We start from the raw sequence: 43,116 nt of genomic DNA, 5'->3' as shown, positions 1-43,116 counted from the left end.
GGTGTCGGGCGCGGGGGGCGGGCGTCCTTGCAGATGACTGGCGGACGCCCCGACCCTCACGGGATCGGGACGTCCGCCTCGGCGTGGTCCGGGTTCGGTCAGTTCAGACCGGAGTAGGCGTGCAGCCCCTCGAAGAACATGTTCACGATGGTGAAGTTGAAGATCACGGCGGTGAAACCGACGATCGACAGCCACGCCGAGCGGGTGCCCCGCCAGCCGCGCGTCGCGCGGGCGTGGATGTAGCCGGCGTAGAGGACCCAGATGATGAACGTCCAGACCTCCTTGGTGTCGAAGCCCCAGTAGCGACCCCAGGCGTCCTGCGCCCAGATGGCGCCGGCGATGAGGGTGAACGTCCAGAAGATGAAGCCGATGATCGCGAAGCGGTACGCCAGCCCCTCGAGCGCCTCGGCGCTCGGCAGCGTCCGCAGGAACGAGCGCTTGGGCTCGGCGTCCGCGGCGAGCGCGAGGCGCTCCCGCCGCGCCTGCATCAGCTGCAGCACCGACAGCGCGAACGCCAGGGCGAGGAACGCGGTCGCCAGCGACGCGACGAACACGTGGATGACCAGCCAGACCGACTTCAGCGGGTCCATCAGCGGCACGATCTGCACGTAGAACGACAGCGTGGCCGCCCCCAGCAGGACGGTGACGAGCCCTGTCATGAAGGTGCCGAGGAAGCGCAGGTCGCGCCAGAACAGCACGCCCAGGTACACCGCCGTGATCAGCAGCGTGCCGGTCATGGCGAACTCGTACATGTTCGACCACGGCACGCGCCCCGCGGCGATGCCGCGCAGGACGGTCCCGCCGAGGTGCAGCAGGAAGGCGATCACGGCGAGCGACGTGCCGATCCGGCCCATCACGAAGCGCCTCTCCGCGGGCGCCGCGCCGTCTGCCGACGAGCCGTTGAGGGTCGCGCCCGACGCGGTGCGGGACGACGAGCCGCCGACGGCGGAGCCGACCAGCTGTCGCGCCGCGTCCTGACGCTCCAGCGACTGCTGCGAGCGCCGCGCCAGATCGAACGCGTACGCCATGAACGACAGCGCGTACACGGCGATCGCCGTCCAGATCAACAGCAGCGAGATCTCGTCGATCGTGAGCGCGTCGGGATGCATGCGGCGATTCTACTGCGCGTCGAACTCGTGCTTCCTGAGACTCGTCAGTCGCGCAGCGCCTGCAGGTGGCGGCTGCGGATGTCGTCGATCGCCGCCGCCAGCGTCGGGTCCTCGCCCCTCGCCAGCGCCGCGTACTCGATCCGGATGCCGGTCCCGTCCGGCGTCGCCTTCACCCAGACGCGACGCCGCGGCACGAACAGCGCCGTGAGCAGCCCGAGCACCGCCAGCACCGCGAACGCGAGCACGAAGACGGCCGAGCCGTCGCGGTGGCTCTGCAGCGACACGAACCGCTTGACCGACTCGCTCAGGCCCACCTGGGCGAGGTCGGCGTCCTCGGGCGTCTCGTCCTCGAACGTGATGGTGCCCATGCCGTTCGGCAGGTCGGCGGACTCCCCGGGCGCGAGCTCGATCGAGTCGACGTCGGTGCCCACCCCGGTCAGCTTCTCCATGCCCGTCGGATCGAGCGTGTACACGTTGCGGGGGGTGCCGTCGTCGATGCCCAGGTCGCCCGAGTAGACGTCGAGGGTGAGGACGGGGTTGATCAGGTCTCCGAAGACGGAGGCGAAGGCGCCGTTGCCGGCCTCGAGCTGGGTGGGATAGAAGAACCCGACCAGCCCCAGCTGCTCGGCGAAGCCGTCCGGCACCTTGATGACGCCGAGGGAGGTCATGTTGGCGTCCTGCGGCAGGAAGGGCACCGACGCCTGGTACTGGATCTCGCCGTCGGCGTCGCGCAGCGTCACCGTCGGCGCGTATCCGTTGCCGAGCAGGTAGACGCGCTCGCCGTCCACGTCGAGGGGGTGGTTCACCCGGACCGACTGGGCGCTGTCCGTGCCGTCGGGCTCGCGGATCGTCACGTTCGCCGAGAAGTCGCCGGCCTGACCCGCGCCGCTCTCGCCCACCGGCTGGTAGGTCACGTCGAACGAGTCGAGACGCATGGCGTACGGCGCGAGCGCGTCGTCGGACACGAAGCGTCCGCGGTTCATCGACGAGTAGTCGATCAGCGCGTTCACGACCGTCTGCCCCTCGATGACGACGCGCTGCCCCGTGTAGGCGAAGCCGCCGCCGATGCCCACCGCCAGCAGGACGCCGACGAGCGAGGCGTGGAAGACGAGGTTGCCGGTCTCCCGCAGGTAGCCGCGCTCGGCCGAGACCGAGAACGAGCCGCGCGAGTCGTACCGCTCGACGCGGTAGCCGGCGGAGCGCAGCTGCGCCTCGGCGAGGTCGACCGCATGGGCCGCGTCGTCGCCGTCCCCCTCGACGCGCTCCTCGAGATGGTCGGCGAGGCGTGTGAGGCGGGCAGGCGTGCGCGGCGGGCGAGCACGCAGCGCCTTCCAGTGGTGCTTGGTGCGGGGCAGGATGCAGCCCACGAGCGAGACGAACAGCAGGATGTAGATCGCCGAGAACCAGGCCGACTGGTAGACGTCGAACAGCTGGATCGCGTCGAGCACCGGGAACAGGTCGGGGTTCTCCGACTCCCACTGCGTCACGCCGTTCGGGTTCGCCATCCGCTGCGGGAAGATCGAGCCGGGCACCGCCGCGATCGCCAGCAGGAGGAGGAGGATCAGCGCGGTGCGCATGCTCGTGAGCTGGCGCCAGCCCCAGCGCAGCCAGCCCACCACGCCGAGCGCGGGCTGGTTCACGCCGCCGTCGGCGTCGCCTCCCCCGTCGACGTGATCGGACGGGCGCAACGGCTCCGATCCGTCGCGGGCGACGTTCGGTCGAGCGCGCTTCGCGCTCGTGTCGGGCCTCTCGTCAGAGCGGGAGCGGGACATTCAAGAACACCCCCTGCAGGCGGGTCATGATCAGGCTCCACACGCCCGACACCATCAGCGTGCCGAGCACGACCAGCAGCACGCCGCCGACGATGTTGACGACGCGCACGTGCCGGCGCAGGAAGGTGAGCGAACGCGTCGCCCAGCCGAAGCCGAGCGCCACGAGAAGGAAGGGAAGGCCCAGTCCGAGCGAGTACGCGAGACCGAGCAGGGCGGCACGACCGGCGTCGCCCTGGTTGTACGCGATCGTCATGATCGCCGCGAGCGTCGGGCCGATGCACGGTGCCCAGCCGAGGCCGAGCGCGATCCCCAGCAGGGGCGCCCCCACGAGCCCGAGGTTGCCGCGCAGCTGCAGCTTGGCGGTGCGCTGGGCGAAGCCGAAGAAGCCGATGAAGACGAGGCCGAGCAGGATGATGACGGCGCCGAGCACGCGCATCACGATGTCGCCGTAGAGCAGCGAGAAGCGGTTCATCGCACCGCCCGCGACGCCCCCGAGCACGATGATCGAGACGAACACCAGCGTGAAGCCGGCGATGAACAGCAGCACCCCGCCGAGCAGGCGGCCGCGTCCGGCGAGCGCGTCCGAGCCGGTGCCGCGCGGCGAGACCGAGCCGGAGATGTAGCCGAGGTACCCGGGCACGAGCGGGAGCACGCACGGCGACAGGAAGGAGATCAGCCCGGCGAGCAGGGCGATCGGGATCGCCGCCCACAGCGCGCCGTCGACGACGAGCGCCCCGGGGTTCACGCGCCCGCCCCGTCGGCGCGCGATGGCATCACGAGGTCTCCTCGAGCATGTCCTTCACGAGCGTCGACAGGATCGATGCGCCCTTGATCGGACCGAGGATGCGCGCCGCGACGCGCCCCTCGCGATCCAGCACCAGCGTGGTCGGGGTCGCGCTCACGGACGTCACGGATGCGAACGCGAGCTTCACCGTGGCGTCCTGCGCGTCGATGAGACTGGGGTAGGTCACGCCGTTGTCGCGGGCGAACGCCCGTGCCGTCTCGGCGCCGTTGCTGATGTTGACGCCCACGAACTGCACGTCCTCGCCCTGGAAGTCCTGCCACACCGCTTCGAGGTCGGGGGCCTCGACGATGCAGGGGCCGCACTCGGCGTACCAGAAGTTGACGACGACGACCTTTCCGGCGACGTCCTCGCTCGACAGCGGCTCGCCGTCCTCGGTGGTGCCCGACCATACGACCGGCTCGTCGCGCTCTGCCGGCGCGATCTCGTCCACGGCGTACTCTCCGGCGATGTAGCCGGAGTTGCCGCCCTCGAGGTACTGCTGCGTGACGGGGTCGGCGGAGCATCCGGCGAGTGCGACCGCGAGCACGGAGATCAGCGCGGCGCCGGCCCGGCGAGCGCCTCGACCGGCGGCCCGGCGCGAGCCTCGGACGGGCGGTCGAGCGGCGGGGCGGGCGACGGGAGGCACGCCCCCGATTCTACGTTTCCGCCTATGGCGGGGCTGTGCGCGAGCCGAATGCGCTCAGACCGCGCCGACGTCGACCGCGCCCTGCGTCTGCGCCGGCTCGGCGTAGGACACCTCGCGCCACACGTCGCCCACGCGCTCGAACGAGGTCACGCTCGACAGCGCGCACCGGCGCGTCCGGGGATCGTGCTGCAGCGGCAGGCCGGCGACCGAGAGGTGGGTGAGCCAGATCGGCGCCTGGTGGGAGACGATGACGACGTCGCCCGCCCCCTCGCCCTCGGCAGGCGTCGCGTGCCACACCTCGTCCAGCGCGGCGCGCATCCGCTCGACCACCTGCGCATACGGCTCGCCCCAGCTGGGCAGTGCCGGGCGACGCAGGTGGTACCAGTTCCACGGCTTGCGGAGGGCACGGCTCATCCGCATCCCCGCGAAGACGTTGGTCGGCTCGATGACCCGCTCGTCGAGCCGCGGCTCGAGGCCGAACAGCTCGGCGAACGGCTCGGCCGACTCCTGCGTGCGCTGCAGGGGCGAGCAGAGCAGCGCGCCGACGGGCCGTTCGAGGCCGCGCACGTGCTCCGCGGCGGCCAGCGCCATGCGGCGCCCGTCGTCGCTGAGCCGGAATCCGGGCAAGCGTTCGTAGAGCACACGACCGGGGTTGTAGACCTCGCCGTGACGCACGAGGTGGATCCGTTCGGCCGACACGCTCCCATCCTACGGAGAGCGCCGTCGACGCGGTTAGCGTGGTCGGGTGAGGTCGATACGGGTGCGGATGACGCGGCGCGCCGCCGCGTGCGTGACGGCGGCGGCGCTCGTGCTCGGGCTCGCCGCCTGCGTGCCGGAGCCGCAGGACGGGGAGGCACGGCGCGATCCCGCCCCTTCGTTCGCCGATGCCCGCACGACGCAGGTCGACGAGCGGGGGGACCGGTGGTCCGCCGCTCACGTGTCGATCGACGTGCCGCGCGACGCGGTGCGGGCGAACGCCGCGAACATCACCGTGGGCGATCCCCTCGGAGAGGCCGACTCGGGGATCGCCCGCGAGCTGTTCGGGACGCCGGTGCGGATCGAGACGCCGACGGTGCTGTCGCAGCCCGCCTCGCTGTCGTGGGACGTCTCCGACCTGTCGTCCGCGGCGGCCTCGGCCGCGACCGCCGTCCGGTGGGACCGCGATCTGCGCGTGTGGCGCCCGTCGCCCGATCCGGTCTCCGTCGAGGACGGCCGTTTGACCGTGGCGGCGACCGAGCCGGGGATCGTGTCGTGGGCGGCGCCGGTGCTCCAGACGATCGCCGACGCGGAGGATCAGGACGCCGCGGCGCCGTCGTGCACCGATGCGGCGCTGCCGTCGTGGGCCGGTGCCTTCGCCGACCCGGACGCGGCGCGACCGGAGTCGGCGATCGCCGCCTGCCGGGAGGCCCACCGGGACGACGTGCTGACCGTCCGCACGGTGAACCGCGACGACACCGCCCGCGTGCTGACGCTCGACGGAGACGAGGCGTTCGACTGGGTGACGCGGGACTCGTCGCTGACAGCCTTCTGGCAGACGGCCGCCGGGCTGGTCGACGACGACGGCACCGTCCTCCTGCCTCCCGGCGCCGAGGTCGCGACGGGCATCGACGAGGCCGGCCGAGCATCCGCCCGGATCGACACGCGGACGGCGGCGCTCGACCTGCTGTCGGCGTTCTCGGCCCACGTGTCGTTCGGCGAGGTGTCCGACCGGCACGTCTCGGCCCTGGTCGAGACCTTGTCGGGCTGCGTCGCGGGCCCCGCCCCGCTCGCCGACGCCGCATCGGTGACCGCGCTGGGGCTGACCCTCACCGCCTGCGCCCAGGACCTCACCGATCCCGACTCGGACGCGTCGGGCACCCTCTCCGAGAACGCCGGAGCCGGCGAGGAGTCCGCCGCGGACACGCAGGGCGAGCGCGCCGTCGCCGCCGCGATCCGCGTCGCCGCCGCGGGCGCGTTCGACGAGATCGCGGCCGCGCGGTCGGAGGCGCTCATCGCGGCCTCGGCGTCGCCCCTCGGCGGCGCGTCATGGGCGGTGCTGCCGAGCGGAGGCGGCGGCGACCTAGGGTCGTGGACGCCGACGTGCACGGACGCGGAGTCGGACGCCTCGGCCCTCTACGCGGTGCTCGCCGGCCGTCCCGAGGCGGCCGAAGCCTCGTCCCTCGCCGACCTGCCGGGCTGGCGCACGGACGCGGCGGACGCCGTCGCTCCCCTCGCCTCGTGCAGCCCGGACGAGCGGGCGCGCTTCGCGGCGCAGCTGCCCGACCTCTGGCCCGACCCCGACGCGGCTCTCGCGCCCGTCGAGGCCCTGGCCGGCCTCGGCCTGGCGCTGCTGTCCTGCGAAGACCTGTTCACGCTGACCGCCCCGGTCTCCGGCGGCTTCCACACGCTGCGGGGCATCTCCGCGTCGGGCACCGGCCGCGTGGCCTGCGGGTGGTCCGCCGAGGAGGGGCGCTCCATCGACGACGCCGACCTGCCGTCGTACGTGCAGGTGTGGGTGTCGCACGAGAACGCCGACGCCGACGAGGTGACGCGCCGCCGCACAGAGGCCAGCGCCGGCGAGCTCGGCCTCCAGGAGTCGGACGTGCTGGACGCCGCGGGCGGCTTCGTGGTCGGCGCCTACGTCCCCACCGGGCTCGAGCTGGAGTCGTGGCTGCCCGGCTACCGCATCGCCGTCACGACGACCAGCGGAGACGACCCCGCCCAGTGGCGCATGTCGGAGGCAATCGCCGCCGTCGAGGCGATCGCCACCGCCCTCACCGACGACTGACCCGGGCACCTCGCCAGACGGCCTTCGGCGAGGCGTTCTTCACATATGTCCTCGAATAGGGATAGACATACTCCTATCCCGACTCTTTCGGAAAAGGACGCACGCTATGGAATTCACGGAACGACTGAACGCGCTCGCTCTCAAGGTCGAGAACCAGAAGAACGCGATCAAGACAGAGGAAGCCACGAAGACGGCTTTCATCATGCCTTTCATCTCCTCGGTCCTGGGCTACGACGTGTTCGATCCGATGGAGGTCGTGCCTGAGTTCACAGCAGATGTCGGCATCAAACGGGGCGAGAAGATCGACTACGCCATCCTCCGCGACGGCGAGGTCCAGATGCTGATCGAGTGCAAGCTCTCGAGCCTCAAGATCGAGCATGCGTCGCAGCTCTACCGTTACTTCGCGGTCACCAACGCGCGCATCGCCGTTCTCACGAACGGGGAGGTGTATCACTTCTACACGGACCTCGACGCACCTAACCGCATGGACTCGAAGCCGTTCCTCGTCCTCGATCTCGCTGACCTCGACGAATCGCTGGTGCCCGAGCTCAAGAAGCTGACGAAGGAGAACTTCGACCTCGAGTCGATCGTCAATGCCGCGGAGGAGCTCAAGTACGTCGGCGCCATCAAACGTTCCATCGCGGAAGACTTCAGAGAACCAGCGCCGGAATGGGTCAAGTACCTCACATCGAAGGTGTACGACGGGTCGTTCACCCAGAAGGTGCGTGACCAATTCCGTCCGCTCGTCCAGAAAGCACTGAAGCAGTTCCTCAGTGACCAGGTGAACGACAGACTCAAGACCGCGCTCGGCGCAGGTGGATACAGCGCCGTGGAGGCGGCACCGGCGGAGGCGGTGTCCAGCCCTCCGGTCGCCGAAGCGGACCTCGACCGTGACACCGAGATCGAGACGACTCTCGAAGAGCTGGAGGGATACCAGATCGTCAAGGCGATCGCGTGCAGTGAGGTCAAGCCGCAGCGCATCGCTCATCGCGACGCGAAGTCCTACTTCGCCATCTTGCTGGACGACAACAATCGCAAGCCGATCGCTCGACTGCACTTCAACGGCAAGAGTCAGAAGTACATCGGTCTCTTCGACGCCGACAAGAACGAGACGCGCGAGCCGATCGACGCCCTGGACGACATCTACCGCTTCGCCGGCGCGATCCGTGAACGCGTGCGCGCATACGAGGACTGAGCCGAACCACGATCGAGCGGCCTGATCGTTCCGCTGAGCCGTAATAGTCACCGACGACTGACCCGGGCGTCCGCCAGCGAGGCGGGGCGGCTCACTCGGCGGCGGGGTCCCGCCGCTCGCGGCGGATGGCGACGACCCGCGCGACCACGAACCAGACCACGGCGATCACGACGACAGCGATGACGATGTTCTGGAAGACGTCCATGTACTGCTCGACGATGTGCCAGGACTCGCCGAGATACCAGCCGACGAGCACGAAGATCGTGTTCCAGATCAGGCTCCCCGCGGCGGTGAGCAGCGTGAACCGCCACAGGGGCATGTGCACCACGCCTGCCGGTATCGAGATCAGACTGCGGAAGATCGGGACGAACCGGCCGAAGAACACCGCCTTCCCGCCGTGCCTCTCGAACCAGGCCACCGTGCGATCGACGTCGTCGACCTTCACCAGGGGCAGCTTGCCCGCGACCCAGCGCAGGCGCTCCAGCCCGAACCACGCGCCGAGGCCGTAGAGCAGCAGAGCACCGACGACCGAGCCGACCGTCGTCCACAGGATCGCCTCCCAGAGCGCGAAGGATCCGCGCGAGGCGGCGAGACCGGCCATCGGCAGGATCGCCTCGCTGGGCAGCGGCGGGAACAGGTTCTCGGCGGCGATCGCCACGCCGGCGCCGTAAGGGCCGATCACGTCCATCAGCCCTACGACTGCATCCACCAGCGCGGAGAGCCAGGATCCGTCGGCGGCCGTCGTCTCGGTCGTCATGCGGGGAGGGGCCTTTCGGTCGGCGTGCGTCGATCATCGTGCGAGGTCCGCCTCGACGCTACCGGCACGTCCTCTCGATCCCCTGGGTGCCGTGCCGGCCCGCGGTGGGCCGGGCCCGGCCACGTAGACTTGGCGAGTTCCGTCACGCCCCAGGAGGACTCCTCGTGCTTCGCACCCACACCGCCGGCTCTCTGCGCGCCGAGCACATCGGTCAGACCGTCACCCTCACGGGCTGGGTCGACCGCCGTCGCGATCACGGCGGGGTGGCGTTCATCGACCTGCGCGACGCCTCGGGCATCGCCCAGGTGGTCATCCGCGACGAGGCCGTTGCGCACCCGCTGCGCAGCGAGTTCGTGCTGAAGGTCACCGGCGAGGTCGGCCGTCGTCCCGCCGGCAACGAGAACCCGAACCTCCCGACCGGCGAGATCGAGCTGGTCGCGAACGACGTCGAGGTGCTGAACGAGTCCGCACCGCTGCCCTTCCAGGTCTCGGGGGGCGCGGACGCCGACCCGATCGGCGAGGAGGCCCGGCTCAAGCACCGCTACCTGGACCTGCGCCGCCAGGGACCGGCGAGCGCGCTCCGCCTGCGCTCGCAGGTCTACAAGGCGATCCGCGACGTCCTGCACGAGCGTGAGTTCGTCGAGGTCGAGACCCCGACCCTGACCCGCTCGACGCCCGAGGGCGCGCGCGACTTCCTCGTGCCGGCGCGCCTGCACCCCGGCAGCTGGTACGCGCTGCCGCAGAGCCCGCAGCTGTTCAAGCAGCTGCTGATGGTCGGCGGCGTGGAGAAGTACTACCAGATCGCCCGTTGCTACCGCGACGAGGACTTCCGGGCCGACCGTCAGCCGGAGTTCACGCAGCTCGACATCGAGATGAGCTTCGTGGACCAGGAGGACGTCATCGAGATGATGGAGGACGTCATCAAGGCCATGTGGGCCACGATCGACGTCGACGTGCAGACGCCGCTGCCCCGCATCACCTACGCCGACGCGATGGCGAAGTACGGCTCTGACAAGCCCGACCTGCGCTTCGGCCTCGAGCTCGTCGAGGCGACCGACTACTTCCGCGACACCCCGTTCCGGGTGTTCCAGTCGGAGTACGTCGGCGCCGTCCTGATGCCGGGCGGCGCGAGCCAGCCCCGCAAGACGCTCGACGCGTGGCAGGAGTGGGCGAAGCAGCGCGGCGCCCGCGGCCTCGCGTACGTGCTGTTCAACGAGGACGGCACGCTCGGCGGGCCGGTCGCCAAGAACCTCTCCGAGGCCGAGCAGGCGGGCCTCGCCGAGCTCGTGGGCGCCCAGCCCGGCGACTGCGCGTTCTTCGCCGCCGGCGCCACGAAGGCCTCGCGCGCCCTTCTGGGCGCCGCACGCGTCGAGATCGGCCGGCGCCTGGACCTGCTCGACCCGGACGCCTTCGCGTTCACCTGGGTCGTCGACGCGCCGATGTTCGAGCCCGCGGGCGACGCGGTCGCCTCTGGCGACGTGGCCGTCGGAGCCGGTGAGTGGACGGCGGTGCACCACGCCTTCACGGGCCCCAAGCCCGAGTTCGAGGACACGTTCGACACCGACCCGGGATCCGCCCTCGCCTACGCGTACGACATCGTCTGCAACGGCTCCGAGCTGGGCGGCGGGTCCATCCGCATCCACCGCGAGGACGTCCAGAAGCGGGTGTTCAAGATCATGGGCATCGACGAGCAGGCGGCGCAGGAGAAGTTCGGCTTCCTGCTCGACGCCTTCAAGTTCGGCGCCCCGCCCCACGGCGGCATCGCGCTCGGCATGGACCGCGTGCTGCAGCACCTGACGAAGACCGACTCGATCCGCGAGGTCATCGCGTTCCCGAAGTCGGGCGGCGGCTTCGACCCGCTGACCGAGGCTCCGGCCCCGATCACGCCGGAGCAGCGTGCCGAGGCGGGCGTGGACGCCGAGCCCGAGGCCGAGCCCGCCGACGCCTGACGCCGCACGCCGCCGCCGCGCGCGGTAGCCTCGCCTCGTGGATGCGGACATCGTCGTCGTCGGGGCTGGGCTGGCGGGCCTGGCAGCCGCCGCTGAGGCCGCCGACGCCGGCAGGAGCGTCATCCTGGTCGACCAGGAGGGCGAGCAGAGCCTCGGCGGGCAGGCCTTCTGGAGTCTCGGCGGGCTGTTCCTGATCGACAGCCCCGAGCAGCGCCGCATGGGCGTGCGCGACTCGCTCGAGCTCGCACGACAGGACTGGTTCGGATCCGCGCAGTTCGACCGCCCGGAGGACCGGTGGCCGCGCGCGTGGGCCGACGCCTACCTCGACTTCGCCGCGGGCGAGAAGCGCGCATGGCTGCGCCAGATGGGCCATCGGATCTTCCCGGTCGTCGGCTGGGCGGAGCGGGGCGACGGAACCGCCGGCGGGCACGGCAACTCGGTGCCGCGTTTCCACATCACCTGGGGCACCGGGCCCGGCGTGGTCGAGCCGTTCGAGCGGCGGGTGCGCGCGCACGCGCAGTCGGGCCGCATCCGTCTCGCCTTCCGCCATCGGGTCGACGCGCTGGTCGTCACCGACGGCGCCGTCACCGGCGTGCGCGGAGCCGTGCTCGAGACGAGCGCCGTCGAGCGAGGGCGTGCCTCCAGCCGGGCAGAGATCGGCGAGTTCGAGCTCGGCGCCGGGGCGGTGATCGTGACGTCCGGCGGCATCGGCGGCGACCACGACCTCGTGCGCGCGGCATGGCCGGAGCGGCTCGGCGCTCCCCCGCGCACGATGGTGAGCGGCGTGCCCGCTCACGTCGACGGTCGCATGCTGCGGATCACGCAGGACTCCGGCGCCAGCGTCATCAATCCCGATCGGATGTGGCACTACGTCGAGGGCATCCGCAACTGGGACCCGATCTGGGCGAATCACGGCATCCGGATCCTCCCGGGCCCGTCGTCGCTGTGGCTGGACGCCGCCGGCCGAAGGCTGCCCGCTCCCTACCATCCGGGCTTCGACACCCTCGGCACGCTGAGGCACCTGCGGGGCACGGGCCACGACTACTCGTGGTTCGTGCTGACCCAGCGGATCATCGAGAAGGAGTTCGCCCTGTCGGGCTCCGAGCAGAACCCGGACCTGACCGGCCGCGACCTCCGGCTGCTGCTGCAGCGGCTGAGGTCGGGCGCGCCGGGCCCGGTCGAGGCGTTCAAGGAGCACGGCGAGGACTTCGTCGTCGCCGACGAACTGCATGACCTCGTCGCCGGGATGAACAGGCTGGCCCGCCTCGACCCGGAGGGGCCCGAGCTCGACGAGGCCTCGCTGCGACGGATCATCGAGGAACGCGACCGGGAGATCGCCAACCCGTTCTCGAAGGACGCCCAGGTGACCGCCGTCCGCGGCGCGCGGAACTACCGCGGCGACAGGCTGATCCGCACCGCGCGACCGCACCGCATCCTCGATCCGAAGGCGGGCCCGCTCATCGCGGTGAAGCTGCACATCCTGTCGCGCAAGACCCTCGGCGGCCTCGAGACCGATCTCCGCGGCCGCTGCCTGGTGCCGTCGACGGACGGTTCGGGCACGCCGATCTCCGGCCTGTACGCCGCGGGCGAGGTGGCCGGCTTCGGCGGCGGCGGGATGATGGGCTACAACGCGCTGGAGGGAACGTTCCTCGGAGGGTGCCTCTTCTCGGGCCGCACCGCCGGTCGAGCCGCGGCGAGCGAGGTCTGAGCGCTCAGACCTCGAAGTCGATCGCCGCGCGCACGTCCGTGCGGATCGAGGCGATGTACTCGATGACCTCCACGTGAGCCGGATGCGTCGCGTACGCCTCGACGGCCGCGAGGTCGTCGAAGTCGCCGACGATCGCGATGTCGGCGTTGCGATCGTCGTCCAGGGCGTTGGCGTGCACGTCGAGCTCGCGCACCCCCGGCACGACGCCGACGAGGGCGCGCACGCGACGGCGGGACTCGGCGAACTGCTCGGCGCGCTCGGCGGGGTCGGTCGAGGCGAGCTGGAACAGCACGATGTGGCGGATCATCAGGGTCTCCGATCGGTCAGGCGGTCTGCGTCGCAGCCGCGTCGAGCAGCGCGGCGCGCAGGCGGTCGGGAGCGACGCGCCAGTGGCCGTGCAGTCGGTCGTCGATGAGCACGACCGGGATCTTCTCCCACCACTGATCGAACAGGGCAGGGTCGTCCTGGATGGAGGCCTCGCGCACCTCGACCGCGTCGGCGACGTCGTCGGGGAGCTCGGCGAGCACCTGGTCGATCACGTCCCGCGCGACATCGCAGAGGTGGCAGTCGGGCTTCCCGATCAGGGTGAGCGCGGTCACGTCACTGCTCGACGGCGTAGCCGGCCTCGCGCCACGCGCTCGTGCCGCCGGCGACGTTCGTCACCTCGTAGCCGCGCTCGCTCAGCGCCTCGACCACGCGTCCCGAACGTCCGCCGAGCTCGCAGATCACGTCGAACGGCTCGGCCGGGAGGTCGCCCACGCGCTCGCTCAGCTGCGACATCGGGATGTTGATCGCACCCGGCACGTGGCCGGCGTCGAACTCGTGCACCTCGCGGACGTCGACGAGCGGCACATCCTGGCGGGCGTGAAGGTCCTGGACCGAGATCTCGTTCATGCATCCCATACTGGTCGTTGATCGAGCCGAAGGCGAGCCGGCGGGTACGCCGCGCGCAGAAGGCCCTCGGATACCAAGAACGCCGGCCCGATCGGGGCCGGCGTCACTGGCTGCGTCCGCTTACTTCTTGTTGCGGCGCTGGTGGCGAGTCTTGCGAAGCAGCTTGCGGTGCTTCTTCTTCGCCATGCGCTTGCGGCGCTTCTTGATGACAGAACCCACGGAAACCTCACAATGTCAGGGGGTTGGACGTCGAGCATGCGGCGTCCGGGATCGGGCACAGCGGAAGCGTGCCTTCGGGACAGTTTACCCTATGCCGCCCGCACAGCAGACGAGAGGGCGGAGTCGCTCAACCGACGTCGGCGATCGGGCGCTGCAGGGCCGCGGTCACGGCCGACTCCGGCACGCGGTAGCTGCGCCCGAAGCGCACGGCGGGGAGCTCACCCGCGTGGACGAGACGGTAGACCGTCATCTTCGACACGCGCATGATGTCTGCGACCTCGGCGACGGTCAGGAACCGCACGTCCGGCATCTCGGGCACAGGGCCTCCCCCTCTTGAGCTGGAGTTCACTTTAGGGGGTTTCCGGGTCGGATGTAAACCCGCGTGACCTCTGTTGCCGGTGTGACGAGGCGCGTCATGGCGCGGAAAACCTCCCCGTCGGCCCGACGCGCGCCACGCGCGCGGGCGACGGGGAGGCGTCCGTGCGCGGCCGTGCCGCGCCGGCCTCGTCCGGGTCAGCCGAGCGCCGCGGCGCCCGCCTCCGCGACCGTCTGGTCCTGCTCGCCCGAGCCGCCGCTCACGCCCAGCCCGCCGACGACCACTCCGTCGCGCAGCAACGGGACCCCGCCGGCGAAGATCGCGACCTTGCCGCCGTTGGTGGTGTGGATGCCGAAGAACTGCTGAGTCGGCTGGGAGTTCTCGCCCAGGTCCTTCGTCTGGATGTCGAAGGCGCGCGACGTCCACGCCTTGCTGATCGAGATGTCGATGCTGCCGATCCACGCGCCGTCCTGACGGACGTGCGAGATCAGGTTTCCGCCGCCGTCCACGACGGCGATGTTCATCGGCTGGCCGATCTCCGTCGCGCGAGCCTCGGCGGCGGCGATGATCGTGCGGGCGTCGGCGAGGGTGAGGGAGCTCATGTGGGATGCCTTCCTTTCGTGGGATCCGGCTGCGTGGAGCCGGCGATCATGGCCGACGCTCAGACGCCGAGGTAGCCGTTGGGGTCGAGGACGTACTTCGTCGCCGCTCCCGCGTCGAACTCGGCATACCCCTGAGGGGCGTCCTCGAGCGGGATGGCCGTGGCGTTGACCGCCTTCGCGATCTGGACGCGGTCGTGCAGGATCGCCTGCGAGAGCTGCCGGTTGTACCGCATGACGGGGCACTGGCCGGTGGTGAAGGACAGCGACTTGGCCCACGCGGTGCCGAGGCTCAGCGACAGCGAACCGCGCCGCGCCGCCTCGTCGACGCCACCGGGGTCCCCCGTGACGTACAGACCGGGGATGCCGACCGCGCCGCCCGCGGCGGTGATGTCGAAGATCGAGTTCAGCACCGTCGCCGGCGCCTCCTCCGCCTTCGCGCCGTGACCGTGTCCGCGCGCCTCGAAGCCGACCGCGTCGACGGCGGCGTCGACCTCGGGCACCCCGAGGAGCTGTTCGAGCTGGTCGGGCACGGCGCCCTCTCCCACGTTCACGGTCTCGCACCCGAAGCTGCGGGCCTGCGCCAGCCGTTCGTCGTTCAGGTCGCCGACGATCACCACCGCCGCGCCGAGCAGCTGCGCGCCGGCCGCGGCAGCGAGGCCGACCGGGCCCGCGCCGGCGATGTAGACGGTCGAGCCGACCTCCACCCCCGCCGTCACCGCGCCGTGGAAGCCGGTCGGGAAGATGTCCGACAGCAGCGCGAGGTCGAGGATCTTCTCGAGCGCGCGATCGCGGTCGGGGAAGACGAGCGCGTTCCAGTCGGCGTACGGCACGAGCACGTAGTTCGCCTGTCCGCCGACCCATCCGCCCATGTCGACGTAGCCGTAGGCGCTGCCCGGCCGGTCGGGGTTGACGTTGAGGCAGATGCCCGTCTTGCCGCTCTTGCAGTTGCGACAGCGGCCGCACGCGATGTTGAACGGCACCGAGACGATGTCGCCGACCTTCACGAACTCCACGCCGGGACCGACCTCGACGACCTCGCCGGTGATCTCGTGGCCGAGCACGAGGTCGACCGGAGCCGTGGTGCGACCGCGCACCATGTGCTGGTCCGACCCGCAGATGTTCGTGGCGATCGTGCGGATGATCGCCGCGTGCGGCAGCTTGCGCCCCACGTTGGCCGGGTTCACGCCCGGGCCGTCCTTCAACTCGAAGGTGGGATAGTCGATGTCGATCACCTCGACCTTGCCGGGGCCCTTGTATGCGACAGCCCTGTTCGATGGCATCTTTGCCTCCTGGTCAGCAGAGTCCCGAGCCGGTCGCCCGGTGACGGCGCCTGGGTGACGGCACCGCGCCCATCGTCACGCGCGCGACGAGGCGGCCGCACCACCGGCGAGGGTGGGCCCGGCTACCCGAACGGGTAGTGACGCGACGCGATGCGCGCCGTTAGCATGACGACGTGGCGGGCGACGAGGCACGGTCGCGCCTGGGCATCGACGACCAGGACGCGTTCCTCGGCAGCGTGCTGCAGGTCCTCGCCGCTCGCAGCGAGGACATCGCCGTGGTCCTGTCGGACGTGCTGTCCGGGCTGCTTCCGAACGCCGCCGTCACGATCCTGGCCGACGACCGCGTGGCCGTGCCGCACCCGGGATCCGGCACGCCGTCGCTCATCGGGGCGATCCCGCTGGGCGAGCTGATCGGCGTGCGCGACCGCCTGGAGCCCGCCAGCTGCGCGCGCGGCAGGCTCTTCATCGACGGGGCGATCCACGGCACGTGGGCCGCGCGCGCCGACTCCGGCGAGCTGCTGCTCGCGGTGGACCCCGCCGCGGCCTCGGAGGCCGACGACCTCGCCCTCGCCCTCTGGCGCATCGCCGCGCAGCTGCTGCACCGCGCGGCACGAGAGGCGTCGCCGCGCTTCCTCCACCTCTCGCGCACCGCGATGGCGATCCGCACGCAGGCGATCGACGAGCTCACCGACCTCCACCTCGCGAGCCTCGAGTCGATCCTGTCGGCGCTGCGTTCCCGCAGGCTGTCCGACCGCGGCGCGCGCGACGCCGCCATCCGCCTCGCCGCCGACGCCGTCGTGCAGCTGCACACCGCCACCGACCGCCTCCGCACCTTCGACGAGGAGCCCGTCACCCAGGCCTTCCAGCGCCTCCGCGACGACCTGCGACCGCTGACGCGGCATCGCGACATCGACGTGCAGCTCGTCGAGCCGCCCGTCGACGGCCGCCCCCTGCCGCCCGAGATCGCACACGGCGCCCGCGCGGTGGTCCGCGGCGCGGTGCTCGCCCTGATCGAGCAGCCGACCGCACGCCGGGTGCGGGTGCAGTGGGACTGCGACGGCGCCAACCTGCTGATCGACATGCGCGACGACGGCCCCGGCACGCTGACGGCCGACGACGCCCTGCTGCAGCCGCTTCAGCAGCGGGTCGTCGCGATGCACGGCCGGATCTCGATCGAGCCGACGCCGGGATGGGGCACCGAGCTGTCGGTCGTCATCCCGTTGGATCCGCCGATCGCGCACGGCTCGGCGCACGCGCTGCCCTCCCTCAGCGACCGCGAGAGCGAGGTGCTCGACCTGATGGTGCAGGGCTGGCGCAACGACGCGATCGCGGAGACGCTGGGGATCAGCGTCAACACCGTCAAGTTCCACACCTCGAACGTGTTCCGTGCGCTCGGGGTCTCCTCGCGCGCCGAGGCGATCGCGGCGGCCGTCGCGGCGGAGCACGGCAGCTCGCTCTCGTGAACGCATGCCGCGCGGCTCACGCGCGGCGGAAGGCTATGCGCCGAGACGCTTGAGCGCCGACTGCACCACGTTCTTCGCCGACGCGGCGGCGCGCCCGACGGCCTCGGCGGCACGGGCGGCGGACTCGGGGAGCTGGGCCGCGCCGAGCTCGGCGACGTCATCGAAGTCGCCCTCCTCGACGAAGAACGGCACGAGCCAGTCGTCCACCTGCTCGAGCGGCGCGGGCGACAGGCTGTAGAAGCGGTGCTGGCCCTCTTCCCGGACCGACACCAGCTCCGACTCGCGCAGCACCTTCAGGTGCTTCGACACGGTCGGCTGGCTGACACCGAGGTCGGCGACGATCTGCGACACGCTGGTGCCGGTGTCTCCCTCCGACGAGCGCCTCAACAGCAGCTGCAGGATCTCGCGCCTGGTGCCGTCCGCGATCACGTCGAAGATGTCCGCCATGGGCATAGGGTAGCCCGGCGCGCGCGGGAGTACCATGTCACGCGGCCCCGGAGCGCCGGCATGTCCGGCTGCGGGGACGGCCGACCGACCATCGGCGGCTCATCGAAGGGGGATGCATGGCGCCGACCGCGTCGTCCGTGCCGCGAGAGGCATGGAACCGCTTCGGCCGCGGAGTGGGCGGGTTCTTCCGCGACTTCGCGACGTCCTCTCCGTCGCGATTCGCGATCCTCGTCTTCGCGACGCTGATCCTCATCTTCACGGCGCTGCTGTCACTGCCGATCGCCGCCAGCGACAGGCAGGTCACCCCGCTGTCGGACGCGCTCTTCACGGCGGTCTCCACGATCTGCGTGACAGGCCTGTCGACGGTGGAGATGGCGTCCCACTGGTCGCCGTTCGGCAAGGTGCTGATCTTCGTGGGCGTCAACATCGGCGGGATGGGCGCGCTCACGCTGGCGTCCATGCTGGGGCTGATCGTGTCGAAGCGCCTCGGCCTGAGGGCGAAGCTGATCGCCGCCGGCGACTCGAACCCGCTGCGCTCGCACGGCGGTCCCGTCAGCGAGAGCCAGACCGTGCGACTCGGCGAGGTCGGCCAGCTGCTGCGGACCGTCGCCCTGTCGACGATCATCATCGAGGCCGGTGTGGCGGTGCTGCTGTACCTGCCGATCGTGCGCGCGGGCTACGGCTGGCTGGACGCCCTCTGGCTGGCGCCCGAGTACGCGGCCATGGCGTTCACCAACACCGGCTTCACCTTCAACGACCGGGGCCTCGAGGCGTTCCAGCACGACTACTTCTTCATGACGGTGCTGATGGGCGGCGTCTTCCTCGGCAGCATCGGCTTCCCGGTCATCTACGCGCTCTCCAAGCAGCTGCTCGAGCCACGCCGCTGGGCGCTGCACGTGAAGCTCACGCTCGTCACCACGGTCATCCTCTTCGTGCTCGGCGCCGGCGCCTTCCTGATCCTCGAGTACGGGAACCCGGGCACGCTCGGGTCGCGCGACGCGTGGGACACGACCTTCCAAGCGTTCTTCCTGTCGGCGATGACGCGCTCCGGCGGGTTCTCGGTCGTCGACATCAGCGAGCTGAACGGATCGTCGCTGGTCGTCGGCTCCATGCTGATGTTCGTCGGCGGCGGGTCGGCGTCGACGGCCGGCGGCATCAAGGTGACCACGCTGGCGGTGCTCGCCCTCGCAGTGTGGTCGGAGGCCAAGGGGCGTCAGAGCGTGGAGGCGTTCGGGCGCCGCATCCCCAGCGACGTGCAGCGCGTGGCGGTGGCGGTGCTCGCCTGGGGCGCCACGATCGTCGCGCTCGCCACGATCGTGATCGCCCAGATCACCAAGGCGCCGATCTCGGACGTCCTGTTCGACGTCATCTCCGCGTTCGCCACCGTCGGCCTCTCCACCGGCCTCACCGCCGAGCTGCCGGATTCGGCCTCCTACGTGATGGCGGCCACGATCTTCATGGGCCGCGTTGGTACAGTCACTCTCGCCGCGGCGGTCGCCGCGACGTCCCGGTCGCAGCTGTACTCGCTGCCCGTCGAAAGGCCGATCGTTGGTTGAGCAGATCCGCAGCGACGCCCCGGTGCTCGTGATCGGGCTCGGACGCTTCGGCGCGGCGTGCGCCGGCGAGCTGGACCGGCTCGACCGCGACGTGCTCGCGATCGACGAGGACCTCGGCCTGGTGCAGAAGTGGTCGGATCGCGTCACCCACACGGTGCAGACCGACGCGCGCAACATCGAGTCGCTCAAGCAGATCGGCGCGCAGGACTTCCAGGTCGCCGTGGTCGCGGTCGGCTCGAGCATCGAGGCGTCCGTGCTGATCACCGCGAACCTGGTCGACCTGAAGGTGCCGCAGATCTGGGCGAAGGCGGTCTCGCAGTCGCACGGCAAGATCCTCGCCCGCGTCGGCGCGAACCACGTCATCTACCCGGAGCGCGAGGCCGGCGAACGCGTCGCGCACCTGGTCAGCGGCCGAATGCTCGACTTCATCCGCTTCGACGACGACTTCGTGCTGGCGAAGATGTACCCGCCGAAGTTCGTGCGCGGGGTCGGCCTCAACGACTCGGGAGTGCGCACCAAGTACAACGTGACGGTGGTGGGCGTGAAGAGCCCCGGCAAGCCGTTCCGGTACGCGGAGGCGAACACGATCGTCACCAATCACGACCTGATCATCGTCTCCGGCACGAACGTCGACGTGGAGCGGTTCGCGGGCCTCGACCGCTGACGCGGGCGCAGGACGCCTCCTTGGCGCGTCGGCCGGTTCCGCGAGGCGGCTGAGAGGTGCCCCTTCGGCGGGCCGGCCGCGGAGCCAGCGCACCTCATCACATCGGGCGGCGGGTGTCAACCGTTCCCGGTCCGGGGGCGATGACGGGGAGACTCGAAGCCCTCGGACGACCTGCGCCGAGGTGATGTCGAGGAGACGCCCCGCCCCATGCCGCACCCCACCAGCGACGCGCCCGGCCACGATCTGAGGGACTACGCGCCGATCGGCGACGGGCGGACGGTGGCCCTCATCGGGATGCGCGGACAGATCGACTGGATGCCGCTGCCCGGCATCGACGACCTGCCCATCTTCGGGCGCCTGCTCGACGACGACGCCGGCGGATGCATCGAGCTCGAGCCGGTGGGCGACTACAAGGTGCGACGCCGCTACCTCGCCCGCACCAACGTGCTCATCACCACCTTCATGACGGAGACCGGTCAGGCCACCGTGACCGACGCGCTCGTCACCGGCGTCGCGGGGCGGCTGCCGTGGGCCGAGCTGGCGCGCCGTGTCGACGGACTCGACGGGGAGGTCGAGTTCCGTTGGAGGGTGCAGCCGGGCACGTCGCTCAAGACGGCTGCGCCCTGGTACGACGACGGCGGGGGGCGCAGCATCCTGCGCTCCGGTCTCACCACCATCGGCGTGACCGGCACCGGGCACGGCCCCTCGCCGGTCGGCTCGGGCGACGGCGAGGGCCCCGGGCTCGGCGGAGGGTTCCGGACCGCCCCGGGCAGCCGGCACCTCCTCGTCGTCGTCGGGACGCACGACGAGCCCATCCACTTCCCCGACCCGGCCAACGTCGACCGCGGCATCGACCGCACCGTCGACGCCTGGAGGACGTGGTCGAAGGAGTTCTCGTACGACGGCCCCTGGGCCACGCACGTGCAGCGCAGCGCCCTCATGCTCAAGCTGCTCATCCACAGCCCCACCGGAGCGATAGCCGCGGCCGCGACGACGTCGCTGCCGGAGAGCCTCGAGGGCGGCAAGAACTGGGACTACCGGCTGGCGTGGGTGCGCGACCTCGCGTACACCCTCGAGGCGCTGATCGGCTTCGGGCTGCGCGAGGAGACGCACGCGGCGATCTCGTGGCTGCTGCGCACCATCCGGGAGAACGGTCCCGACCTGCACGTCATGTACACGCTCGACGGGGGCCTGGACGACGGCGTCCGGAAGTACGACGTGCCCGGCTGGCGGGGCATCGGCCCGGTCGTCACGGGCAACCCCGCCCACGGTCAGCTGCAGCTCGGCGTGTACGGAGACCTCTTCGCGATCTGCCGGGCCTACGTGGACGCCGGAAACGCGCTCGACGTGGCCACCGGCCGGATGCTCGAGATGTTCGCCGACAAGGTGTGCGACCTGTGGCGGAACCCCGACTCGGGCATGTGGGAGCTGCCGGAGGTGCGGCACTACACCTCGTCCAAGATGGGCTGCTGGCAGGCGCTCCGCGACGCGGCGCACCTCGCCGAGCTGGGCCAGGTGCCGGGCAGCAGCGCCCGGTGGGAGGCGGAGGCAGAGCTCGTCCGCGCCTGGGTCGACGAGCACGGCTGGTCGGAGTCTCGCGGCGCGTACGTCATGGCACAGGGAAGCCGAGACCTCGACGCGTCGGTGCTGCTCCACGCGTTCAGCGGCTTCGACCGGGGCGAGCGGATGTCGCGCACGATCGACGCGCTGACGGGCGAGCTCGGAGAGGGCCCGCACCTGTACCGCTACACCGGCATGCGCGAGGAGGAGGCGACCTTCGTGGCCTGCAGCTTCTGGCGCGCCGCGGCGCTCGTCTGCGTCGGGCGGCACGACGAGGGCGTCGCCGCGATGGACGAGCTCGTCACGACCGGCAACGACGTCGGCATGTTCGCCGAGATGATCGAGCCGGCCGACGGGTCGTTCCTCGGAAACCTGCCGCAGGCGCTGAGCCACCTCGCGCTGATCCGCTCGGCGCTCCTGATCCGCGAGCTGGTCGGCGACGACGCCGACCGGCTCTGAGCGGCTCCCCGCGCCGAGACCGAAGACCATCCATCACCAGAGGAGAGCACCATGGCACGCGACCAGTACACGTTCACCAACCCGGCCGAGCTGTACGCCCACATCGAGCCCCAGAAGGGCCACCAGCCCGAGCCGGGCCTCGACGCCGACCTGACGCCGAAGGCGGATCTCGGCGAGGACAGCTACCGGGGCACCAGGCGGCTGCAGGGCCGCAAGGCGCTGATCACGGGCGCCGACTCCGGCATCGGCGCCGCGACCGCCATCGCCTTCGCCCGCGAGGGCGCCGACGTCGCCATGTCCTACCTGCCGGAAGAGGAGGAGGACGCCGCGCGCATCGCCGGCATCCTCGAGGACGCCGGCGTGACCGTCCTCGCCCTCCCCGGCGACCTGCGCAGCAAGGACTACTGCCGCGACCTCGTCGCCAAGACGGTCGAAGGCCTCGGCGGCCTCGACATCGTCGTGAACAACGGCGGGAAGCAGGTCTTCAACGAGGACATCACGACCCTGGACGACCAGCAGTTCGACGACACGTTCACGACGAACGTCGACGCGATGTTCTGGATCACCAAGGCCGCCGTCCCGCACCTTCCGGGCGGCGCCGCCATCATCAACACCACGTCGATCCAGGCCTACTCGCCGTCGGACATCCTGGTCGACTACGCCTCGACGAAGGCCACCATCAACGCGTTCACGAAGGCGCTGGGCCAGCAGCTGGCACCGAAGGGCATCCGCGTCAACGCCGTGGCGCCCGGGCCCATCTGGACGCCGCTGCAGGTCTCGGACGGCCAGCCGCAGGAGAAGGTGGCGCAGTTCGGCGAGGACACCCCGCTCGGCCGCATGGGCCAGCCCGCCGAGCTCGCGCCCGCCTACGTCTTCCTCGCCTCGGCGGAGTCGAGCTACGTGATCGGCGAGACGCTCAACGTCAACGGCGGCATGCCGACCCCCTGACCTCGCCCGGCAGGAGGAGAGGCCCCGCGCTCGAAGGAGCGCGGGGCCTCTCGGCACCCGTCGTCAGCGCGACACCGGCTCGGCGTCCGCCGTGTCCTCCGCGGCGGCGCGTGCACGCGAGCGGGCGACGATCCGGTTGCGGATCGAGAACACCAGCACGACCGCGAGCAGCGCGTACAGCGTGATCGCGATGGGCCCGTGGACGAGGACCGAGAAGTCGCCGTTCGCGCTCATGGCGGCGTCCCGGAGACTCGTCTCGGCGAGCGGCCCGAGCACCATGCCGATGATGAGCGGCGCCAGCGGGAAGTCGAGCGCTCGCATCAGGAACCCGAGCAGCCCGACGCCGAGCAGCATGAGCAGGTCGAACGTCGACCCCGACGTGGCGTAGATGCCCAGCGCGCAGAACACCGTGATGCCGGCGTACAGGTACGGGCGCGGGATGAGCAGCAGCTTGGCCCACAGCATCGCGAACGGCAGGTTCAGGATCAGCAGCACCACCATCGCGATGAAGAAGCTCGTCAGCAGCGACCAGACGAGGTCGGGCGCGCGGTCGAACAGCAGCGGGCCGGGCTGCAGCCCGTACTGCCGGAACGCCGCGAGCATGATCGCGGCCGTCGCCGAGATCGGGAGGCCGAGCGCGAGCAGCGCTCCCATCGCCATGCCGGTCGTCGAGTTGCCCGCCGCCTCGGGGGCGGCGAGACCGCGGATGGCTCCCTTGCCGAACATGGGCTCCTTGCGGCGCGCGTCGAGCCGCTTCTCCAGCCCGTAGGCGAGGAAGGTCGGGATCTCCGAGCCGCCGGCGGGCACCACGCCGAACGGCAGCCCGATCGCCGTGCCACGGAACCATGCCGGTGCCGCCTCCTTGAGCTCGCGCCGGCTCAGCCATGGACGGCCCGAGGGACGGATGAGCGGCTTGTCGGTGGCGTGCCGTTCGAGACAGGCGACGTAGATCACCTCCCCCAGCGCGAGGATCGCGACCGTCACGGTGACGAGCGAGATCCCGTCGAACAGGTTCGGCGAGTCCATCGTGAACCGCGGGGCGCCCGAGACGCCGTCGACGCCGATCACCGCGATCCCCAGGCCGATGAAGAGCGACGTGAGGCCCTTCACGACGTTGTCGGTGACGACCGAGGAGGTGGCGGCGAACGCGAACACCGCGAGCGCGAAGAACTCCGCCGGCCCGAACCGGCTCGAGAAGTCGGCGAGGGCGGGCGCGACGAAGACGACCACGATGGAGGCGATGAAGCCGCCGATGAAGGCTCCGATCGCGGCGGTGGCGAGTGCCTGCGCCGCCCTGCCGTTCAGCGCCATCCGGTGCCCCTCGAACGTCGAGGCGATGGCCGACGCCTGACCCGGGGTGTTCATCAGGATGCCCATGGTCGAGTCGCCGAAGAGACCGCCGAAGTAGACGCCGGCGAACATGATGAACGCCGCCGTGGGGTCGAGCGAGAAGGTGACGGGGAGCAGAAGCGCCACCGCCATCGACGACCCGAGCCCGGGGAGGACGCCGACGGCCGTGCCGAGGAGGCACCCCACGAGCACCCAGAGCAGGTTGGCGGGGGTGAGCGCGCCGGCGAAGCCCTCGCCGAGGAGCTGAAGAGCATCCATGTCAGAACCCTCCGAGAAGACCGGACGGGAGCGGCATCCCGAGCAGCATGTCGAATCCGATGTAGGCCAGCGAGCTCACGGTGAGCCCGACGGCGAGAACCTGGAGCGGCCGTGCGGCGCCGAAGCCCCGGGCGACGCCCCAGAAGAGCAGCCCCGCCGCGATGACCCAGCCGAGCAGGTCGAGCAGGAAGGCGAAGGCCAGGAAGGAGCCGACGACCCAGGCGAGCGACCGCGCATCGACGCGCACGGCGCGCGCCGGCCGTTCCTCGCCCGCGCCGTCGGCCTCCGCTTGGGCCGCCTCGAGCTCGGCGACCAGCGGGTCGGGCAGGGAGCGCACCTCGCGGATCGCGGAGACCACGAGGGCCGCGGCGAAGACGTAGAGGCCTGTCGCGATGATCGCGGGGAAGAACTGCGGCCCCGGGAAGACGGTGCCCTCCGGCACCCGCATGGTGAGGATCCCGACGACCAGGTAGGTGGCGAACGCGGCGATGATCGCCGGCATCGTGAGCCCCTTGAGCAACGCGGCGATGCCGGGAGCCGAGGTCAGCCGGAGCCGGTCGCCGATGACGGCCGAGGCCGCGGTGGGGTTGGCGGGGAAGGTCACAGTCCCATCTCCTCGTACAGAGCCCGGATGCGGGCCTCCTCGTCGTCGAGGAACGCCTCCAGCTCGTCCCCGGTGATGATGCGCTCGGTCCAGTGGTAGCGGTCGACGGCGTCGCTCCACTCCGGCGTGTCCACGCTCTGGAGGACCAGCTCGGTGAGGGCGGTGACGTCGTCGTCGTCGAGGCCCGACGGAGCCGAGAGCGAACGCCAGTTCGTCAGGGAGACGTCATAGCCCTGCTCGGCGGCGGTCGGGATGTCGATGCCCTCGACGGGCTCCTTCGCGACCAGCGCGAGCGCGCGCAGCCGGCCCGCCTCGATCTGGTCGATGTTGTCGGGATACCCGCCGGCCGCCGCGCGCGCCGTCCCGTTGAGGAGCGCCTGGATCGCCTCGCCGCCCCCGTCCGACGAGATGTAGGTGGTGTCGACGGGATCGATTCCGGCGGCGAGCGCGAGGTCGGTCACGACGAGCTGATCGAAGGAGCCGCCTCCGGTCCACGGGATCGACTTCGGGTCGTCCCGCCACGCCTCCACCAGATCGCCGAGCGTCTCGTAGGGCGAGTCCGCGGGGACGACGATGACGTCGTACTCCTCGACGACCACCGCGAGCGGGGTCACGTCGGCGAGCGTCGCGGCCGAGTCGAACTGGATCGTCGCGGCCAGCAGCCCCGTGCCGCCGACGAGCAGGTTGTTCGGCTCCCCCTCGAGCACCGATACGTTGCCGAGCGCGATGGTCCCGCCGGCACCCGGCATGTTGACCACCTGGACGTTGTTCACCAGGCCGTTCGCCTTCTGCGCCTGCTGCAGCTCGCGAGCGACGCCGTCCCAGCCTCCGCCGGCTGCCGCGGGGGCGACGATCGTCATGGAGGCGTTGATCTCCTGCCCGGTCGCGGCAGAGCTGATCGATCCGTACGTCGCCACGCCGACGGCGGCGGCCGCGACGGCGCCGCCGATGACCCGGCCGACCACGGAACGCGTGCTGGGGGACTTCTTCGTCATGGGGTTCCTTCCGCGCGGACATCGTCGTCTCCGCGAGATCGACCTAGGATGGCACCGCGCCGCCGACCCCCGGCCCCGCCACGGATTTGTTCTCTTTTCCGCGCATGCCGCAAGGTGGCGGCATGCGCTCACCGCCGCGAGGAGGCGCGCACGATGCCCTTCCGCCCGACCCAACGGGGCGTCCGACTGCTGATGCTCGTGCTGCCCTCGGTGATCACGCTCGCCGCCCTGTCGGTCACGACGGCGGTCGCGCTGTCCCTGCAGGAGAGCCGGATCCGCGAGGCGACCGCGGAACGGGTGCAGGAGGTCGCGACGAGTCTCGCCGTGCTGCGCGAGGTGCGCGAGGTGCTCGAGCAGGCGACGACCGCCGGGGCGCCGGACGACCTGGCCGATGCGGCCGATCTCGCCGACGCGACCGGGAGGCTGCAGCCGATCGCCGAGCTGGTCGCGCAGGCCGCCGGCGTCTACTACGTCGTGGTGACCGACGACGAGGGCGTCCGCATCACGCACCCCCTCGCCGCCGAGCGAGGCGTGCAGGTGTCCACCACGAACGAGTCGGTGCTGGCGGGAACGCCCTTCCTCGGCACGGAGACCGGCCCTTCCGGTCCGTCGTTCCGGGCGAAGGAGCCGGTGCGGGACGACGACGGCGACATCGTCGGCATGGTGGCGGTCGGTGTGCGCGAGGCGGACATCGCGGCGGAACGCGCCGACGCGCTGGGCGCGCTCCTGCCGTGGGCCGTCGGCGCTCTCGTCGTCGCGACGCTGGCCAGCTCGGTGCTCACGGCGGCCGTCGAGCGACGCTTCCGCCGGCTGGACGGGCTGGCCGCGGAGCACGCGCAGATGCAGCGCACGACGACGGCGCTGCGGGAGCAGGCGCACGAGTTCCACACCCGGCTGCACGTGGTCCACGGCCTCGTGTCCCGCGGGGACGCCGGCGGGGCGCTGGGATACATCGAGGGCGTGGTCCCGGTGGCGGGCGCGGACGCGGACCCGTCGGCGGACGCACCGCTCCTCGACGCGACGGTGCACGCGGTGCGCGCGGAACTGCTCGAGCGCGGAACCCAGGTGGAGTTCGAGCTGCGGGTCGCCGCGGACATCGACGACGAGGTCGTCACCGTGCTGTCGAACCTGTGCCGCAACGCCGGGGAGGCCGGCGCCACCCGGGTCCGGTGCACCCTGGAGGATCTCGCCGGCCGCCTCGTCGGCGCGGTCGAGGACGACGGGCCCGGAGTCGACGCACGCATCGCGTCGCGGATCTTCTCCCCCGGGTTCTCTTCGAAGCCGGACGCGACGGGGTGGGGGCGCGGGGTCGGCCTCGAGCTGGTGCGGCGCATCGTGACGTCGCGCGGCGGCACCGTCGAGGTGGGCTCGTCCGCGCTCGGCGGCGCGCGGTTCGCCTTCGACATGGCGGCCCAGCGATGACGGCCGACATCCGGGTCCTGGTGGTCGACGACGACCAGGGTGCACGCGCCCTGCACTGCAGGTTCGTGGCGGAGGCGCCCGGCTTCGCCGTCGCGGGCACGGCCGCGACCGGAAGGGAGGCGCTCGCGCAGGCGCGCGGCGTCGACCTCGTGCTGCTCGACATGCGCCTGCCCGACATCAGCGGCGTGGAGGTGCTGCACCGGCTCCGCACGCTCGGCGAGAGCGGTCCGGACGTGCTGGTCATCAGCTCGTCGCAGGATCAGACGACGGTGCGGCAGGCGATCGCCGCCCGCGTCAGGGGATACCTGGTGAAGCCGTTCACCCAGGCTGCGCTGCGCGAACGGCTGGAGCAGTATCGCGCGGCACGGCGAGACACCGCCGAGGCCGCGCGGGAGCGACCTCTGGCTCAGGGCGAGATCGACCGGCTGCTGGCGACGGGAGGCATCCGCACCGTCGCCCCCTCGGGGCGACGGCCCGCGACGGCCGCCGGCCTGCCGAAGGGCCTCGCGGAGCACACGCTCGCGCGCGTGGTCGCAGCCCTCGACCCGGTGGCGGCGATGTCGACCGCGGAGGTGGCGTCGGCGTGCGGTCTCTCTCGGGCGACAGCCCACCGCTATCTGACGCACCTGGTCGACGCCGGCGTGATAGACCTCGCCTACCGTTACGGCCGACGCGGCCGACCGGAGGTGCTGTACCGGCTGGTCCCGTCGGGCCGATGACCGCGACCCCGCGGCGTTCCTGAGACGAGAGGCCGGCCCGCGCCTCAGCCGGCCGACGGGCCGGCCGGCGCGCTCTCGGCGGCGAGCTCGCGCGCACGGGCCAGTGCGGCGGCGGTCGCCTCGCGGAACACCCCGTCGAGGCCGGCGTCCTGCAGCACCCCGATGGCCCGCTCGGTCGTGCCCTTCGGGCTCGTCACGCGGCGACGCAGCTCGGCGGGATCCTCGCCGGACGCCTCGAGCAGCGCCGTGGCTCCGATGAACGTGCCCTCGCTCATCCGTCGCGCATCGGCCTCGTCGAAGCCGAGACCGACGGCGGCGCGCGTCAGCTCCTCGATCAGCAGGAAGACGTAGGCGGGCCCCGAGCCGGACACCGTGGATAGGGCGTCGATCTGCTCCTCGGGGACCTCGATGACGGTGCCGACCGTCTCGAACAGCGCCCGCACCGTCGCGACGTCCTCCGCCGATGCGGCCGGTCCCGCCGCGAGGCCGGTGACGCCCTTGCCGACCAGCGACGGCGTGTTCGGCATCGAGCGCAGCGCCACGACGTCGTCGCCGAGGACCGACGCGAACGTCCCCAGCGTCACGCCCGCGGCCAGGCTCACGACGATCGCGTCCGGGCGCACGTGCGGCGCGATCTCGCGGAGCAGGTCGGGCACCATCGCGGGCTTCACCCCGACCAGCAGCACCCGCGCGTCCGCTGCCGCCCGCGCGTTCCCGTCGGGCTCGTCGGCCAGCGCGATGCTGCGCACGCCTTCCAGCTCGGCGAGCTCGGCGGCCTTCTCCGCCGTGCGGTTCGTGGCGACGATGCCGCCGTCGACCGGGATGCCGCTCGCGACGACGCCGCGCAGGATCGCGCCGCCCATCGAGCCGGCACCGAGGAACGCGAGCGAAGGCAGGGAATCGACCATGCCCCTCATCCTACGAAGACGTCGCATCCGTAGACTCATCGCCATGAGTGCAGAGCGCAGTGAGCACGGCGGCGGGCACGGCGGCGGAAAGGCGATCCTGGCCGCGTTCCTGGCGAACATGGGCATCGCCGTGGCGAAGTTCATCGGGTGGCTGCTGTCGGGCTCCGCCTCGATGCTCGCCGAGGCGATCCACTCCGTCGCCGACTCGGGCAACCAGCTGCTGCTCATGCTCGGAGGCCGGAAGGCGCGCCGAGCGGCCGACCGCGAGCACCCCTTCGGGTACGGGCGCGAGCGCTACGTGTACGCCTTCGTCGTGGCGATCATCCTGTTCTCCGTGGGCGGCCTGTTCTCGATCTACGAGGGCGTGGACAAGCTGACGCATCCGCACGCGCTCGACGAGCAGTGGTGGTGGCTGCCGCTGGTCATCCTGTCGGTCGCGATCCTGCTCGAGTCGTTCTCGCTGCGCACCGCCGTCAGGGAGAGCGCCGCGATCAAGGCCAAGGGTCAGTCGTGGATCTCGTTCGTGCGGCACGCCAAGGCGCCGGAGCTTCCCGTCGTGCTGCTGGAGGACGTGGCGGCGCTGTTCGGCCTCGTGTTCGCCCTCTTCGGCGTCGGGCTCACCGTCGTCACGGGCAACACCTTCTTCGACGCGCTCGGCACGCTGATGATCGGCTGCCTGCTGATCCTCGTCGCGATCGTGCTCGGCATCGAGACCAAGAGCCTGCTGGTCGGCGAGGGCGCCACGATGGCCGACTTCGACCGGATCGTCGCCGCGATCGAGAAGGGCCCGGAGGTCGAGAAGCTCATCCACATCAAGACGCTCTACGTGGGGCCCGAAGAGCTGCTCGTCGCCGCGAAGGTCGGCCTGCCGCAGGACAAGCTGCTGCTCGACGTCGCCTCCGACATCAACGCGGTAGAGGAACGCATCCGGGAGGCCGTGCCCGCGGCCCGCATCGTCTACCTCGAACCCGACGTGTACCGCCCGGCGGGGCTCCCCCAGCCCGAGACCGACGCGATCATCCTCAAGTCAGCCGACTGAGGCGCACGGGCTGACAGACTGGCCCGCATGGAGTACTGCGTCTTCACAGAGCCCCAGCAGGGCGCCTCGTACGACACCCAGCGCGTGTTCGCCCAGGCCGCCGAGAGGCACGGCTTCGACGGCTACTTCCGCTCGGACCACTACCTCGCGATGGACGACGCGGACGGCCTGCCCGGGCCGACCGACGCCTGGATGACCCTCGCAGGGCTGGCGCGCGAGACCGAGCGGATCCGGCTCGGCACGCTCGTCTCCTCCGCCACCTACCGCGTGCCGGGGATCCTCGCCATCCAGGTCGCGCAGGTCGACGAGATGTCCGGCGGACGCGTCGAGCTCGGGCTCGGGACGGGGTGGTTCGAGGCCGAGCACCGGGCGTACGGCATCCCCTTCCCGCCGAAGCGGTTCGACCTGCTGGAGGAGCAGCTCGCGATCGTGACCGGGCTCTGGGCGACGCCCGCCGGCGAGCGGTTCTCGTTCCACGGAGCGCATCACGACCTGACCGACTCCCCCGCGCTGCCCAAGCCCACGCAGGCGCGCATCCCCGTCATCGTCGGGGGCGGCGGGCCGCGGCGCACCCCGGCGCTCGCGGCGCGCTACGCGAGCGAGTTCAACATCGGGTTCCAGCCGGAACCGGTCGTGGCCGACAAGTTCGCCGGGGCGGTCGCCGCGTGCGAGCGCGCCGATCGCGACCCCGCCACGCTGAAGCTGTCGGTCGCGCTGCCGACGCTCGCCGGCCCGACGGAGGCCGACCTGGCGCGACGGGCGTCGGTCATCGGCCGCGACCTCGACGCGTTCCGCGGCGACACCAACGTCTGCGGCTCGTCGGCCGAGATCGTCGACAAGGTGGCGCGCCTGGTCGAGCTGGGAGCGGAGCGGGTCTACTTCCAGCTCCTCGACATGACCGACCTGGACCAGCTCGCCTATCTCGGCGAGGAGGTCCTGCCCCGGCTGCCGCACTGATCCGGCGGCGTCGCCGCCTCGGGCGGCTCGGAAGCCGGTCTAGGCCGTGCCGCTCAGAGCAGGTCGTTCTCCGCCTCTTCGATGACGCCGCTCCACCATGAATCCGGCCCAGTCGCGGTGCTATCAATCGCGTGTAGCCGCTTTCGGAGCTTCCTCAGCCGTGCGCGGTGAGAGAGCCCCTTGTCTGCTGGGGGCACGCGAGGACGGACCCGCCCCTCCCGGAAAGCACGAAGACGCTCCGCGGCCTGTTCAGCCGTCATCGTCACCGGCGTCGGGGCAGATGGCCCGGAGCTCAGATACTCCGCGAAAGCCTCGAGGAAGCCTTCGGTGGCCCTCCTGTCGCGGTTGAGCGGGAAACAAGCGCCTGTGGCAGGGTCGCACACCGATGTCGTCCCGTCACCGTTCTCCATGACCAGAAACTCTCCGTCGTGGACAGTACCGATTTCACGAGCCCCGGAATCGACGTTGTCCCTCGCTGTTACCAGGTACAGGCGGATGCCGAACAGATGCTCCTCACGCACGCCCTGGATCTTACCGAGGCGGACCGCAACAGCCTCAACTCCGCAGCGCCACCTTGATCAACACGCCCTAGGCGACGTCGCGCACGGCGGGCTCGAGGTCGGGCCAGGCGAAGCGGTAGCCGGCGCTCTCGAGGCGTTCGGGCACGACCCACCGGCTCTTCAGCACGAGCTCCGGCTCCGTGCGCAGCAGCCACATCGCCGGCTCGAGCATGAACCGCCACGCGGGCAGCCCGATCGGCATCCCCACCGTGCGGCGCAGCGTCGCCATCAGCGTGCGGTTATCGCGGGGGCTCGGGGCCGCGAGGTTCACGGGGCCGTCGAGGTCGTCGCGGGAGATCAGGAACCGCATCGCGCCGATCACGTCGTCGAGGTGGATCCAGCTGAACCGCTGACGGCCGTGCGTGCGGTGCCGGGGCGCGCGGCCGTCCCCGGACGGGTCGGTCCCGATCCCCCGGTAGCGGCGGCCTCCCCGGAACCACCAGCCGTCGATCTGCGGGCCGCCGAGACCGATCCGCGCGAGCCGGAGCAGCATCCTCGTCGCGGGCCCGTCGCCGAGCACGATCGCCATGCGCAGAGCCACGCGCCGCGTTCCGGGCAGCTCGCCGGCGAAGAGCTCGCGCTCCCACTCCCGCGCGACGTCCACGGAGAACCCGGTGCCGAGCTCTCCGGCCGACTCGGTGTTCGGCCGGTCCATCGCGTGGCGGTAGATCGTGGCGGTGCTCGCGTTCAGCCAGACGCGCGGCGGCCGCGCGGCCGCGGCTACCGCCTCCCGCAGCTCGCGTGTGGTCTCGACGCGCGAGCGCAGGATCTCGTCGCGGTTGCGATCCGTGTAGCGGCAGTTCACCGACTTCCCGGCGAGGCCCACGAGCACGTCGGCGCCGTCCACCGCCGCCGCGATGGCCGCCGCGTCGCCCCACCGCACCGGTCCCGATCTTCCGATCGTCCGCACCTCGTAGCCGTCGTCCTCGAGCGCGCCGACGACCGCCCGCCCCACGAAGCCGGAGGCCCCGGCGACCACCGCGACGCGGCTCATCGGCGCGCCTCGAAGAATCCGCGCAGCTGCCGCCGCGCCTCGTCCTCTCGCACGCCGCCGACCACCTCGGCGCGATACGGCAGGCGACGGTCGCGCACGACGTCGTACATCGAGCCGGCCGCGCCGGCCTTGTCGTCCCAGGCCCCGAAGACGAGCCGCGACACCCGCGCCTGCAGCAGCGCGCCCGCGCACATCAGGCACGGCTCGAGCGTGACGACGAGGGTGCAGCCCTCGAGGTTCCACGAGCCGGTGCTCCGGGCCGCCTCGCGCATCGCCACCACCTCGGCATGGGCCGACGGGTCGCAGTCCGCCTCGCGGCGGTTGCGTCCCTCTCCGATCACGGTTCCGGACGCGTCCAGGACGACCGCGCCGACGGGCACCTCGCCCGACCGGTCCGCCTCGGCGCCCAGCGCGAGCGCGCGCTCCATGGCGGCGGTGTCGCACTCCTGCGGGGTCATGGGACGAGCCTACGGTCTGCCTCGAGGCGGATCGGATTCAGGCAGCACGATCCGCGGCCGGTAGCCTGAGGTCATGCGCTTGCACGTCGCCGACCACCCGCTCATCACGCACAAGCTGACCGTGCTGCGCGACAAGAGCACCCCGTCGCCGGTGTTCCGACAGCTCACCGAGGAGCTGATGACGCTGCTCGCGTACGAGGCGACCCGGAACGTGCGCGTGGCGCCGGTCGAGATCGAGACCCCGGTCACGACGACCACGGGCGTGAAGATCAGCGATCCGCGCCCGCTGGTCGTGCCGATCCTGCGCGCCGGACTCGGGATGCTCGAGGGCATGACCAAGCTGGTGCCGACCGCAGAGGTGGGTTTCCTCGGCATGGCGCGCGACGAGGAGACCTTCGAGCCCGTCACCTACGCCGAGCGCCTGCCGGACGACCTGAGCGACCGGCAGTGCTTCGTGCTCGACCCGATGCTCGCCACGGGCGGGTCGCTGGGAGCGGCCATCGAGTTCCTGTTCCAGCGCGGAGCGCAGGACGTCACCGCCGTCTGCCTGCTCGGCTCCCCCGAAGGCGTGAACGCGATCCAGAAGCAGGTCGACGGACGCGACGTGACGCTGGTGCTCGGCGCCCTCGACGAGCGCCTCAACGAGAAGGGCTACATCGTGCCCGGTCTCGGCGACGCGGGCGACCGCCTGTACGGCACCGTCTGACGTCCCTCAGGCCCCACCGACCAGGCGCGCGAACACGCTGAGCCGGGTGACGCCCTCGGGCGTGTGCGGAAGGTCGTCGAGCAGGGCCGGCGAGTGGATCAGATAGGCCGCGACCTTCGCGCGGGAGACCGCGACGTTGAGGCGGTTCTGCAGCAGGAGGAAGTCCGAACCGCGGGGCGCATCGCGACCGCTCGAGGCCGCGAGGGTCACGATCGCCACGGCCGCCTCCTGCCCCTGGAAGCGGTCGACGGTGCCCACGCGCACCTCGTCGTAGCCGGCCGCGGCGAGGGAGTCCTCCACACGCTGCTGCTGAGCGTTGTAGGGAGCCACCACGATCAGGTCGGCCTGCGCCAGCGGCCTCGGCGGGCAGGCCGTCGAGGCGCCTCCGTCGCCGATCTCGATGTCGGTGTAGGCCCGGCCGAGCAGGTCGGCGACGATCCGCACGACCTCGTCGGCCTCCTCGGGTGACTCGGTCGCGTTGCCCCGATGTCGCACGGGCACGACGTGCAGCCCCGGCTCGACGCCTTCGACACCGCGCGTCTCGGCGGCGGGATGGGAGGCCAGGCGCCCGTCGTACGAGAGGTGCGACACGGCGGCGGAGACCTCGGGATGCATGCGCCACGACCTCGCCAGGAAGTATCCGTGGCTCTCCGGGATGACCTGCTCCCCGTCCATGACCCAGCCGAGCGCGGACGTGTCGACCGGCTCGGGATGGGTGCCCTGGCTCACCTGAGGCAGCTGCTGAGGATCGCCGAGCAGCAGCAGCCGCGAGGCCGCGAGAGAGACCGCGATCGTCGAGGCCAGTGAGAACTGCCCCGCCTCGTCGACGACGAGCAGGTCCAGGCTGCCACGCGGAACGCGGGCCTCGTGGGCGAAGTCCCACGCCGTGCCGCCGACGACGTGTCCGCCCGGGTGTTCGGCGGTGAACGACGCGACGCCGTTCTTCGGGATCACCGTGAACACCGGCTCGGCGTCCGTCGAGCCCGACTTCGGCGCCTTTGCGACCGATCCCGCCGGCACGCCGGCGGCGACGATGCGCTCGAGCATGTTCTCGACCACCGCGTGCGACTGCGCGACCACGCCGACCTTGAAGCCGTGCTCGTTCACGAGACGGGCGATCGCGTGCGAGCCCACGTAGGTCTTGCCGGTGCCGGGAGGCCCCTGCACAGCGAGGTAGCTGCGATCGAGGTCGCGGACGGCCGCGACGATGGCCGAGACGTCGTCGCGCTCTCCCGCCTCGCGTCCTGAGGGCAGCATGCCCGCTCTGGTGCGCGGCGGACGCCGCCGCAGGATGTCCGTCGCCGGCCCGGGCGGCAGCTCGTCGCCCGCAGCCAGCACCTGCTCGGCCCAGGCGTCGATCGCCTTCTGCTGATTGCCTGCCTGCGGGGGCGCGGACGGCGTGAGCGCGATCGGCAGGTCGTCCCAGGTCGCGCCGCCGATGGACGTCTCGGACACGACCACGCCGTCCTCGAGCTCTGCCAGCACGTCGACGCTGCGGCCGATGTGGATCCAGCGCGACGAGACGTCGGCCTCGAACGGAGCCGGACGCGGGTACAGCACGAACGGCTGCGCCCCCTCCTTGAGACGGGTGCCCGGAGCGAGGTCGCCGCGCAGCTCGACCACGCGCCGCACGGCGCGTTGACGCCCGCCCTCGGGCACGGCCCAGTCGTGCAGCACCCGGCTGCGGGCGGCGTCGACCGACACGACGTCGCGGGTGTCGGCCCAGAGCGAGAGGGGCTCGCGCAGCCGCTGGAAATGCGACTGCCAGAAGCTCTTGCGCTCGCGCGGGTAGTAGTCGATCGCGGCGGCTCCGAGTCGCAGGGCGACCGCGTCGGGAGCGTCCGGCGCAAGGTCCGCGGCCCGCGCGTCGAGCGAGACGGCGAGCGGCGAGGGCTCGTAGGCGAACGCCTCGTGCTCGTCCTTCGGGGCCGGCAGCACGCCGGCCTCCCGCGCGCGCTCGACGAGCCAGTCGCGCAGGCGCCGGGTCGACACGCAGTCGTACCGGTTGTAGTCGGCGAGGTCGTCGAGGATCTCCTGCGCCGTGCGTGTGTCGCCGGCCACGAGCAGCTCGCGCGCCTCGACATAGCGCAGGATCGAGTCGCCGCCCTGCTGGACGTCCTGCGTCCGCACCTCGCCGCCCATGTACAGCGGCTCGAGCTTCTTGATCGAGTAGGAGCGCGATCCGACGCGCAGCGCCCGGCGCACGATCGGGTAGAGGTCGACGAAGAGCTCCTCGCGGAGCATGCGGTCGACGTCGGCCTCGCGCACGCCGTGACGCGCTGCCATCGCCGCCAGGTGCGTCGGCTCGTACGGCGCGTAATGGTAGATGTGCATGTCGGGATGCGCCGCGCGGCGGGCGTCGACGAAGTCGCAGAACCGTTCGAGCGCCGCCTTCTCCTCGGCGAAGCTGTGCGCCCACAGCGGCGTGTACTGCTCCTGGAGGTCGACCCAGCCGAAGAGGTAGTCGATCCCGTACCTCTCGCTGCCCCACCGTCCGCCGTGCGTCGCGGACCCCGGTTCGCTGTAGAGCGGGTCGCCCTCGAAGTCGAAGAAGATGTCGCCCCGGTCGGGACGAGGCATGGTCGCGAGCGCCTCCGGCAGCACGACCTCGTATCGGGGCAACGCGACGGCGCCTTCCGGCTGCGAGGCCGCGCCCTCGGCGGCGCCGCCCTCGCCGGCGAGCTGCAGCCGCGCCTGTGTCCGCAGTCCCGCGAAGGTGTCGGGGCTCATCCCCGGGGGCGCCGCCGCCGCGCCGGCGAGCTCGTCGATCGAGCGGATGCCCGCGGCGCGCAGGCGCTCGCGCTGCACGGGACGCATGCCGGCGACGAGGAGCAGGTCGCGGTGGGCGACGACCTCCTGCTCGCAGGTCGCGCACCGGCCGCACGCGACCACGCCCAGATCGCCCCAGGCGACCGGATCGCCCGACGCCCCGAGGTCGAGGCGGCGATCGGCGATCAGCGCACGCAGTCGCGAGCGGCGAACGCGGAAGAGCGGCATCAGGTCGTCCACACGGTGCGTCGACGTCGTCCCGTCGCCCAGCAGCAGGTCGACCTCGTCCGAGCGCGGGACGCCCAGCCGGTCGAGCTGATCGGCGTATGCCGCGAGCTGCATCAGCGCGGTGACCTTCGCGCGACGAGCGAGCTTGGAGTCCTGCACCCGCCAGCGCCCGTCGGCGTCGCGAAGCAGGAAGTCTGCGAAGCCCACGAACTCATCGGTGGAGAACGCGGCCTGGAAGACGACGCGAGCAGACGGATCGGCCAGCGCCGCCGCCGTCGCCGCGGTGGCGACGGACATCGCCTCCGCGTCGCTCGCACGAGCGGCGGGGACCTCCACCACGGCGGAGCCGGAGTCGTTGCGGTAGGCGTCCAGCACCCGCGCCTCGTGGGCGTCGCCCATCCGCGCCGCACGCTCGAGCATCTCGTCCTCGGGCTCGTCCACCTCCGGCACGCGACCGAGGCGGGAGTCGAGCTTCCGAAGCCACGCGAACTCACACTCGGCGGCGACCTTCAGGTCGCTCGCGCTCCATACGACGCGCTGCTCGGTCTGGATGTATCGCACGTTCCGAGGCTAGACGCGGCGTCGGACATCCGGCGTCGACCGTGCACAGGCCGCGGCACCGACAGAGAGGGCCACGACGATCGGCCTCACGAGCTGACGGGCGTCGCGGAGCTCCGGCCCGCGCCGTACGCGAGCGCCCTCAGCAGCCATTCCGCGGGCCCGCGCCGTCCGGCCCGCTCGAGCGCCATCGCGACCCCGACCGAGACCAGCCAGACCGCGACCGCGAACAATGCGGCCTGCCACGGTGAGAGCACCCCGCCGAGCCCGAGACCCCACGCGCAGAGCACCGGCGCGAAGATCACCGACTGCAGCAGGTACGACGACAGCGACCGCTTGCCGACCGCGGCGAGCGCACGCCCGATCGCCCCCGGGGCGCGGCCCGCGCCGGCCGTCGCCAGAGCGAACAGCGCCACATAGCCGAGAGCGGCGAAGAGGCCGGTGACCGACTGGAGCATCACCGCCGTCCAGTCCGGGACGTCCCAGGCGCCGTGGTGCACCAGCAGCTCCGGGACGGCACCCGCCCAGCCGACGGCGACTCCCACGATGGCGGTGCGACGCAGCAGCGTGCGGTGCTCCCACGGCGCCTCGAGCACCCTCCTGCGTGCGAACACGATGGCCAGCAGGACGGCGGCGGGCACCACGAGCCCGATGACGCCCTGGCCGACGACCAGGGGCGCCCAGAACGCCAGGCGCGGCAGGATCGACGCCGTGTACGGGGAGATCCCCGCGAGCTGCGGCAGCGAGGCCTCCGTCATCGCGACGTACTCGGGCGGGATCGTGAGCCCGCCGACGATGCCGAGGGCCGCGCCGGCGGCCAACAGCGACACCAGCACGATCGCCCACGTCCAGAGCGTGCGATCGGCTCTGCGGAGGAAGAGCCAGACGACGATGAGGCCGATGAGGCCGTAGGCGCCCAGCACGTCGCCGTACCAGAGCAGCGCGGCGTGCACCGCGCCGAACACGATCAGCAGGAGATTGCGCACCTGGAGCAGCCGTCGCGCCGCCCTCTCGTCGCGCCCCAGCGCCTGCTGACGGGTGTAGAGCTGCCAGATCCCGTAGCCGAACAGGAACGCGAAGAGCGGATAGCTGCGTCCGTCGATCGCGATGATCGCGACCGACTGCCACACCGCGTCGAGCCCCGTCGTCCCGACACGGTGCGCGTTCACCGACGACGTGGTGTGCCCGTACAGGAACCACGACACGTTCGCGAGCGCGATCAGCAGCAGCATGAGCCCGCGGGCGACGTCGGGGGCCACGGCGCGACCCGCGGTCGTGGAGGACGTCTCGTGTCTCACCGTCATGGTTCTCCCCTCCGCGCGGTGAAGGCGCGTGGCGTCGGTCGCCGTCGTCCATCCTGGCGGGACGGCCGCGACCCCCACAACCTCGCCCGGTCGCGGCGGACCGCCCTCAGCGCTCCGGCGGGGCTTCGGCCTCGGCTTCGGCTTCGGCTTCGGCTTCGGCTTCGGCTTCGGCTTCGGCCGGATCGTCGCCTCGTCGGGCCGGTGCGACCGGCGCCGCGTCCGTGCGCCCGCGATGGCGGAGCGCGACGGCGCCGCCCGTCACCGCCAGCGCCCCCAGGAGCAGCAGCAGGCCGGCGAGCACCCACTCGGCACGCACCTGTACCATCGCGGGGCGCAGCCCGTCGTGCAGCAGGCGGCCGCCGTCCGGCAGGGCGAGCAGCACCACCCCGGCGATCGCCGCGGCGGCGAAGGCCGCCCCGAAGACGATCCCCGCCCACCGGGTGCGCGGCGCCGCGCCCGCTGTCGTCGTGTCGTTCTCACTCATCGTCAGTTCCCCCAGACATCGATGATGACGTCGCCCTGCTTCTGGTCGAGCACGATCGTCCGTGTCGGGACGTCCGCCCCGCCGTCGTGCGTCCAGCGGACGAAACCGTCCCGCATGGCGGGCTCGCTGGTGCGTGCGTAGCCGTCGTCGCCATACCTGTTGACCCAGAGCTGACCGCCGTCCCCCAGCGTGGCCTCGATCACGACGTCGACGTCGGCCTGCACCGAGATGCGCGTCTCGCCGCTGCCCTTCTCCACGGTCGTGACGCCGTCGCCGCCGTCCCAGGCCCCGACCTCGAGCTGGAGCGCGCCGAACGGCTGGACGATCTCGTAGGCGCCCTGCGGCGGATAGCGCACCGCGCCGGGCGGGACGAGCTCATCGAACGACGCGGCGAGCGCGCCCGTCCCGCCGACGGCGAGCAGCACGATGGCGACCGCGGCGAGGAAGCCGCTGCGACGGCGAAGCGCGCCCGCCAGCACCATGGCGAGCCCGACCGCGGCGGCCGCGCTCAGGAAGGCGGCGGGGATCGCGCGCTCGGACGCGTACGGCTGGAAGGCGAACCAGACGCCGACGCCCGCCAGCAGGGCGGTGCCGAGCGCGATCACGACGAACGAGACCGACGTGCGCGGCTTAGCCGCCCGCCGTTCCGCGCGCAGGCGTGCGGCCTCGGCCCGGAAGGCGGCGCGCTCGGCGACGAGCCGCGCGCGTGCCTCGGCGGCGGCGGCCTGGTCGCCGTCGGCCTGACGCCTGCGCCACTGCTCGTGCTGCTCGCGCCACGCGGCGTGCTGCTCGCGCCAGGCGTCGAGCTCGGCGGCCGACGCGAGCGCCGAGAGCGGCTCCGGCGGCTCGGGGGCGGAGGAAGGGGGCGGGGCGACACCCGAAGTCGCCCCGCCGGAGACGGCGGCTGTGCCCGACAACCCGCCGTCGTCCCCCGCGAGGGGGAGATCTGCGCGCGCCGGCCGACGCCGGCGCACAAGCCATGCCACGACCGCCGCGACGGCGCCCAGGATCGACAGCCCCAGCAGCCACCCGCCGAGCTCCCAGACGAAGCGTCCCGGGTAGGAGGACTGCGCGATAGCCTCCATCGCCGACGTGCCGAGGGCCGTGTGCGCGATCGCCAGCAGCACGGCGCCGAGCACGCCCAGGAGCGCGGGGCCCGAGCCCGCGCGCATCTGCAGCGGGATGCGACCCCTGTCGTCCGGGACGAGCGCCCAGGCCAGCGCGTACGCCCACAGCAGCGGGAAGCCGAGGACGGTCAGCACGACCGCCACGCCGCGGACGATCAGGACGTCCACGCCGATGCGCTCGGCGACGGCGAGGCACAGGCCTCCGGCCCAGCCGTCTCCCCGCACGAAGCCGAGGGAGCGGATCCAGGTGAACACGCCCGCCTCGCGATCGCCCGCCGGCGGGGTGTCCGCCGGGGCGCTCGGACGCTGCGGCGTGGTGGTCGATTCGGTCATGATCCGATCGTGCCCCGCGGCACGCGTCGGGTTCTATGAGGGGTCACCCTGATCCATCCCGGAAACCTGCGCCGCGCCGCGTGCCCGGATGGTTTCATGGCACCCATGACCGTCATCCCGGCCACCGGACGACAGGGCCCGCCCATGGCGCCGGCCGCGCCGTCGCCGTCCGCGCCGCCTCCGCTGAAGCGCCCCCACGACATGCTGCTCTCGGGCACCGCCCAGGCGCTCGCCGACCACCTCGGCTGGCGCGTCGGCGCGGTGCGCACGATGTTCGTCGCGACGACGCCGATGCTGGGGTTCGGCGCGCTGCTCTACCTGTGGATGTGGGCGACCGTGCCGCGGGAGGCGGCCGAGAAGCGCACCACGCGCCGTGTGCCGGCCGCCTGGGCGATGCTGGCGTCCGCCGCCGTGCTGCTCGTGTCGTCGTTCGGCCGCTACCACGACGGGACGGGGCCGGGCTGGCTGCCGCCCGCGAGCCTCCTGCCCGTCTATGCGACGGTGCTGCTGAGCGTCGGGGCGGGCGTCTGGTCGGCGCTCGTGGATCGCCGCGACCCCGCTCGCGGGACCGGGCACGACATCGCCGTGCGGGCGGTCGCGACGGCGCTCGCCCTCGCCACGGTGCCGGTCTTCCTCTCGTCGGCCTACAACGGACGCGGCGACTTCCTGCTGCTCATGCTGATCAGCGGGCTCGGCGCGATGCTCGGCGCTGCGGCGATCTGGGCGCCGAACCTGGTGGCACGCCTCGGCGAGCTGCAGACGGCGCGCGTCAGGGCGATCCGGGACGAGCACCGGGCCGAGATGGCCGCGCACCTGCACGACTCGGTGCTGCAGACGCTCGCGCTCATCCAGAACCGCGCGGGGGCTTCCAGCGAAGCGGGGCGGCTGGCCCGCGCGCAGGAGCGCGAGCTGCGCGCGTGGCTGTACGACGGCGACACGCCCGCCGACAGCGACCTCGCGACCGACCTGCGCGACTACGGCTCGGCGCTCGAGCTCGACTACGAGACGGTGATGACGGTCGTGTCCGCCGGCGTGTCGACGGAGCGGGCGAGCGGAGAGGTCGCCGCGGCCGCACGAGAGGCGATGCTCAACGCCGCACGCCATGCCGGCGGCGACGTCGCCGTCTACATCGAGGGGTCCGCGGGCGCGGTCGACGTCTTCGTGCGCGACCGCGGCGACGGGTTCGACCCGCAGGACGTGCCCGCCGACCGGCTCGGCGTGCGCGAGTCGATCGTGGGGCGGATGCGCCGGATCGGCGGCTCGGCGACCGTGACGTCGGGAGCGGGCGGCACCGGCACCGAGGTGCACATCCGCTACCCCGCGGGAGGTGCCCGTGGCTGAGCGGACGGCCGTCCCGTTGCGTGTGGTGATCGTCGACGACCACTCGATCTTCCGCTCGGGGCTGCGCCATGACCTCGACCGCTCGATCGACGTCGTCGGCGAGGCGGCGGACGTCGCCGAGGCGGTCGCCGCGATCGCCGAGCGGCAGCCCGACGTCGTGCTGCTCGACGTCCATCTGCTGGGTGCGGAGACCGACGAGACCGGCGGCGAGGCCGTGCTGCGGGAGGCGGCGCCGCTGTCGCCCGCGACGCGGTTCCTCGCCCTGAGCGTGTCGGACGCCGCCGAGGACGTCGTCCGCGTCATCCGCGCGGGCACCCGGGGCTACATCACCAAGGGGGCCTCGGGGATCGAGGTGTCGAGCGCCGTGCGCACCGTCGCCGACGGCGACGCGGTCTTCTCGCCCCGGCTCGCCGGCTTCGTCATCGATGCCTTCGGCGCCGCCGCCGGCGAGACCGCGGCGACCGACGACGAGCTCGACCGGCTCTCGGCGCGCGAGCAGGAGGTGATGCGGCTGATCGCCCGCGGATACTCCTACAAGGAGGTCGCGGCCGAGCTGTTCATCTCGATCAAGACGGTGGAGTCGCACGTCTTGGCCGTGCTGCGGAAGCTCCAGCTGTCTTCGCGCCACGAGCTCACGGCGTGGGCGTCGGCCCGCCGGCTGCTCTAGCTGTAGTGCCCAGGGTCGTTGTTTGATCTGATTGCCGTGATGTGACGAGAACCTCCCGGCAGAGTGGAGCTGCTACCGCTTCCGCTCTGAACCAGGAGGTTCTCGTGTCTCATGCTAATGCGGCCTTGACGCCGCGCCAACGGCTCCGCCTTGCCCGCAAGGTCGTCGACGAGGAGTGGACGGTCGCTGCGGCGGCTGGCTACTTCCGCGTCTCGTGGCCGACTGCCGACAAATGGGCAC

General features: G+C 71.8%; 41 protein-coding genes and 1 pseudogene. 17 read left to right on the top strand and 25 right to left on the bottom strand.

The window, feature by feature from the left end:
* Nucleotides 1–98: 98 nt before the first annotated feature.
* From ccsB to K5S26_RS00190, 5 genes are read right to left on the bottom strand one after another with little or no spacing between them, the layout of a single operon-like run.
* On the bottom strand, nt 99–1,109 hold the full coding sequence (gene ccsB, locus K5S26_RS00210; RefSeq protein WP_221854889.1) for a c-type cytochrome biogenesis protein CcsB: 1,011 nt from the start codon (nt 1,107–1,109) through the stop codon (nt 99–101).
* Between the two features lie 44 nt (nt 1,110–1,153).
* Nucleotides 1,154–2,881, bottom strand: coding sequence for a cytochrome c biogenesis protein ResB (gene resB, locus K5S26_RS00205; RefSeq protein ID WP_221854887.1), 1,728 nt, complete (start codon nt 2,879–2,881; stop codon nt 1,154–1,156).
* The gene (locus K5S26_RS00200; RefSeq protein ID WP_221854886.1) at nt 2,862–3,626 is read right to left on the bottom strand and encodes a cytochrome c biogenesis CcdA family protein; all 765 of its coding nucleotides are present in this window, start codon (nt 3,624–3,626) and stop codon (nt 2,862–2,864) included. The genes resB and K5S26_RS00200 overlap by 20 nt, the downstream gene beginning before the upstream one ends.
* A 28-nt stretch (nt 3,627–3,654) precedes the next feature.
* A complete protein-coding gene (locus tag K5S26_RS00195) occupies nt 3,655–4,311 on the bottom strand; it encodes a TlpA family protein disulfide reductase (protein WP_308122703.1) in 657 nt (218 codons plus the stop codon).
* A gap of 54 nt (nt 4,312–4,365) precedes the next feature.
* Nucleotides 4,366–5,010 (bottom strand): histidine phosphatase family protein, encoded by a 645-nt coding sequence (locus K5S26_RS00190; RefSeq protein ID WP_221854885.1) that lies wholly within the window; start codon nt 5,008–5,010, stop codon nt 4,366–4,368.
* 67 nt (nt 5,011–5,077) lie between these two features.
* Between K5S26_RS00190 and K5S26_RS00185 the strand changes: the two genes are divergently transcribed.
* Both K5S26_RS00185 and K5S26_RS00180 read left to right on the top strand, forming a co-directional pair.
* Nucleotides 5,078–7,078, top strand: coding sequence for a hypothetical protein (locus K5S26_RS00185; protein WP_221854884.1), 2,001 nt, complete (start codon nt 5,078–5,080; stop codon nt 7,076–7,078).
* 106 nt (nt 7,079–7,184) lie between these two features.
* On the top strand, nt 7,185–8,273 hold the full coding sequence (locus tag K5S26_RS00180) for a type I restriction endonuclease (protein ID WP_221854883.1): 1,089 nt from the start codon (nt 7,185–7,187) through the stop codon (nt 8,271–8,273).
* A gap of 91 nt (nt 8,274–8,364) precedes the next feature.
* Here K5S26_RS00180 and K5S26_RS00175 read toward each other — a convergent pair whose 3' ends face one another.
* On the bottom strand, nt 8,365–9,030 hold the full coding sequence (locus K5S26_RS00175; RefSeq protein ID WP_221854882.1) for a DedA family protein: 666 nt from the start codon (nt 9,028–9,030) through the stop codon (nt 8,365–8,367).
* A 164-nt stretch (nt 9,031–9,194) separates the two neighbouring features.
* On the opposite strand from K5S26_RS00175, the gene aspS reads away from it, so the two are divergent.
* Nucleotides 9,195–10,979, top strand: coding sequence for an aspartate--tRNA ligase (aspS, locus tag K5S26_RS00170; protein ID WP_221854881.1), 1,785 nt, complete (start codon nt 9,195–9,197; stop codon nt 10,977–10,979).
* 37 nt (nt 10,980–11,016) lie between these two features.
* Nucleotides 11,017–12,687 (top strand): FAD-binding dehydrogenase, encoded by a 1,671-nt coding sequence (locus tag K5S26_RS00165; protein ID WP_221854880.1) that lies wholly within the window; start codon nt 11,017–11,019, stop codon nt 12,685–12,687.
* 4 nt (nt 12,688–12,691) lie between these two features.
* Here the strand turns inward: K5S26_RS00165 and K5S26_RS00160 are convergent, their stop codons facing one another.
* The 7 genes from K5S26_RS00160 to fdhA form a co-directional block, all read right to left on the bottom strand.
* On the bottom strand, nt 12,692–12,994 hold the full coding sequence (locus tag K5S26_RS00160) for a Dabb family protein (protein WP_221854878.1): 303 nt from the start codon (nt 12,992–12,994) through the stop codon (nt 12,692–12,694).
* A 16-nt stretch (nt 12,995–13,010) separates the two neighbouring features.
* Nucleotides 13,011–13,286: a glutaredoxin family protein gene (locus K5S26_RS00155; protein ID WP_221854876.1), complete on the bottom strand. Its 276-nt coding sequence runs from the start codon at nt 13,284–13,286 to the stop codon at nt 13,011–13,013.
* A gap of 1 nt (nt 13,287) precedes the next feature.
* Nucleotides 13,288–13,581, bottom strand: a complete 294-nt coding sequence (locus K5S26_RS00150; RefSeq protein WP_221854874.1) for a rhodanese-like domain-containing protein — start codon at nt 13,579–13,581, stop codon at nt 13,288–13,290.
* 120 nt (nt 13,582–13,701) lie between these two features.
* The gene (locus tag K5S26_RS00145) at nt 13,702–13,800 is read right to left on the bottom strand and encodes a 30S ribosomal protein bS22 (RefSeq protein WP_003792170.1); all 99 of its coding nucleotides are present in this window, start codon (nt 13,798–13,800) and stop codon (nt 13,702–13,704) included.
* Between the two features lie 127 nt (nt 13,801–13,927).
* Nucleotides 13,928–14,119 (bottom strand): helix-turn-helix domain-containing protein, encoded by a 192-nt coding sequence (locus K5S26_RS00140; protein ID WP_221854872.1) that lies wholly within the window; start codon nt 14,117–14,119, stop codon nt 13,928–13,930.
* 194 nt (nt 14,120–14,313) lie between these two features.
* Nucleotides 14,314–14,718: a GlcG/HbpS family heme-binding protein gene (locus K5S26_RS00135; protein WP_221854870.1), complete on the bottom strand. Its 405-nt coding sequence runs from the start codon at nt 14,716–14,718 to the stop codon at nt 14,314–14,316.
* Nucleotides 14,719–14,777: 59 nt separating this feature from the next.
* Nucleotides 14,778–15,998, bottom strand: a complete 1,221-nt coding sequence (fdhA, locus tag K5S26_RS00130; RefSeq protein WP_221854868.1) for a formaldehyde dehydrogenase, glutathione-independent — start codon at nt 15,996–15,998, stop codon at nt 14,778–14,780.
* A 173-nt stretch (nt 15,999–16,171) separates the two neighbouring features.
* Here fdhA and K5S26_RS00125 point away from each other — a divergent pair, with 173 nt between their 5' ends.
* Nucleotides 16,172–17,461, top strand: coding sequence for a LuxR C-terminal-related transcriptional regulator (locus K5S26_RS00125; protein ID WP_308122702.1), 1,290 nt, complete (start codon nt 16,172–16,174; stop codon nt 17,459–17,461).
* 33 nt (nt 17,462–17,494) lie between these two features.
* Here K5S26_RS00125 and K5S26_RS00120 read toward each other — a convergent pair whose 3' ends face one another.
* Nucleotides 17,495–17,908 carry an ArsR/SmtB family transcription factor gene (locus tag K5S26_RS00120; protein WP_221854866.1) on the bottom strand — a complete coding sequence of 138 codons (414 nt, stop codon included), beginning with the start codon at nt 17,906–17,908 and terminating at the stop codon, nt 17,495–17,497.
* 116 nt (nt 17,909–18,024) lie between these two features.
* On the opposite strand from K5S26_RS00120, the gene K5S26_RS00115 reads away from it, so the two are divergent.
* From K5S26_RS00115 to K5S26_RS00100, 4 genes are all read left to right on the top strand, one after another.
* Nucleotides 18,025–19,464, top strand: coding sequence for a TrkH family potassium uptake protein (locus tag K5S26_RS00115; RefSeq protein WP_221854864.1), 1,440 nt, complete (start codon nt 18,025–18,027; stop codon nt 19,462–19,464).
* On the top strand, nt 19,457–20,128 hold the full coding sequence (locus tag K5S26_RS00110; protein WP_221854862.1) for a potassium channel family protein: 672 nt from the start codon (nt 19,457–19,459) through the stop codon (nt 20,126–20,128). Before K5S26_RS00115 ends, K5S26_RS00110 begins: the two co-directional genes overlap by 8 nt.
* Before the next feature lie 207 nt (nt 20,129–20,335).
* Nucleotides 20,336–22,147: a glycoside hydrolase family 15 protein gene (locus K5S26_RS00105; RefSeq protein ID WP_221854860.1), complete on the top strand. Its 1,812-nt coding sequence runs from the start codon at nt 20,336–20,338 to the stop codon at nt 22,145–22,147.
* A gap of 51 nt (nt 22,148–22,198) precedes the next feature.
* Nucleotides 22,199–23,095: an SDR family oxidoreductase gene (locus tag K5S26_RS00100; RefSeq protein WP_221854858.1), complete on the top strand. Its 897-nt coding sequence runs from the start codon at nt 22,199–22,201 to the stop codon at nt 23,093–23,095.
* Between the two features lie 63 nt (nt 23,096–23,158).
* Here the strand turns inward: K5S26_RS00100 and K5S26_RS00095 are convergent, their stop codons facing one another.
* From K5S26_RS00095 to K5S26_RS00085, 3 genes are read right to left on the bottom strand one after another with little or no spacing between them, the layout of a single operon-like run.
* On the bottom strand, nt 23,159–24,703 hold the full coding sequence (locus tag K5S26_RS00095; RefSeq protein WP_221854856.1) for a tripartite tricarboxylate transporter permease: 1,545 nt from the start codon (nt 24,701–24,703) through the stop codon (nt 23,159–23,161).
* Nucleotide 24,704: 1 nt separating this feature from the next.
* Nucleotides 24,705–25,307: a tripartite tricarboxylate transporter TctB family protein gene (locus K5S26_RS00090; RefSeq protein WP_221854854.1), complete on the bottom strand. Its 603-nt coding sequence runs from the start codon at nt 25,305–25,307 to the stop codon at nt 24,705–24,707.
* Nucleotides 25,304–26,302 (bottom strand): tripartite tricarboxylate transporter substrate binding protein, encoded by a 999-nt coding sequence (locus K5S26_RS00085; RefSeq protein ID WP_221854852.1) that lies wholly within the window; start codon nt 26,300–26,302, stop codon nt 25,304–25,306. The genes K5S26_RS00090 and K5S26_RS00085 overlap by 4 nt, the downstream gene beginning before the upstream one ends.
* A 153-nt stretch (nt 26,303–26,455) precedes the next feature.
* Between K5S26_RS00085 and K5S26_RS00080 the strand changes: the two genes are divergently transcribed.
* Nucleotides 26,456–27,724, top strand: coding sequence for an ATP-binding protein (locus K5S26_RS00080; RefSeq protein ID WP_246603398.1), 1,269 nt, complete (start codon nt 26,456–26,458; stop codon nt 27,722–27,724).
* Nucleotides 27,721–28,443, top strand: a complete 723-nt coding sequence (locus K5S26_RS00075) for a response regulator (protein ID WP_221854850.1) — start codon at nt 27,721–27,723, stop codon at nt 28,441–28,443. The genes K5S26_RS00080 and K5S26_RS00075 overlap by 4 nt, the downstream gene beginning before the upstream one ends.
* 44 nt (nt 28,444–28,487) lie before the next feature.
* Here the strand turns inward: K5S26_RS00075 and proC are convergent, their stop codons facing one another.
* A complete protein-coding gene (proC, locus tag K5S26_RS00070; RefSeq protein ID WP_221854848.1) occupies nt 28,488–29,351 on the bottom strand; it encodes a pyrroline-5-carboxylate reductase in 864 nt (287 codons plus the stop codon).
* A gap of 43 nt (nt 29,352–29,394) precedes the next feature.
* Between proC and K5S26_RS00065 the strand changes: the two genes are divergently transcribed.
* Together K5S26_RS00065 and K5S26_RS00060 are read left to right on the top strand one after the other, a co-directional pair.
* A complete protein-coding gene (locus K5S26_RS00065; protein WP_221854846.1) occupies nt 29,395–30,390 on the top strand; it encodes a cation diffusion facilitator family transporter in 996 nt (331 codons plus the stop codon).
* Nucleotides 30,391–30,417: 27 nt separating this feature from the next.
* Nucleotides 30,418–31,347: an LLM class F420-dependent oxidoreductase gene (locus K5S26_RS00060; protein ID WP_221854844.1), complete on the top strand. Its 930-nt coding sequence runs from the start codon at nt 30,418–30,420 to the stop codon at nt 31,345–31,347.
* Between the two features lie 53 nt (nt 31,348–31,400).
* Here the strand turns inward: K5S26_RS00060 and K5S26_RS00055 are convergent, their stop codons facing one another.
* The 3 genes from K5S26_RS00055 to K5S26_RS00045 form a co-directional block, all read right to left on the bottom strand.
* Nucleotides 31,401–31,868, bottom strand: coding sequence for a hypothetical protein (locus K5S26_RS00055; RefSeq protein ID WP_221854842.1), 468 nt, complete (start codon nt 31,866–31,868; stop codon nt 31,401–31,403).
* 67 nt (nt 31,869–31,935) lie between these two features.
* Nucleotides 31,936–32,901, bottom strand: coding sequence for an epimerase (locus tag K5S26_RS00050; protein ID WP_221854840.1), 966 nt, complete (start codon nt 32,899–32,901; stop codon nt 31,936–31,938).
* A complete protein-coding gene (locus K5S26_RS00045; protein ID WP_246603397.1) occupies nt 32,898–33,359 on the bottom strand; it encodes a nucleoside deaminase in 462 nt (153 codons plus the stop codon). Before K5S26_RS00045 ends, K5S26_RS00050 begins: the two co-directional genes overlap by 4 nt.
* Before the next feature lie 73 nt (nt 33,360–33,432).
* On the opposite strand from K5S26_RS00045, the gene upp reads away from it, so the two are divergent.
* Nucleotides 33,433–34,065, top strand: a complete 633-nt coding sequence (gene upp, locus K5S26_RS00040; RefSeq protein WP_221854838.1) for a uracil phosphoribosyltransferase — start codon at nt 33,433–33,435, stop codon at nt 34,063–34,065.
* Nucleotides 34,066–34,071: 6 nt separating this feature from the next.
* Here upp and K5S26_RS00035 read toward each other — a convergent pair whose 3' ends face one another.
* The 4 genes from K5S26_RS00035 to K5S26_RS00020 form a co-directional block, all read right to left on the bottom strand.
* Nucleotides 34,072–37,623 (bottom strand): TM0106 family RecB-like putative nuclease, encoded by a 3,552-nt coding sequence (locus tag K5S26_RS00035; protein ID WP_221854836.1) that lies wholly within the window; start codon nt 37,621–37,623, stop codon nt 34,072–34,074.
* A gap of 86 nt (nt 37,624–37,709) precedes the next feature.
* Nucleotides 37,710–38,924, bottom strand: a complete 1,215-nt coding sequence (locus K5S26_RS00030; RefSeq protein WP_221854834.1) for a DUF418 domain-containing protein — start codon at nt 38,922–38,924, stop codon at nt 37,710–37,712.
* A gap of 106 nt (nt 38,925–39,030) precedes the next feature.
* The gene (locus K5S26_RS00025) at nt 39,031–39,408 is read right to left on the bottom strand and encodes a hypothetical protein (protein WP_221854832.1); all 378 of its coding nucleotides are present in this window, start codon (nt 39,406–39,408) and stop codon (nt 39,031–39,033) included.
* Between the two features lie 2 nt (nt 39,409–39,410).
* Complete coding sequence (locus K5S26_RS00020) at nt 39,411–40,868, bottom strand: PspC domain-containing protein (protein WP_221854830.1); 1,458 nt, start codon at nt 40,866–40,868, stop codon at nt 39,411–39,413.
* Between the two features lie 96 nt (nt 40,869–40,964).
* Here K5S26_RS00020 and K5S26_RS00015 point away from each other — a divergent pair, with 96 nt between their 5' ends.
* From K5S26_RS00015 to K5S26_RS00005, 3 genes and pseudogenes are all read left to right on the top strand, one after another.
* A complete protein-coding gene (locus tag K5S26_RS00015; RefSeq protein WP_246603396.1) occupies nt 40,965–42,209 on the top strand; it encodes an ATP-binding protein in 1,245 nt (414 codons plus the stop codon).
* The gene (locus K5S26_RS00010) at nt 42,202–42,876 is read left to right on the top strand and encodes a LuxR C-terminal-related transcriptional regulator (protein ID WP_308122701.1); all 675 of its coding nucleotides are present in this window, start codon (nt 42,202–42,204) and stop codon (nt 42,874–42,876) included. Before K5S26_RS00015 ends, K5S26_RS00010 begins: the two co-directional genes overlap by 8 nt.
* 104 nt (nt 42,877–42,980) lie before the next feature.
* Nucleotides 42,981–43,116: pseudogene (locus tag K5S26_RS00005) on the top strand (leucine zipper domain-containing protein); the annotation flags it as partial.

The sequence above is a fragment of the Microbacterium marinilacus genome (genome assembly GCF_019753765.1).
Taxonomy (GTDB): domain Bacteria; phylum Actinomycetota; class Actinomycetes; order Actinomycetales; family Microbacteriaceae; genus Microbacterium; species Microbacterium marinilacus.
Note: the sequence above shows the minus strand (reverse complement) of the source record. Positions and strands in the feature narration are given on the sequence as shown.

Coding starts and splice junctions, on each gene's coding strand:
- ccsB (WP_221854889.1), bottom strand. CDS start 1,109: ATGCATCCCGACGCGCTCACGATCGACGAGATCTCGCTGCTGTTGATC.
- resB (WP_221854887.1), bottom strand. CDS start 2,881: ATGTCCCGCTCCCGCTCTGACGAGAGGCCCGACACGAGCGCGAAGCGC.
- K5S26_RS00185 (WP_221854884.1), top strand. CDS start 5,078: ATGACGCGGCGCGCCGCCGCGTGCGTGACGGCGGCGGCGCTCGTGCTC.
- K5S26_RS00180 (WP_221854883.1), top strand. CDS start 7,185: ATGGAATTCACGGAACGACTGAACGCGCTCGCTCTCAAGGTCGAGAAC.
- K5S26_RS00175 (WP_221854882.1), bottom strand. CDS start 9,030: ATGACGACCGAGACGACGGCCGCCGACGGATCCTGGCTCTCCGCGCTG.
- K5S26_RS00160 (WP_221854878.1), bottom strand. CDS start 12,994: ATGATCCGCCACATCGTGCTGTTCCAGCTCGCCTCGACCGACCCCGCC.
- K5S26_RS00150 (WP_221854874.1), bottom strand. CDS start 13,581: ATGAACGAGATCTCGGTCCAGGACCTTCACGCCCGCCAGGATGTGCCG.
- K5S26_RS00135 (WP_221854870.1), bottom strand. CDS start 14,718: ATGAGCTCCCTCACCCTCGCCGACGCCCGCACGATCATCGCCGCCGCC.
- fdhA (WP_221854868.1), bottom strand. CDS start 15,998: ATGCCATCGAACAGGGCTGTCGCATACAAGGGCCCCGGCAAGGTCGAG.
- K5S26_RS00120 (WP_221854866.1), bottom strand. CDS start 17,908: ATGGCGGACATCTTCGACGTGATCGCGGACGGCACCAGGCGCGAGATC.
- K5S26_RS00115 (WP_221854864.1), top strand. CDS start 18,025: ATGGCGCCGACCGCGTCGTCCGTGCCGCGAGAGGCATGGAACCGCTTC.
- K5S26_RS00105 (WP_221854860.1), top strand. CDS start 20,336: ATGCCGCACCCCACCAGCGACGCGCCCGGCCACGATCTGAGGGACTAC.
- K5S26_RS00100 (WP_221854858.1), top strand. CDS start 22,199: ATGGCACGCGACCAGTACACGTTCACCAACCCGGCCGAGCTGTACGCC.
- K5S26_RS00095 (WP_221854856.1), bottom strand. CDS start 24,703: ATGGATGCTCTTCAGCTCCTCGGCGAGGGCTTCGCCGGCGCGCTCACC.
- K5S26_RS00085 (WP_221854852.1), bottom strand. CDS start 26,302: ATGACGAAGAAGTCCCCCAGCACGCGTTCCGTGGTCGGCCGGGTCATC.
- K5S26_RS00080 (WP_246603398.1), top strand. CDS start 26,456: ATGCCCTTCCGCCCGACCCAACGGGGCGTCCGACTGCTGATGCTCGTG.
- K5S26_RS00075 (WP_221854850.1), top strand. CDS start 27,721: ATGACGGCCGACATCCGGGTCCTGGTGGTCGACGACGACCAGGGTGCA.
- proC (WP_221854848.1), bottom strand. CDS start 29,351: ATGGTCGATTCCCTGCCTTCGCTCGCGTTCCTCGGTGCCGGCTCGATG.
- K5S26_RS00065 (WP_221854846.1), top strand. CDS start 29,395: ATGAGTGCAGAGCGCAGTGAGCACGGCGGCGGGCACGGCGGCGGAAAG.
- K5S26_RS00060 (WP_221854844.1), top strand. CDS start 30,418: ATGGAGTACTGCGTCTTCACAGAGCCCCAGCAGGGCGCCTCGTACGAC.
- K5S26_RS00050 (WP_221854840.1), bottom strand. CDS start 32,901: ATGAGCCGCGTCGCGGTGGTCGCCGGGGCCTCCGGCTTCGTGGGGCGG.
- K5S26_RS00045 (WP_246603397.1), bottom strand. CDS start 33,359: ATGACCCCGCAGGAGTGCGACACCGCCGCCATGGAGCGCGCGCTCGCG.
- upp (WP_221854838.1), top strand. CDS start 33,433: ATGCGCTTGCACGTCGCCGACCACCCGCTCATCACGCACAAGCTGACC.
- K5S26_RS00030 (WP_221854834.1), bottom strand. CDS start 38,924: ATGACGGTGAGACACGAGACGTCCTCCACGACCGCGGGTCGCGCCGTG.
- K5S26_RS00025 (WP_221854832.1), bottom strand. CDS start 39,408: ATGAGTGAGAACGACACGACGACAGCGGGCGCGGCGCCGCGCACCCGG.
- K5S26_RS00020 (WP_221854830.1), bottom strand. CDS start 40,868: ATGACCGAATCGACCACCACGCCGCAGCGTCCGAGCGCCCCGGCGGAC.
- K5S26_RS00015 (WP_246603396.1), top strand. CDS start 40,965: ATGGCACCCATGACCGTCATCCCGGCCACCGGACGACAGGGCCCGCCC.